The 57671-nt window shown below is 36.3% G+C and carries 48 protein-coding genes (1 of these 48 running past the window's edge); 17 read left to right on the top strand and 31 right to left on the bottom strand.

Translation table 11 applies throughout. The annotated features are described in order from the left end of the window. Positions 1–865: the 3' portion of a glycogen synthase GlgA gene (gene glgA / locus INT04_RS06395; RefSeq protein ID WP_193015322.1), read on the top strand. The gene continues 569 nt to the left of window position 1, outside the view; 865 of the gene's 1434 nt are visible here — the last part of the coding sequence; its start codon lies off the left edge, out of view; the stop codon is at positions 863–865. Positions 866–909: 44 nt separating this feature from the next. Next, complete coding sequence (glgP, locus tag INT04_RS06390; protein WP_193015321.1) at positions 910–3360, top strand: glycogen/starch/alpha-glucan family phosphorylase; 2451 nt, start codon at positions 910–912, stop codon at positions 3358–3360. 85 nt (positions 3361–3445) lie between these two features. Here glgP and INT04_RS06385 read toward each other — a convergent pair whose 3' ends face one another. Further along, positions 3446–4096 carry a helix-turn-helix transcriptional regulator gene (locus tag INT04_RS06385; RefSeq protein ID WP_193015320.1) on the bottom strand — a complete coding sequence of 217 codons (651 nt, stop codon included), beginning with the start codon at positions 4094–4096 and terminating at the stop codon, positions 3446–3448. 93 nt (positions 4097–4189) lie between these two features. On the opposite strand from INT04_RS06385, the gene INT04_RS06380 reads away from it, so the two are divergent. From INT04_RS06380 to INT04_RS06370, 3 genes are all read left to right on the top strand, one after another. Continuing rightward, a complete protein-coding gene (locus INT04_RS06380) occupies positions 4190–5605 on the top strand; it encodes an MFS transporter (RefSeq protein WP_193015319.1) in 1416 nt (471 codons plus the stop codon). 193 nt (positions 5606–5798) lie between these two features. Then, positions 5799–6200 carry a RidA family protein gene (locus INT04_RS06375; protein ID WP_193015318.1) on the top strand — a complete coding sequence of 134 codons (402 nt, stop codon included), beginning with the start codon at positions 5799–5801 and terminating at the stop codon, positions 6198–6200. Continuing rightward, positions 6193–7161: a threo-3-hydroxy-L-aspartate ammonia-lyase gene (locus INT04_RS06370; protein WP_193015317.1), complete on the top strand. Its 969-nt coding sequence runs from the start codon at positions 6193–6195 to the stop codon at positions 7159–7161. The genes INT04_RS06375 and INT04_RS06370 overlap by 8 nt, the downstream gene beginning before the upstream one ends. A gap of 120 nt (positions 7162–7281) precedes the next feature. Here the strand turns inward: INT04_RS06370 and INT04_RS06365 are convergent, their stop codons facing one another. The 13 genes from INT04_RS06365 to INT04_RS06305 all read right to left on the bottom strand — a co-directional run bounded on the left by INT04_RS06365 (position 7282) and on the right by INT04_RS06305 (position 20355). Beyond that, the gene (locus tag INT04_RS06365) at positions 7282–8193 is read right to left on the bottom strand and encodes a dihydrodipicolinate synthase family protein (RefSeq protein ID WP_193015316.1); all 912 of its coding nucleotides are present in this window, start codon (positions 8191–8193) and stop codon (positions 7282–7284) included. Positions 8194–8211: 18 nt separating this feature from the next. Further along, positions 8212–8817 (bottom strand): dihydroxyacetone kinase subunit L, encoded by a 606-nt coding sequence (locus INT04_RS06360; RefSeq protein WP_226894001.1) that lies wholly within the window; start codon positions 8815–8817, stop codon positions 8212–8214. A 2-nt stretch (positions 8818–8819) separates the two neighbouring features. Then, a complete protein-coding gene (locus INT04_RS06355; RefSeq protein WP_193015315.1) occupies positions 8820–9815 on the bottom strand; it encodes a dihydroxyacetone kinase subunit DhaK in 996 nt (331 codons plus the stop codon). A gap of 139 nt (positions 9816–9954) precedes the next feature. Further along, on the bottom strand, positions 9955–11445 hold the full coding sequence (locus tag INT04_RS06350; RefSeq protein WP_193015314.1) for a tripartite tricarboxylate transporter permease: 1491 nt from the start codon (positions 11443–11445) through the stop codon (positions 9955–9957). Positions 11446–11460: 15 nt separating this feature from the next. After that, the gene (locus INT04_RS06345; RefSeq protein ID WP_193015313.1) at positions 11461–11898 is read right to left on the bottom strand and encodes a tripartite tricarboxylate transporter TctB family protein; all 438 of its coding nucleotides are present in this window, start codon (positions 11896–11898) and stop codon (positions 11461–11463) included. Positions 11899–11929: 31 nt separating this feature from the next. Next, positions 11930–12874, bottom strand: coding sequence for a tripartite tricarboxylate transporter substrate binding protein (locus INT04_RS06340; RefSeq protein ID WP_193015312.1), 945 nt, complete (start codon positions 12872–12874; stop codon positions 11930–11932). After that, a complete protein-coding gene (locus tag INT04_RS06335; RefSeq protein WP_193015311.1) occupies positions 12874–14118 on the bottom strand; it encodes a PfkB family carbohydrate kinase in 1245 nt (414 codons plus the stop codon). The genes INT04_RS06340 and INT04_RS06335 overlap by 1 nt, the downstream gene beginning before the upstream one ends. Before the next feature lie 314 nt (positions 14119–14432). Further along, positions 14433–14747, bottom strand: coding sequence for an AzlD domain-containing protein (locus INT04_RS06330; protein ID WP_193015310.1), 315 nt, complete (start codon positions 14745–14747; stop codon positions 14433–14435). Beyond that, positions 14744–15457 carry an AzlC family ABC transporter permease gene (locus INT04_RS06325; RefSeq protein WP_226894000.1) on the bottom strand — a complete coding sequence of 238 codons (714 nt, stop codon included), beginning with the start codon at positions 15455–15457 and terminating at the stop codon, positions 14744–14746. Before INT04_RS06325 ends, INT04_RS06330 begins: the two co-directional genes overlap by 4 nt. A gap of 98 nt (positions 15458–15555) precedes the next feature. Beyond that, entirely contained in the window at positions 15556–16407 is an 852-nt protein-coding gene (locus tag INT04_RS06320) for an AraC family transcriptional regulator (RefSeq protein WP_109408170.1), read from the bottom strand. Positions 16408–16489: 82 nt separating this feature from the next. After that, on the bottom strand, positions 16490–17500 hold the full coding sequence (locus INT04_RS06315; protein WP_193015309.1) for a LacI family DNA-binding transcriptional regulator: 1011 nt from the start codon (positions 17498–17500) through the stop codon (positions 16490–16492). A 77-nt stretch (positions 17501–17577) separates the two neighbouring features. Continuing rightward, entirely contained in the window at positions 17578–18984 is a 1407-nt protein-coding gene (locus INT04_RS06310) for a sucrose-6-phosphate hydrolase (protein ID WP_193015308.1), read from the bottom strand. Next, entirely contained in the window at positions 18985–20355 is a 1371-nt protein-coding gene (locus INT04_RS06305; protein ID WP_193015307.1) for a sucrose-specific PTS transporter subunit IIBC, read from the bottom strand. A gap of 674 nt (positions 20356–21029) precedes the next feature. Between INT04_RS06305 and dmsA the strand changes: the two genes are divergently transcribed. The 4 genes from dmsA to dmsD all read left to right on the top strand — a co-directional run bounded on the left by dmsA (position 21030) and on the right by dmsD (position 25741). Beyond that, positions 21030–23468 carry a dimethylsulfoxide reductase subunit A gene (gene dmsA / locus INT04_RS06300; RefSeq protein WP_193015306.1) on the top strand — a complete coding sequence of 813 codons (2439 nt, stop codon included), beginning with the start codon at positions 21030–21032 and terminating at the stop codon, positions 23466–23468. Between the two features lie 11 nt (positions 23469–23479). Beyond that, positions 23480–24097 carry a DMSO/selenate family reductase complex B subunit gene (locus INT04_RS06295; RefSeq protein WP_193015305.1) on the top strand — a complete coding sequence of 206 codons (618 nt, stop codon included), beginning with the start codon at positions 23480–23482 and terminating at the stop codon, positions 24095–24097. 1 nt (position 24098) lies between these two features. Further along, on the top strand, positions 24099–24956 hold the full coding sequence (locus INT04_RS06290; RefSeq protein WP_193015304.1) for a DmsC/YnfH family molybdoenzyme membrane anchor subunit: 858 nt from the start codon (positions 24099–24101) through the stop codon (positions 24954–24956). 173 nt (positions 24957–25129) lie between these two features. Beyond that, positions 25130–25741, top strand: a complete 612-nt coding sequence (dmsD, locus tag INT04_RS06285; RefSeq protein ID WP_193015303.1) for a Tat proofreading chaperone DmsD — start codon at positions 25130–25132, stop codon at positions 25739–25741. Positions 25742–26023: 282 nt separating this feature from the next. Here dmsD and INT04_RS06280 read toward each other — a convergent pair whose 3' ends face one another. The 5 genes from INT04_RS06280 to INT04_RS06260 form a co-directional block, all read right to left on the bottom strand. Continuing rightward, positions 26024–28774 (bottom strand): phage tail protein, encoded by a 2751-nt coding sequence (locus tag INT04_RS06280; protein WP_193015302.1) that lies wholly within the window; start codon positions 28772–28774, stop codon positions 26024–26026. Continuing rightward, on the bottom strand, positions 28761–29150 hold the full coding sequence (locus tag INT04_RS06275; protein ID WP_193015301.1) for a hypothetical protein: 390 nt from the start codon (positions 29148–29150) through the stop codon (positions 28761–28763). Before INT04_RS06275 ends, INT04_RS06280 begins: the two co-directional genes overlap by 14 nt. Before the next feature lie 265 nt (positions 29151–29415). After that, a complete protein-coding gene (locus INT04_RS06270) occupies positions 29416–30543 on the bottom strand; it encodes an ABC transporter permease (protein WP_193015300.1) in 1128 nt (375 codons plus the stop codon). Beyond that, positions 30544–33300 (bottom strand): ribosome-associated ATPase/putative transporter RbbA, encoded by a 2757-nt coding sequence (rbbA, locus tag INT04_RS06265; RefSeq protein ID WP_193015462.1) that lies wholly within the window; start codon positions 33298–33300, stop codon positions 30544–30546. Positions 33301–33308: 8 nt separating this feature from the next. Further along, the gene (locus INT04_RS06260; protein WP_193015299.1) at positions 33309–34382 is read right to left on the bottom strand and encodes an HlyD family secretion protein; all 1074 of its coding nucleotides are present in this window, start codon (positions 34380–34382) and stop codon (positions 33309–33311) included. Between the two features lie 803 nt (positions 34383–35185). On the opposite strand from INT04_RS06260, the gene INT04_RS06255 reads away from it, so the two are divergent. From INT04_RS06255 to INT04_RS06245, 3 genes are all read left to right on the top strand, one after another. Beyond that, the gene (locus INT04_RS06255; RefSeq protein WP_193015298.1) at positions 35186–36220 is read left to right on the top strand and encodes an isoaspartyl peptidase/L-asparaginase family protein; all 1035 of its coding nucleotides are present in this window, start codon (positions 35186–35188) and stop codon (positions 36218–36220) included. 341 nt (positions 36221–36561) lie between these two features. Next, positions 36562–37554 (top strand): tyrosine-type recombinase/integrase, encoded by a 993-nt coding sequence (locus INT04_RS06250; protein WP_193015297.1) that lies wholly within the window; start codon positions 36562–36564, stop codon positions 37552–37554. Positions 37555–37613: 59 nt separating this feature from the next. Further along, positions 37614–38192, top strand: a complete 579-nt coding sequence (locus INT04_RS06245) for a DJ-1/PfpI family protein (protein WP_193015296.1) — start codon at positions 37614–37616, stop codon at positions 38190–38192. 98 nt (positions 38193–38290) lie between these two features. Here INT04_RS06245 and INT04_RS06240 read toward each other — a convergent pair whose 3' ends face one another. From INT04_RS06240 to INT04_RS06225, 4 genes are all read right to left on the bottom strand, one after another. Continuing rightward, complete coding sequence (locus tag INT04_RS06240) at positions 38291–39742, bottom strand: AMP nucleosidase (protein ID WP_193015295.1); 1452 nt, start codon at positions 39740–39742, stop codon at positions 38291–38293. A gap of 68 nt (positions 39743–39810) precedes the next feature. Continuing rightward, on the bottom strand, positions 39811–41160 hold the full coding sequence (locus INT04_RS06235) for a hypothetical protein (protein WP_193015294.1): 1350 nt from the start codon (positions 41158–41160) through the stop codon (positions 39811–39813). A gap of 226 nt (positions 41161–41386) precedes the next feature. Beyond that, complete coding sequence (locus INT04_RS06230; protein WP_193015293.1) at positions 41387–42295, bottom strand: AEC family transporter; 909 nt, start codon at positions 42293–42295, stop codon at positions 41387–41389. 187 nt (positions 42296–42482) lie between these two features. Beyond that, positions 42483–42965, bottom strand: a complete 483-nt coding sequence (locus INT04_RS06225) for a GNAT family N-acetyltransferase (RefSeq protein WP_193015461.1) — start codon at positions 42963–42965, stop codon at positions 42483–42485. A gap of 145 nt (positions 42966–43110) precedes the next feature. On the opposite strand from INT04_RS06225, the gene INT04_RS06220 reads away from it, so the two are divergent. The 3 genes from INT04_RS06220 to INT04_RS06210 are packed head-to-tail and all read left to right on the top strand — an operon-like array spanning position 43111 to position 47592. After that, on the top strand, positions 43111–44220 hold the full coding sequence (locus tag INT04_RS06220) for a 1-acyl-sn-glycerol-3-phosphate acyltransferase (RefSeq protein WP_193015292.1): 1110 nt from the start codon (positions 43111–43113) through the stop codon (positions 44218–44220). After that, the gene (locus INT04_RS06215; RefSeq protein WP_193015291.1) at positions 44214–45095 is read left to right on the top strand and encodes a phosphatase PAP2 family protein; all 882 of its coding nucleotides are present in this window, start codon (positions 44214–44216) and stop codon (positions 45093–45095) included. Before INT04_RS06220 ends, INT04_RS06215 begins: the two co-directional genes overlap by 7 nt. Further along, positions 45079–47592, top strand: a complete 2514-nt coding sequence (locus INT04_RS06210; RefSeq protein WP_193015290.1) for a PEP/pyruvate-binding domain-containing protein — start codon at positions 45079–45081, stop codon at positions 47590–47592. The genes INT04_RS06215 and INT04_RS06210 overlap by 17 nt, the downstream gene beginning before the upstream one ends. A gap of 80 nt (positions 47593–47672) precedes the next feature. Here INT04_RS06210 and INT04_RS06205 read toward each other — a convergent pair whose 3' ends face one another. After that, positions 47673–48149, bottom strand: coding sequence for a hypothetical protein (locus INT04_RS06205; protein WP_193015289.1), 477 nt, complete (start codon positions 48147–48149; stop codon positions 47673–47675). A 247-nt stretch (positions 48150–48396) separates the two neighbouring features. On the opposite strand from INT04_RS06205, the gene catA reads away from it, so the two are divergent. Next, on the top strand, positions 48397–49038 hold the full coding sequence (catA, locus tag INT04_RS06200) for a type A chloramphenicol O-acetyltransferase (protein ID WP_193015288.1): 642 nt from the start codon (positions 48397–48399) through the stop codon (positions 49036–49038). A 119-nt stretch (positions 49039–49157) separates the two neighbouring features. Here catA and INT04_RS06195 read toward each other — a convergent pair whose 3' ends face one another. The 4 genes from INT04_RS06195 to INT04_RS06180 all read right to left on the bottom strand — a co-directional run bounded on the left by INT04_RS06195 (position 49158) and on the right by INT04_RS06180 (position 53451). Continuing rightward, positions 49158–50150: an alpha/beta hydrolase family protein gene (locus INT04_RS06195; RefSeq protein ID WP_193015287.1), complete on the bottom strand. Its 993-nt coding sequence runs from the start codon at positions 50148–50150 to the stop codon at positions 49158–49160. Positions 50151–50319: 169 nt separating this feature from the next. Continuing rightward, positions 50320–51885, bottom strand: coding sequence for an alkyl hydroperoxide reductase subunit F (ahpF, locus tag INT04_RS06190; RefSeq protein ID WP_193015286.1), 1566 nt, complete (start codon positions 51883–51885; stop codon positions 50320–50322). Positions 51886–51955: 70 nt separating this feature from the next. Next, the gene (ahpC, locus tag INT04_RS06185; protein ID WP_193015285.1) at positions 51956–52519 is read right to left on the bottom strand and encodes an alkyl hydroperoxide reductase subunit C; all 564 of its coding nucleotides are present in this window, start codon (positions 52517–52519) and stop codon (positions 51956–51958) included. Between the two features lie 284 nt (positions 52520–52803). Next, complete coding sequence (locus tag INT04_RS06180; RefSeq protein WP_226893999.1) at positions 52804–53451, bottom strand: hypothetical protein; 648 nt, start codon at positions 53449–53451, stop codon at positions 52804–52806. A gap of 253 nt (positions 53452–53704) precedes the next feature. Between INT04_RS06180 and INT04_RS06175 the strand changes: the two genes are divergently transcribed. After that, positions 53705–54490, top strand: coding sequence for an ATP-grasp domain-containing protein (locus INT04_RS06175; protein WP_193015284.1), 786 nt, complete (start codon positions 53705–53707; stop codon positions 54488–54490). Between the two features lie 132 nt (positions 54491–54622). Here INT04_RS06175 and INT04_RS06170 read toward each other — a convergent pair whose 3' ends face one another. From INT04_RS06170 to INT04_RS06160, 3 genes are all read right to left on the bottom strand, one after another. After that, a complete protein-coding gene (locus tag INT04_RS06170) occupies positions 54623–56137 on the bottom strand; it encodes a carbohydrate porin (protein ID WP_193015283.1) in 1515 nt (504 codons plus the stop codon). 673 nt (positions 56138–56810) lie between these two features. Then, entirely contained in the window at positions 56811–56966 is a 156-nt protein-coding gene (locus INT04_RS06165) for a hypothetical protein (protein WP_193015282.1), read from the bottom strand. Then, positions 56959–57671, bottom strand: a 713-nt coding sequence (locus tag INT04_RS06160; RefSeq protein ID WP_193015281.1) for a PadR family transcriptional regulator, incomplete at its 5' end; no start/stop codon positions are given. The genes INT04_RS06165 and INT04_RS06160, both read right to left, overlap by 8 nt.

Here is a 57671-nt window from a genome sequence, read left to right as displayed (position 1 = left end):
ATATTATGGGCAAATGTCGTTCTTAAAAGCCGGTCTATTTTATGCAAATCACATTACGACAGTCAGCCCAACGTATGCCAAAGAGATCACAACGCATGAATTTGGCTATGGAATTGAGGGGTTATTGCGTCAACGTGCTGAAGAACAACGATTAAGTGGCATATTAAATGGTGTTGATGAGGCAATTTGGAACCCTGCAGCAGACAGTTTAATTGCACGTCGTTATGATGTTAAAAACCTCAATAAACGCCTAGAAAATAAAACGGCATTACAGAAAAAATGCGGCCTGCCTGTCAATAATAGCGCACCTCTTTTTGCTGTTGTAAGTCGCTTAACAGCACAAAAAGGACTCGATTTAGTCATTGACGTGTTGCCAGATATCGTTGATCAAGGTGGTCAATTTATTCTATTAGGCACAGGTGACAGTCATCTTGAAAGTGCATTTTTACACGCTCAAGAACAATATCCTCAACATGTTGCTGTTCATATTGGTTATGACGAAAGTTTTTCACATCAAGTTATTGCTGGCGCGGATGTCATCATGGTGCCAAGCCGTTTTGAGCCTTGTGGATTAACTCAGTTGTATGGCTTGAAATATGGCGCCCTTCCTTTAGTTAGACACACAGGTGGATTAGCCGACACAGTAAATGATTGCTCATTAGAAAATTTAGCTCATCACCAAGCTACGGGCTTTGTTTTCCATGAAGCAACATCAGATGATCTGCGTTTTGCAATCAATCGTGCTTTTACCTTATGGGGCATGCCGAAACAATGGCTACAAGTTCAAACTGATGCCATGAATCAAACTATTTTTAGTTGGGAAACTGCGGCCAAAACGTATGCTGCGTTGTATCACCGTTTATAGACATGATGTCTATTTGACCAGTGGATTACAAAAAGAGATTTATAATGAAAAAGTTATGTGAGTTTGATTATTTATCACCTGATAAGGATGTTGAATCATTAAAGCGTTCTATTGTTTACAAGCTAATGTTTATCGTTGGTACTTCGCCTAAATATGCCACAGAAACAGATTGGTTAAATGCAACCTCTTACGCGATTAGAGACCGTTTAGTTGAACGTTGGTTAAAATCGACTAAAGCAGAACTTTCACCGAAAGTAAAACAGGTTTATTACATTTCGATGGAATTTTTAATGGGTCGTTTTTTAACCAATGCGATGCTCTCTTTAGGTGTTTATCATGAAGTTAAAGACGCATTAAAAGAGCTAGGTCTTGATCTTGAAAAGCAAATTGAACTTGAACCTGATCCTGGTTTAGGTAATGGTGGTTTGGGTCGTTTAGCGGCATGTTTCCTTGATTCGTGTGCCACCTTGGGTTATCCCGTTACGGGGTATGGTATTCGTTATGAATATGGCATGTTTCGCCAACAAATCCAAAATGGTGAGCAACACGAAATTGCAGATAACTGGCTTGAAAAAGGTAACCCTTGGGAGTTTCCTCGTCATGACCTGCAATTTGAGGTGGATTTTGGTGGGCGCTTGCAACAAGAAGGCGATAAAAGCTATTGGGTTGATACCTTGAATGTGATGGCTCAACCTTATGATTCTATTGTCCCTGGTTATAACACGCAAGCAACAGATACCATTAGATTATGGTCAGCTAAAGCGAATAGTGCATTTAACTTGGGTAAATTCAATAAAGGAGAATATCTTGAGGCAACAGAGGCGAAAGATCGCTCTGAAAATATCTCTCGGATCCTTTACCCTGATGATTCAACCCTATCAGGTAAAATGTTACGTTTACAGCAAGAATACTTTTTAGTCAGTGCCTCTATTCAAGATATCTTGCAACGTCATTATCATCTGCATCAGCGCTTTGATAATCTAAAAGACTTTATTGCTATTCATCTTAATGATACTCACCCTGTTCTCGCAATTCCTGAATTGATGCGTCAACTTATCGACAATCATGGATTTAGTTGGGATGAAGCTTGGGAACAAACGATTTGCATTTTCTCATACACTAACCATACATTAATGGGGGAAGCATTAGAAACGTGGCCTGTTGATATGATTGGTCGCTCACTCCCCCGTCATTTACAAATTATTTTCCAAATCAATGATAAATTCTTAAAACAAGTTAAGGAACAGCATCCTAACGACAATGATTTATTACGTCGTGTTTCTATTATTGATGAAGAAAATGGTCGCAATGTTCGTATGGCATGGTTGGCTGTGATTATTAGTCATCAAGTCAATGGTGTTTCTGAGTTACATAGCCAATTAATGGTGCAATCCTTATTCGCTGATTTTGCAATGATCTACCCTAAGAAGTTCTGCAACATTACCAATGGGATCACTCCTCGTCGTTGGTTAGCATTAGCAAACCCATCCCTTTCTCAAGTAATTGATAGCCATATTGGAACTCAGTGGCGAACTAATTTAGAGCAACTGGGTGAATTAATGCCATTGGTGAAAAATAAAGCATTTTTACACCAATTAAAAGGCTCAAAAAGAGTGAACAAACAAAATCTTGCACAAATTATTAAGCAAGATTTAAATATTGATATCAATCCAGATGCGCTGTTTGATGTGCAAATTAAACGTATTCACGAATATAAACGCCAACTTCTCAATGTGTTAGGCATTATCACTCGTTATAATCGCATTTTAGAAAATCCAGAAAAAAACTGGGTACCTCGTGTGTTTATTTTTGGCGGTAAAGCAGCATCTGCATATTATAATGCGAAGAAAATTATCAATCTTATCAATGATATTGCAATGACGATTAATAATGATCCCCGCATTAAAGATAAGCTAAAAGTTATCTTTATTCCTAATTATGGTGTGAGCTTAGCGCAACATATTATTCCAGCAGCCGATTTATCAGAGCAAATATCATTAGCGGGTACAGAGGCTTCAGGTACAGGTAATATGAAATTTGCCCTAAATGGCGCATTAACCATTGGGACACTGGATGGTGCTAATATTGAAATTGGTGAACATGTTGGATTTGATAATATGTTTATCTTTGGCAATAATGCACAAGAAGTTGCTGAGCTAAGACAACGTTATTCACCTCGTCGTTACTATGATGAAGATATTGAGTTACACACTGTACTGAATCAAATTGCAAACGGCTTCTTCAATCAAGATTGTCCTGATAAATACAAATCAATTTTCGATAGTTTAATCGAGTTTGGTGACCATTATCAGGTACTTGCCGATTTCCGTAGTTATGTTGATACTCAAGATAATGTCGATGTTCTCTATCAAGATGAAGATGCATGGCTGAAAAAATCCGCCTTAAATATCTGCCAAATGGGCTATTTTTCTGCGGATCGTGCGGTGACAGAATATATGCAAAGAATTTGGAAAGCTTCTGCGATTACATTGTAAAAGTTAAGCTAAATTTCTAAGGAAAGAACACCAACCGCGCTTAATTGCGCGGTTTTTGTCTTTATTCCCAAAAGGAATATAGACATTAAATTTTAATTCGATAGGCACAACGTCTAGCACCTTCTAAAATATATTCAACACGCTGTAGTTCTACGCCTAGCGTTTCAGAAAATAACTCTTTTTCACTATTACAAAAGCCCTGACATACTTTAGCGGCTGCGCAAATTGGACAGTGATCTTCAATAAACAGATATTCGTTATCTTTGACCTGTTGCCAGTGTGCCATATAACCTTCTTGGCTACGTAATGTGGCTAAGATATCTAAACGCTCAGTAAGTTCATCCACATCTCTTATCGCTTGCGTATAGCGTTCATAGCTCTGTTTTTTTCGAGCAAGAATAATTTTTTCTATTGCACCTTCACCTAATTCTTCACGTATCGTGAGCAATATCTGTGCTGTCAATTCAGCATGTGTGTCAGGAAATTGTTTTTGCCCTAATTCGGTTAAATGCCAATATTGAATCGGTCGCCCCACACCCTTTGGCTCTGTTATTGCTTCAACAAATCCCGCATTAGCGAGTTTTACAAATTGTTGCCTTGCCGCTTCACTGCTGGTGCCAAGACGTTGCCCTACATCATTTGCTTGCATAGGCCCATGTTTTTTAATTAAAAATAAAATTTTATCACCTACACTGCGTTGCGCAGGGTAATTATATTCCAAGTTTTTTCTTGACATATTAAGCGTCTCAGTATTTATTAATCCAAGATTTATCTTGGTAATTTAACGAAGCTATGTCGGAATAGCAATAAAAGAAGGATATTTTTTCTAATGATCCCAACTAATAATAGCCAGTGGCGCGATCTTTTTTCAGGGAGAAATGGAGCAATTTCATTTGCACTTTCTTTTGGTGTCGTGATACATGCAATTAATATTTTAATGGCAACCACTATTTTGCCTTCTGTTGTCACCGATATTGGTGGGATGGAATTATACGCATGGAATACCACGTTATTTGTTGCTGCCTCTATTATTGGCTCTGTGTTATCAGCACGCTTATTAAGTTTATTAGACGCTAAAGGCGCTTATTTAGCAGCCACTGTACTCTTTTTTATAGGCAGTTTGCTGTGTGCCGTTGCCCCAAAAATGGAAGTGATGCTGGTCGGTCGTTTTGTTCAAGGCCTAGGCGGTGGGCTATTGTTTGCTCTTTCCTATGCGATGGTTAATATTGTTTACGACCAAGCTTTATGGCCTAGAGCCATGGCATTAATTTCAGGTATGTGGGGCGTTGCGACATTAATTGGCCCTGCCATTGGTGGTATTTTTGCGCAATTAGATGCTTGGCGATATGCCTTTGGTATTATGTTACCTGTAATGGTGCTTTATGGGGTTTATCTTTGGTTTATCTTACCTAAAAGGGAAAATAATACACCGAAATCGACCTCACAAAATTTACCTTACCTTCAACTGATTATTTTAACTGTTGCAGTACTGCTTATTTCATCCGGTAGCCTTTCTTCATCACTCACAATTAATTTGCTGAGTATCGTGGTGGTATTTGGCTTAATTGGTGTACTTATTTTGTGTGAAAAACGGCTTTCTGTTCGGTTATTACCTTCGAATACATTTAAAGGCCTTTCTTTGCATGCCCTTCTTTACCTTACCATTTCGTTATTAGCGATTGGCATGACATGTGAGATCTTTGTTCCTTATTATCTACAAAGCTTACATATGCAAACGCCTTTAGCGTCAGGTTATATGAGTGCATTAATGGCATTAGGATGGACTGTAGCTGAAGTGATTAGCGCCAGTTGGCAAGGGGCTAAAATGCGTTTTAGCATATTAAGTGGCCCTATTATTGTTTTTGTAGGATTATTAGCGTTAGCGTTTGTTATTCCAAACCCAATGTTGCAATCAGAAAATGCGGTTAGCCTTTCTATTATATTATTCGCTTTATTCTTAGTGGGTTATGGCATAGGTTTTGGATGGCCTCATCTATTAACACGCATACTGCAAGCCGCCTCAGAACAAGATAAAGATATTGCAGGAGCTTCTATTACCACTGTTCAGTTATTTGCAACTGCATTAGGTTCTGCATTTGCAGGTATGATAGTCAACCTAAATGGTTTTAATAGTGGTACACCTGAAGGGCTTTCATCATCGGCTTCTGCCCTATTCTTATTTTTAGCGTTAGCGCCGTTAATCGCGATTTACACGGCTTGGAAAATAACTCGTCGTTCTTATTAACGCTTTATATTTAATAATATTTTTCTAAAAATTAGAGGTGTATTTTACGCCTCTTTTTTTATGTATTAATTATCCAATTTAACGTTATTAAAAAAATAATAATATAAAACGTAAATATACTATTGATCTAACATTAGACATTATGTATAAATAGATAAACATAACGTCTAACTTAAGCGAAATAGGAAAGATAATGATCAGTCATCTTATACAACAAAATATTGAAGCGCTATCACCACCAGGTGGCCATTACTCGCATGTTGTGACAGCAAATAATATGTCGTTTATTTCAGGGCTATTGCCTTTAGATAAACAAGGTAAGCCCTTAGCAGATAAATCCGTTGAAGTTCAAATCACACAAGTTCTTGAAAATTTAGCGGCTTGTCTTGTCGGAATAAATGCACAAAAAACCGATATCGCACAAGTTAAAGTTTATGTCACAAATATTAATGAATGGCCTATTGTTAATGAGCTATATGCAAAATGGATTGGCGAACATAGACCTGCAAGATTAGTCGCGGGCGTAAAAGAGCTCCATTTTGGGAGTAAAATTGAAATTGAAGCCGTTGTGATCAAGGAACAATCTTATGAATAAGCGACCTATTCCTACCTATAAAGATGTTGCAGAAGCTCATCAACGGATCCTGCCTTATTTGAATAAAACCCCTGTTTTAACTTCTCGCACTCTGAATGAACTAACAGGAGCACAATTTTATTTTAAATGTGAAAATTTTCAGCGAATGGGCGCGTTTAAATTTCGTGGTGCAATGAATGCATTATCACAATTTACAGCAGAACAGCGTAAAAACGGCGTTGTAACTTTTTCATCGGGAAACCATGCTCAAGCCATTGCATTATCAGCAAAATTATTAGGTATTCCTGCCACAATTATCATGCCTGAAGATGCTCCAAAAGCAAAAATGGACGCGACAAAAGGTTATGGTGGTCGGGTGATTACCTATAACCGCTATACAGAAGACCGGGAAGAAATAGGTCAACAGCTGGCACAAAAAGAAGGGCTAACGCTTATTCCGCCTTATGATCACCCGCATATTATTGCGGGGCAAGGCACTGCAGCAAAAGAGCTGTTTGACGAAGTGGGTGAATTAGATAGGTTATTTGTTCCATTGGGTGGCGGTGGTTTGCTTTCTGGTTCGTTATTATCAACCAAAGCACTATCTCCTCATTGCCAAATATTTGGCGTTGAACCTTTAGCGGGTAATGATGGGCAGCAGTCATTACGTAAAGGCGAAATTATCCATATTGATACCCCAAAAACAATTGCAGATGGTGCGCAAACTCAGCATTTAGGCAATTACACCTTTGAGATTATTCGTAATAATGTGGACGCTATTTTAACTGCAACAGATGAAGAATTAATTTCGGCTATGCAGTTTTACGCCCAGCGAATGAAAATTATTGTAGAACCAACTGGATGCTTAAGTTTAGCAGCCGCTCTTCAATTAGGTGATAAATTAAAAGGTAAAAAAGTCGGTATTATTATCAGTGGGGGAAATGTTGATATCGCACAATATGGTCAGTTATTGGCACAATAGTCACATTTAAATTTCATGTTTATTCTGATAAAAAAGCAGTATAGAAAAATCTATACTGCTTAAAATGATCAACACACAACCGATCCATTAAAATAACGGAGATGCTTATTTAACTCATTGTTAATTAAGTGAAAAAGTGATGTCTGCTTCTTTACATAATTGAGTCAGATTTTCTTTTAATTGTTGATTTTCCTCAGATAATAAATCAAGTTGTGGCAAACGCATATGACCACCTTCTAAACCACGCATAGTTAATGCTGATTTAAATATTGCCATATTCGCACCAGACTTAAGTGCATCACTAAATTTCACACAAAATTGTTGCCAGTGTTTCGCTTCTTGATAGTTACCTGCAATATAGGCTTTATACATATTCACAAATGGCTCAGGGAATACGCAAGCACAGCCTGAAACAGTACCATCACAACCTGCATCTAATAATCCTAAGAATAATTTGTCGTAACCATGAAGAACTGAAAAACCCTCTGCAACAGCAAGGTAACTTAATGTTGTATTGTTATCAGCAAAACTGTATTTAATCCCAATCACATTTTTACATTGTTGTTGTACTTTTGCTGCTAATTCAGGCTTGATATTATTTGCCGCACATTGTGGAATATTATACAGATAAACAGGGAAATTATCCGGCACACTGTTTGCTACTGTCACAAAATAGTTTTCTAATTCCCTGTCTGTTGCACCAAAAAATTGTGGCGTCACCACGCCAATACCATCAGCACCAATATCAACTGCGTGTTTCGCTAATTCAATAGTTTCGGTTAATGTCATTGCACCGACATGAATAAAAACAGGTAAGCGTTTATTTGCTGTTTCAACAACGGTTTTCGCAACATTTTTACGTTCTAAAGCAGATAGACGTAACATTTCTCCCGTAGTGCCACAAGGATAGAGGCAATCAACACCTTTATTAACTAGCATGTTAGTTAATGCAGATAACGCTTTAATATCCACTTGATCATTTGAATCAAACGGAGTAACCATTGCCACTGTAACGCCAAATAATTTTTTCATATTAAGACCTTTATTAAATCAGATTGCTTTAACAATAACTTTAATTGCCAACATGCCAGGATCATCTAAACCAATTGATTTTTCTGGGAACATACGCGCTCGACCTAATAAATTAGGTTTTTGACGAAATTCATTAAGCGTATTATCAATACTCTGTAAGGCTGCTGTTTTTAATTCCAATAGAGATAAAGCAGGTTTTAACGTTTCAGATAATTGATAAATAATATCCAGTACCGATTTTTGCCCCAACTCCCCTTTTCCTCTTGCCATCATGCTTTGATACGCAACCGTTAAAAGTGGTGAAATGTCGGAGGGTGCTATTTCTTGCAGTTGATTTTCTTTGCAATATTTTGCCATTGCCATAAAAGCGGTCGCTTGCAATGTACCAAAAGAAGATGCGCAGGCTTTTTGTAATGATTTACTGCATTGAAAAAGAGCTTTACTTAAATCGTCAGGCCAATCTTGTGCATCATCGGCAATTTGTCGCCATCCTTTTTGCATGGTGATCCCTAAATCACCATCACCTAAACGACTATCAGCTTCACACAGCATTGCTTGAGATTGCTCACAAGCGATAGCGATACGCAAAACCGCTTGTTTGAGCATTTCAAGTGTAATATTCATCGTTATACTCTCCAGAATGCACAATGAGCTGGCGCACTCATCAAGGCTTCTAGCTCATCATCTAACTTACACAATGTTAAGCTTGCCCCTGTCATTTCCATAGATGTGGCATAACGACCGACCAATGGATGCACAATAGTCGCACCTGTTTTATTAATCAGTTGTGCAATTTTTTTGTACAGAATATAAAGTTCTTCTAATGGCGTTGCGCCTAAAGAGTTCACTAATACAGAGACTTTATCCCCTGTTTTTAATGATAATTCTGCTTGTAGACGCTCAAACATCTCTTGTGCAATATCATCCGCACTGCGTAATTTATCACGCCAAATTCCCGGCTCTCCGTGAATGCCCATCCCCATTTCCATCTCATCTTCACCAATTTCAAAGGTAGGATGTCCTACCGCAGGTAAAGTACAAGATGTTAATGCACAACCAATCGTCCGGGTATTTTCCATGGTTTTTTGAGCAATACGTGTCACTTCATCAAGTGATGCACCTTCTTCTGCTTTGGCGCCCGCCATTTTAAAACCATAAATCATCCCAGCTACACCACGGCGTTTATGCGCCTCTTCGGGTTTTGCTGAAGCGACATCATCCGCGGCTAATACAGTTGTGCAACGAATATCATCTTCAAAATCAACCGCTTCAGTTGCCATATCGAAATTCATGACATCACCACCGTAATTGCCATAAAGTAGCAATACACCTAAACCACTATTTGCTTCACGAATAGCGTCAGCCATTAAATCTGCTGAAGGTGAAGCAAAAACATCACCCACGGCGGCAGCATCTAATAAACCTTCACCGACATATCCCGTGAATACTGGCAAATGTCCTGAACCACCGCCTGTGACAATACCCACTTTCGGTTTATCCGTTTTGTTTGAACGAGTAATTAATCTTGGCTGTGGTTGACGATAAATATGGCTATGCGCAAGGCATAAACCGGCTAATGTTTCATCGACATAATTTTCTGGCTTATTTAATATTTTTTTCATTTTATCACCCGATATTTTTATTTATCTGCTGATTTCTAACACCTTAAAAAAACGTTATTTTGCTTATTTAAGATGAGCTTTCCCTGATACTTAAAAAGTATCTTTATATTTAATTTATTTGGTATAAAAACGAGATACCTTATTTGGCTTTTAATGCACCTCTAATTTGCATAATAACAATGAGAAGAAATGCACTGGCTAATACCATCGATATAGGTCTGTTAACAAAACTAATCAAATCACCGTCAGATTTCATTAATGATGAGAGCAAATTCTTTTCTAACATTGGCCCTAATATCATGCCTAAAATAATTGGCGATATAGGAAATTTTCGTTCTTGAAGGAAATAGCCAATAACCCCCATAATTAACATAACCACAATAGAAGACATCGTATTTGTGATTGCATATGAGCCAACGATACTAAATAGGATAATTGCTGGGTAAATAATCGCATTATCGATAGCAACAATCTTTTTCAATAAATTGACAACAATAAACGCAATCGGCAGTAAAATAAGATTAGCAATAAAAAAGATAATAAAGACAGCATACAATTTATCGGGATTAAATAAAAATAACGTTGGCCCCGGTTGCATATCTTTCATATACAATACACCGATAATAATTGCAGCCGCAGAATCACCGGGAATACCAAAGACTAGAGATGGTATCCAACTTCCTGCTAAACTGGCATTATTACTGGCAGATGCATCAACAATACCTTCTTCAGAACCATGGCCATATTTCTCTGGCTTTTTAGATAATTTTTTTGAAACAGCATAAGAGATCCATGCTGCAATATCGGCTCCCGCACCGGGTAAAGCACCAATTAATGTTCCTATTATTCCGCTACGGAAAATACCGGCCTTACGTTGACGAACAACACCACCCACGCCTTTAAAGATATTGTAAGAGTTATTTTCCACATTCACTTCTGTTAGTGTAATTTGCTTTTCTTTCCAACGTTCAACGTAATATTTAATCGCACCAGAAATGGCAAATAGCCCTATCATTGCTGGAATAAAACTGACTCCCTGCATTAAAGATACTTCACCGAAAGTAAAGCGGGCTTGCCCTGTAAATTCATCATAACCTATGGTGGCTAATGCAATACCAAAGAATAATGCTAATAAGCTTTTTCTAATATGTGAGCCAGATACAATTGTTGCACAGCTTAAACCAATTAAAGATAACCACATATATTCGTAAGAGCTAAATTTTAAAGCAAACTCGGCCAATATCGGTGCTGTTGAAGCTAATATAATGGTTCCAATGACACCACCAATCACAGAGCTGGTTAATGACATGCCCAAGACACGATTTGTTTTGCCTTGTTTTACTAAAGAATGTGCATCATTAGTATAAGCTGCTGATGCAGGGGTACCTGGAATATTTAATAAAGCACCAGGAATATCACCTGCAAATATAGATGATGCTCCAACGGAAATCATTAAAGCTAAGGCTGGAATAGGATCGAGAAAAAAAGTAAATGGCACCATTAAGGCAATAGCCATTGTAGATGTTAACCCAGGAATAGCACCAACAAACAGACCAAATAAACAAGCACCAATAACGACAAGTATTGTTGTGTAATCAATATAAGCAAGTGCGCTAATTAATATATCCATACTGTTGTTCTCTATTTATGAAAATAGCTGAGGTAGCGGTACTAACAGTACAGCGGTAAATAAATAATACACACCTAACACCACTCCTGCTGAAATAATAAAACTGTATATAGGTTTTGTTGTTGCATATTTCATCATTAATGGTGCGGTAATAATTAATCCGGTTAAAATAAAACCTAAATAATCAGATGCAAGTACATAAAAAAGAATAATACTGATAATTAATAAGACGAATTTTATTTCATGCCATGTTACTAATGGAATATCACTTTCTTGTTTACGTGAAAATATATCTATTAATGAAAATATAATCATTCCACCGCCAATAATAGAAGGCATAAACGCGGCACCATATTCACTAAAATCGCCTAATGAATATGCACTATAAACAATAAGGAATAAACCAAAGAAACAAAATATGAATGATAGTATATGACGATTTAGCATAGGCATAAAAACGGCTGTTGCTCAGCCGTTCCCTCAGTTATTTCTTTATAATTTCGCCAAACTTTTTATCTTCATTGGCCATAAATTGAGTGGCATCATCGCCATATAATTCAATAACTTCAAAGCCTTGTTTATTTGCAAATTCGGCTAATTCACCAGAAACATATACTTTTTTCATGGCTGCGGTGAGTTTATCTTGCACTTCTTTATCAAGACCTTTGGGAGCAACTAACATATTCCACGCTTGCAGATCCCAATTATAAGCGGTAGCTTCTTTGAATAAAGGGACATCTGGGTAAAAGGCAGATTTCTCATTGGACATAATGGCCATATGTTTTACTAATCCCGCTTTTACCATACTGTCGGCTTCACCTAATGAAGATGTCACTATATCAACACCCCCTGATGCTAATTCTTGTAATGCCGCACTCGCACCTTGAGAAGGAATAAAGCGAATAGCATTATCTGGTAATCCAGCCGCACGCAACATACCAATAGTATTCAGATGCCAAATAGAATTTAAGCCACTGCCTGATGCTTTTAACTTACCTGGATTTGCTTTCGCATAATCAATAATTTCCTGTGCATTTTTAAATGGTGATGATTTTCCAACTTGTAATCCACCATAGATAACAGCAAGGCGTGTAATAGGTGTGTAATCTTGGTAGGTTAAATTGGTCATTCCCTGATGATGCATCATGGTAATTTCAACCGTTGCAATTCCTAGTGTATAGCCATCAGGTTTTGCATTTTTAATGGCATCATGACCCACAACACCACTCCCGCCTGTTTTATTGACCACATTAACAGTAACGCCTAATTCTTCTTGTAGCCCTTTTGCTGCTAGACGTGCAACAGTATCGGTATTACCGCCAGCAGCCCAAGGAACAACGATAGTAATCGGTTTTTCGGGGTATTGAGCGAAAGCCGGAAGTGTAAAAATGGAACTGCATAGGGTAAATGCCAGAAGTGTTTTTTTCATTATATGCACCTTTTCTCATTGCAGATTATTTGTGGCCGAATATCTTCAAGCCTTGATTTAAGGCGAGCCTGAACTTGAGAAAGGACAGGCATTGCTGTTACGCCTTTTTGTTCTATAAATGCAGAGAGGAAAGCACTGGCAAATAATACACTCTCATGCATTGTGCCTCCTGCTGCTATCTTTGATGCAAATGCACCGTTAAACGCATCTGTTGCTGCCATTGTGTCTACACGTAACGATGGCATAGGTGGAATATGGAATGTGGCTCGGCCATCAAAATAAACCACACCAAGTTTATCCATATAAATAATCACTTTCTTACTTTCGTCACCGGAAATAATACTGATAGCCTGCTTTGCATCATTAATATCGTTTATTTCAATGTCAGCCCAATGGGATGCTTGATTTGCATTTAAAGTAATAAAATCAAGATATAAATAAAGTTGTTTTAGGTTTTCGTTATAAGGTGCAACATTCAGTATGATGATTTTATTAACCGACTTAGCAAATAAGGCTGCTTTAATATTAGCTTCTATATTAATTTCACCTTGGAGTAATAACACATCGGCTTCACTTACATAAGGCAATGAAATATCAATCTCTTGATCAGAAAAGGTATTATTTGCGCCTAAATAAGTTGCTGTAATATTATTTTGTGTTTTGTCAGCTAAATAACTAATCGAACTGCCTGTTGGCTCGGTTTCTGTTTGAAAAATAGTGAAAGAATCAATACCACTTTCTTGTAAATATTTATAAGCGTATTTACTAAAATGATCTTCACCGACTTTCATTATTAAATGGACTTTAGCATCAGAAAAACTTGCTGCCATTGCCTGATTTGTTCCTTTACCACCAGGGCCTATCGAATTGCTTTTTGAATTAACTAATTCACCGACTTTCGGAAAAGATTCGACATTAGCGATAATATCCACCACAAACGATCCTAAAACACAGACTTTACCTTCTGGCTTTCTCTCTTTACGTTCTCTAACAATTAATAAGTCGTGCAATAAACATGAAATATCAAAACTATCACTGAATTTACTTATTTTTTTAATTTCTTGTTTCCCTAGTATGGCGCCACCATGACAACGTTTGATCAACCCTTCTCCTTCAAGGAATTTCAAATCACTGCGAATAGTCTCCAATGTGACACTGAATTTCTCCGCAAGCTGAGCCACTTTAACTTTTTTTTGTTCCCTGATGATGGTGTAGATTTCCTGTCGCCGTTCTTCTGAAAACATATAAAGTGCCTCCGTATCATTGATAACGAGAATAAGGAGATCGAGTCTATAATTCTGCGATGGTATTCAAAACAAAAAACCAAAAGCAGAAGCAAAACCAAATCGAAGCAATTTAGATCACATTTTTTTAACACAACATCAATTGGCATACGTTAAAAATGAGAGGTGAAACGAGTCGGATAATGAATGGTAATACAGAAAAGAGAGGTGGAATCAGCCGTTCAAAGACGGCTGATAAAATAAGGAGTAAAATTAATGCAAAAGTGATTATTTTTAAATGTAAATATTACGTTAAATAAAATCACCTTTGGTATTTAGTTTAACAAGGCATTAAGCAGATAAAAACCAACCAAGGTCAGTAAAACCACCATTAATGTACTGCGTATTTTCAATGCGAGTCCCACACACAATATGGTGCCCCATAAATAAGGGTTATCAATAATACCTTTAAATTCGCCTTTTTCTAACAGTACAATCGGTGCACAGATTGCCGTTAATAAACAAGGTGCAGAATATCCTAATGCTTGTCTGATCACTGACGGTAATTTAACGGGTACTGCGGGTTCTAGAAAGAAATAGCGTAAAAGAAAAATGACTAGCGCTAGAACTAATAATAACGACCATGTCATTTTTGCTCTCCTCTTATTCTTGCAACACAAACTGCGATAAACATACCTGTTAGCCCACCCATCACTACGCCACCCTCTATATTTAACCAACTAAAAATAATAGAGAGGCAAAAAGAGACAACAACACCCACTAACGTACTAAATGTTCTTATTAATGGAATAACAATAGCCAATAGCGTTGCAACAATTGAAAAATCAAGGTGGTAACGGGATAAATCAGAGACTTGACTTGCCATAATAATACCCACAATGCTGACAGCGACCCACACTAAATAAAAACATAATCCTGCCCCTATCATATAAGCAGGCGTTAGTTTTATTTTAGGTTGCATTGATACCGCAAAAAGCTCATCTGTAAGCAAAAAGCCGATGGTGATCCTTTGATACCATTTTAAATGAGCAACATGAGGGCGTAAGGTTAAGCCATATAAAAGATGTTGTGCGGTAATAAAAAAAACGGAAACAATAATTGTCAACATACCTGCACCAGAAACAACTAACCCTAATGTGACTAATTGCGCTGCACCAGCAAAAATAATGGCGGACATCCCAACACTTTGCGCAAAGGTTAATCCCGCATCAACCGCCATTGAACCGGCCAATATTCCCCAAGGGATCACCGCAAGGCATAATGGCATTGCATGTAAAGCACCGAGACCAAAAGCACGCATTGCTTGCCCTTTTTCATTATTATTTTTAATTTTTCCCATTAGCTTGTCTTCACTTCTAGCCTATTAATTCTATGAGGAATGATTATCAGTCAGTAAATATAAATGGGATTGTATAAAATTGCTCTTTTAATTTTTTATTACAACAAGGGGGATTTTAAAGAGGAAGATAATCGAAGCCCTTTTAAATAGTTTCCCGGTGTAACACCAATAGCGTTTTTAAAATGACGATGGAAATGGCTTTGATCTGAAAAACCACAACGTTGTGTTACATCAGTAAGTGTATGACCTAAAGAGAGTAACTGCCTTGCTTTACGAATTCGGGCTTGAATAAGCCAAGCATGGGGGGTCATACCTATTTCTTTTTTAAACTGACGTAAAAAGTGCCATGGACTTAAATTCACCATTTCAGCTAACGTGTTGAGTGAAAATTCATTTTCGGGTGTGTCATTCATTAATTCACTCACCCACTGTAACCGTTGCCCTATAGCACTTAAGGGCTTTTCTTGGGTTCTTGTTTTGCTATAACGCAAAATCAACATTGCCATTGTTGAAAGCAATAGCGATTCTTTTAAAAGATAATTATTAGGCTGTTCCAGTAATGAAAAAAGTAATAAAAGTTGCTGACTTAAACCAGGATCGTGAATAACAGCATCAGGAAACCAAGGCGTGGCACCCTGCTCTTGTTGTAGATCACGCGTTAATGTTTGCAGATATTCTGGTGTGGGATAAATAGCTTGATAAGCCCAACCAGATTCAACCGCAGAGGAGCCGGTATGAACTTCATCTGCATTAACAATAATGATATCGCCTTTAGGAGCGATATGTTCGCTTCCTGTGCGATAAAACTGCTGTGCGCCATCATCAATGACACCAATACAGAAGCCTTCATGGGTATGGCGAGAGAAAGTTTGGTGTAAATATTCAGCTTGCAGATAAGCAAGGCTATTTAGCTCAGGAAGGTGGATAAGTTTAGCCTGCTCTTGGCGCATTGAATATTGACTCCATCAACAGTAAAAATCATCAGCTTGTATCATAAACACTATACTGATGATTGCATAAAATTGCTCAGTCTTACTCATGTCGTTGATGAATTTTTGCTGGAACAAAAATTTGATGAATTTCTAAATTTTGTTGATTAATTAATCCCATAATAAGTCGGAAACAGTGTAAGGCCAGTTCAGGATTATTTTGTGCGATAGAATCTATTGGTATTGATAATGAATCATAAAGGTAATGATCATCAAATCCGGCTAAATAGACTTCATTTTGCATAATTTTATTTTGACTTAAATAACGTAATACCCCTTCTAATAAGCCACAAGCCGAAGTAAAAACAAATTTTGGTGGGCGACCTAAAGAGGCACATAAAGAGCCAAACATTTCATATCCTGAACTTGGGTGATAATGCCCATGAATAACCCACTCTGACTTTAAATCAACACTGGCTTGAGAAAGCCCTTTGGTAAAGCCTAAAAGACGATCTTTAGTGGGTGATAATGTAGATTGTCCCCCTAAAAAATAACATTCATCCATTCCTTTTGCTGAAGCAATCTCTGCAATCAGTTGTTGTGTTGAAGTTGTTGAATCCGTGACAACAAAAGGGAGTGTTGTCCCTTCAAAATAACGGTCGAATAACACAACCGGAATTTGCTGACTTAAACGTTGATATTCAAAATCATTTTGTAAACAAGATGCTACAATTAAACCATCGATTTGTCGTGATAATAGGTGTTCTATTGCCAGTGTTTCTTGAGCGGCATTTTCATCAGTGCATGAAATAAGTAACTGAATTCCCGCATCCCTACACAATATTTCTAACTCGTATGCCACAGAAGCAAAACCGTAGTTAGTAATATCAGGAATAACCAATCCTAACGCATAACTACGATTATCTCGTAAAGAACGAGCATGTATATTCGGTTTATATTGATATTGTTCCGCAATAGCCGTAATTCGCGCGATCGTATCATCAGAAACTCGCATCTCTTTACCACGCCCATTTAATACCAAACTGGCCGTTGTTTTGGAAACGCCTGCTAATTTTGCAATGTCTGTAATAGTGGTACGTTTTTGTTTTTTCACTGTAATTCCACTTAATATCCGTTCGCTGAACTGATGTTATTTTATTGTTTTAGATTCTTTTATTTAACTGTTCATATTCAACTGGGCAATGCATCATTTAATTGCCAAGTTGTTAGCGTAATCATCTCGTTACCTGAAAACGTGATTGTTTGTTTTTCTGAAGGAAAAAAACGACTGCTCATTACACCAATACCGTGATTAAAGAAAATCTCTACACTGGAACTATCACATAATATTTGAAGGTGTTTGATATCACCAGACCAAAAACGTGACTGCCATTCCCCATTTTTTAAGCTGCGACGTTTTAATATCGCTTGGTTTTTTTCAATAATTAACGCAAGAGTATCAGAAAAACAGATGTTAATAGAGCCAAATAGTTGCACCTCTAACTCAATTGAAAAATCGTTAATATCAGGAGCATTATCCGCAAGGCCTTGCCAATATGTTGGCTTTTGTCTGAGTTGCTGTAATTCTTTTATGGGTTGTTGAGAAAGCTCTCCTTCTACTATTTGTAATTCACGAGGACAGGTCATTTGATGTATCCAGCCATTTGCAATCGTCGGCTGATACATTTCTTCACCATCAGGAACGCCCATCCAACCAAATAATAAACGTCTGCCATTGGCTAATGTTGTTTGAGGTGCATAAAACTCAAACCCCGCATCTAGTTCGATTAAATCACCATGCTGAAATTGCAATGTTGAATAATCAAAATCCCCTATTAAATAAGCACTAGAATGCGAATTTAAAAATCGTAGTGGCTCTCTTTTTATACCTTGGGGACAGGTTAATAAAATAAAGCGATCACCTAGTTCAAAGAGATCTGGGCATTCCCACATATAACCCGCATCAGCTAATCCGCCTAAATAGCTTCCTGCTAATTCGCTGACTAATTGCCATTGATATAAGTGAGATGCACGATAGAGTAAAACTTTACCCTGTTTATCTAAGTTTTGTGCGCCTAATACCATGTACCAGACATCATTATATTGCCAAATTTTAGGATCACGTACATGCCCTGTATAACCTTCAGGAAGCCCTAAAATAGGCCCTAATTTATCAAAACCACCTTGCTGATTTTCAACAGCTAAACATTGCCATGCTGTGCGAGAGCCATTTTCAAATTTTACATTGCCAGTATAACAGAGCGTTAACTGCCCTTTATTGCTCACTGCACTGCCAGAATAACAACCATCTTTGTCATAAAACTCATCGGGCAGTAAAGCTATAGGTTGATGTTGCCAATTAATGAGATCTTTTGAACGCCAATGGCCCCAACATTTATGTTTATGTTCACAAGACAAAGGGTTCCACTGATAAAACAGATGATAATATTCACCATCAAAACAAAATCCGTTTGGATCATTTAATAACCCTGTTACTGGCGCTAAATGCCAACGTGGATAATATTTATCTTTTATAACGTTAGCGCTATTACGCATAACCGCCTGTAAGATCGTAGACAACCCTTTATTTTTATTCATTTATGCAGACTCCACTTTATATTTTAGTAAAAGAGAGAGAACAAATGCAGTGACAAAGGCAATCACCAACCCAATAATATAATTGGTGATCGAGCCAGCTTGTACAATCGCAATACCAGGGATCGCCGTTAATCCAACGGCTGTCATATAAACATGCGAGCCAACGACCCACGCCCCCCCCGCCGCACCGCCAATCAATGCAGCAATAAAAGGTTTTCCATAACGTAAATTAATCCCAAAAATGGCAGCTTCTGTAATACCTAACATGGCAGAAAAACCAGAAGGGATCGTAATGGCTTTAATTTTCGCATCATTGGTTTTAAACCAAACCGCAATACAAGCACCACCTTGAGCAATATTCGCCATTGCCCAAATCGGTAATAAAAAGTTAACCCCAATATTAGGGTTACCTAATAAACCCGCTTCGACAGCATGAAAACTGTGATGAATACCCGTAATAACAATTACAGAATAAAGGCCACCAAAAATCAGCCCTGCTATCCAACCCGCTTGTGTAATTAAGGTGCTTAATAGTAATGAAATACCATCACCTAAAAGGCGACCAACAGGTCCTATGACTAATAACGCCACAAAGCCCGAAATAATAACGGTTAAAAATGGCGTGATAATTAAATCGAGTGCATTAGGAACAACTTTACGTAATTGTTTTTCCAATACACTCATAAACCAAACGGCAAGCAAGACTGGAAAAACCGTCCCTTGATAACCAATCATTGCCACTTCTAACCCAAAGAAGTTCATGGTGTTAAAACCCGCAGCCACACCCCATGCGTTAGTTAATGCAGGATGCGTTAAAATTCCGCCCAACGTTGCACCTAGATAAGGGTTTCCACCAAACTCTTTTGCCGCTGTAAAACCAATTAAAATAGGGAGAATAATAAAGGCGGCTGAGCTACACATCTCTAGCATAATATACAGTGCATTATCAGCGCTTACCCACTGGTTAGTTTTCATTAACCCGAGTAGTCCCATTAATAAACCTGACGCCACAATTGCAGGAATAATAGGCACAAAGATATTAGAAAGTAGTCTCGCTATTCGTTGAAATGGATTAAGTTTTTTCGCTGCAATATTTGCTGCTTCAGATTTACTTGATTCACCAATACCCGCGGCAGCAATAAAGGCAGCATGCACTTTATTGACTAAGCCAGTACCAAAAATCACCTGAATTTGCCCTGCATTACTAAAACACCCTTTTACACCTTCTAATTTATTGATTGCCTCTTTGTCTGCTTTCGTGTCATCGACTAAAACGAGTCTTAAACGGGTAGCACAATGCGCCGCACTGGCAATGTTTTCAGCACCTCCCAATAACGGCACTAGCTGGCGAGCAATATTCTCAATATTCATCATAGCCTCTGTAGTCTTATTTTGTTTATAAACGATTATTAATGATAACCAAAAAACTAAAACGGTTTAGCTGATAATTTGATTAAATAAAAACCTATCCGAAATGGCAATAAAAATACGGATAAATCAAGTTTATTTGTGATCAAAACGACAAAAAAGAGGATTTAGCCATCATATTTTGATGATAAAAAAAGAGGGGATAAAGGAATAGCTAAACAACAAAATTATTGTTTAGCTAATTAAATTAGCATTATGTTAAATAATTATAGTTTAGAAAAAAATATTACGAATATTGATTTTACTCGCGAATTATCCAATAAAATCTTAGGGATAGTGTCTTATTATTCTACTTATTCGTTGTTATCAGTAACATTATAACACTTTATCAATCGTTATATATTTAGTTATACAAAGAAAATAATCAAATGATTAAGTTTAACTAATACAAAAACTTAAGATGACCTTAAAAACTGGTAACGCTTGTAATAAATCACTTTTCTTTGATGTAAAGCAACTACAACTTTTAGAAAATACGTAGTATCCACATTAACAGTTGGGTTTTATTACCTACGTTAAAGTGCTTATTTTTTAACAACAATAACAATAATTATTTCTCTATAAGCTTGTTAGCTTCTGTTTTTTCTTAAAAATATAAATAATCAAGTGAGTAATGTATGAAAAACATCAAAGAGATGGCGTTACTTTCCACCCCTTTATCTCGCCGCCATTTTGTAAAAACGGGTGCGGCAGGTGGTTTAGCCATAACCGCGGGTGGATTATCGCTCCCTTTTAATCAAGCCGTTGCCTCTGAAACAACATCAACAACAAATAGTGAAAAAGTGGTATGGAGCGCCTGTACCGTAAACTGCGGGAGTCGTTGCCCATTACGTATGCATGTGGTTGATGGTGAAATTAAATATGTCGAAACTGACAACACCGGCAATGATATCTACGAAGAATTACACCAAGTTCGAGCCTGTTTACGGGGTCGTTCTATGCGTCGCCGAGTTTACAACCCAGACCGTTTACGTTATCCAATGAAACGTGTTGGCAAACGAGGTGAAGGTAAATTTGAACGTATTTCATGGGAAGAAGCGTTTGATACGATTTCAGATACCATGAAACGTTTAATAAAAGATTATGGTAATGAATCGATTTATCTAAATTATGGTACAGGCACATTAGGTGGCACCATGACTAAGTCTTGGCCACCCGGTGCTACCTTAATTGCTCGCTTAATGAATTGTTGTGGTGGTTATCTTAATCACTATGGTGACTATAGTACGGCGCAAATCGCGGCTGGCTTAAACTATACCTATGGTGGTTGGGCAGATGGTAATAGCCCTTCAGATATTGAAAACACCAAACTTGTCGTGATGTTTGGTAATAATCCAGGCGAAACACGTATGAGTGGTGGCGGTGTCACCTATTACGTTGAGCAAGCGCGTGAAAAATCTGATGCAAAAATGATTATCATCGATCCACGCTATACCGATACGGGTGCAGGCCGTGAAGACGAATGGATCCCTATTCGTCCTGGTACAGATGCCGCATTAGTCAATGCGTTAGCGTATGTCATGATCAAAGAAGACTTGGTCGATAAGCCTTTCTTAGATAAATATTGCGTAGGTTATGATGAAACTACCCTGCCAGAAGGTGCACCAAAGAATGGTCACTATAAAGCCTATATTTTAGGTGATGGCGCAGACGGTCAACCCAAAACGCCAGAATGGGCAGCACAAATTACAGGGATCCCTGCTTCACGTATTGTGAAATTGGCGCGTGAAATTGCGTCAGCAAAACCCGCTTACATCACCCAAGGTTGGGGCCCTCAACGCCGTTCAAATGGTGAATTAGCCTCTCGTGCGATTGCGATGCTCTCTATTTTAACCGGTAATGTGGGAATTAACGGCGGTAATACTGGGGCTCGTGAAGGCTCTTATAGTATTCCTTTTGTTCGTATGCCAACCTTCTCCAATCCTGTTACCACCAGCATTTCAATGTTTATGTGGACGGATGCCATTTTACGTGGCCCAGAAATGACCGCAACCCGTGATGGTATTCGTGGTAAAGACAAACTTGACGTACCGATTAAAATGGTCTGGAACTACGCAGGCAACTGTTTAGTTAACCAACATTCTGAAATCAATCGTACTCACGATATTTTGCAAGACGATAAAAAATGCGAAATGATTGTGGTGATCGATAACCATATGACTTCATCTGCTAAATATGCCGATATCTTACTGCCTGATTGTACTGCATCAGAGCAGATGGATTTCTGCATGGATGCATCTGCCGGTAATATGGCATATGTCATTTTTGCAGATCAAGCAATCAAACCGCGTTTTGAAAGTCGTAATATTTATGAAATGACGAGTGAAATAGCAAAACGTATGGGGGTAGGTGAAAAATTCACTGAAAACCGCACTCAAGAAGAGTGGCTACGTCACCTTTATGAACAATCTCGTCAAAATGTACCTGAACTTCCTACTTTTGAAGTGTTCCGCGCTCAAGGTATTTTCAAAAAACGTGACCCTGAAGGTCATCACGTTGCTTATCGTAAATTCCGCGAAGACCCTGACAATAATCCATTAACGACACCATCGGGCAAAATTGAAATTTATTCATCTCAACTTGCTGAGATTAAAGCAACATGGGAATTAGACTCAGACGATGTGATTGATCCACTGCCAGTTTATTCTGCTGGGTTTGAAAGTTATGGTGACCCCGCAATGAAAAAATATCCATTACAAATGACCGGTTTCCACTATAAATCACGTACTCACTCTACTTATGGCAACGTGGATGTCTTAAAAGCATCCTGCCCACAAGAAATGTGGATAAACCCGGTAGACGCCTCTAAGCGCGGTATTAAACACGGCGATTTAGTGCGTATTTATAACGATCGCGGTGAAGTTCGGATTAATGCAAAAGTGACACCTCGTATTTTACCGGGTGTTGTCGGCTTAAGTGAAGGGGCTTGGTATAACCCAGATAGCAACCGCATTGATCATGCAGGTAGCATTAACGTGTTAACGACACAACGCCCTTCGCCACTTGCTAAGGGTAATCCTTCTCACAGTAATCTTGTTGAAGTCGTCAAGGCGTAAGGAGTCTGGTTATGTCAACGCAATATGGTTTTTATATTGATTCAAGTCGTTGCACCGGCTGCAAAACCTGTGAACTGGCGTGCAAGGATTTTAAAAATTTATCCCCAGAAGTTAATTTCCGCCGTATTTATGAATATGCAGGTGGTGATTGGACAGAGCAAGATGGCGTTTATACACAAAACGTGTTTGCTTATTACTTATCAATTTCGTGTAACCACTGTGATGATCCTGCTTGTGCAAAAGTTTGCCCAAGTGGTGCAATGCACAAACGCGAAGATGGTTTTGTTGTCGTGAATGAAGAGATTTGCATCGGTTGCCGCTATTGTCATATGGCTTGCCCTTATGGCGCACCGCAATTTGATGAAGTCAAAGGTCATATGACCAAGTGTGACGGCTGCTATGAGCGGGTTGCTGAAGGCAAAAAACCAATTTGTGTCGAATCTTGCCCACTGCGCGCATTAGATATGGCACCAATTGAAGAATTACGCGCAAAATACGGTGATTTAGCTGAAATCGCCCCACTTCCTTCAGCTAAATATACCAAGCCAAATATTGTCCTTAAATTAAATGCCAATAGCCGTCCTGTGGGTGATACCACTGGTCATCTGGCAAACCCAAAGGAGGTGTAAGATGGTGGGATTGCATGAATGGCCACTGATGTTCTTTACCGTTATCGGTCAAAGTGTCGCAGGCGCTTTTATTATTATGGGATGCGCTATCCTTTCGGGTAAGCTTTCCCTCGAAATGAACCGAAAAGTACATTACAGCATGTTTGGTCTTTGGGCATTAATGGGTATTGGTTTTTTATTATCCATGATGCATATGGGCACCCCATTACGTGCCTTTAATTCGTTGCTTCGTTTGGGCCACTCTTCATTAAGTAATGAAATTGCCAGCGGTTCAATTTTCTTTGCGCTCGGTGGTATTTACTGGTTATTGGCTGTGCTTAATAAGATGCCGGCTGCATTAGGTAAATTATGCGTCGCGCTAGTTATGGTATTGGCTGCGTTATTTATTGCTGCAATATCTCGCGTATACCAAATTGATACTGTTCCAACGTGGTATAACAGCTACACCACATTTAATTTTGTATTAACTGCCTTTATCGGTGGCCCTATTTTAGCGGCACTTTTACTGCGTATTGCAGGTTTTAACCTCAATTGTGTCAGTGCATTACCATTATTAAGTGTTATCGCGATTGTTGTGAGTGCCATTGTGGCAACATCACAAGGCTTTGAATTAGGTTCTATTCAAACCTCTGTACAAAAAGCAGTGGATTTAGTGCCTAACTATGGTGCGTTAATGGGAATTAAATTAGTGGCTTTAGTTTTAGGCTTAAGTTGCTGGATTACACCACTTCTGCGTAAAAATAACCCATCTGTTGCTTTATTAGCATTGGGCTTTATTTTTGTGTTTGCCGGTGAATTTATCGGACGCGGTGTGTTCTATGGTTTACATATGACTGTCGGTATGGCGGTTGTAGGTTAATTAAAGACTGATCCTTTAAACCGCTGTAATAGTAAAAAGCATGTACTTTTTATCTGTTATGGCGGTTTTCCTTTTATAATGCGGTATCACTCTTTTTTAATCTTCGTCATTATGTTTAGATAGAAAATCGCATATAGTAAAGACAATAAATCTAAGCGGATTATAAAAATATTATGGAACAACAACTTATTACTGACATTTCTCTCACCGCCCGTATTTTAGGTGCAGCATTTTATTATGCACCGACTGAAAAAAGTGACATTGTCGATCTACTATCTAGTCAAAAGTGGGTTGAAGAATGGCCTTATGGCAGCGATGAAGAAAAGCAACGTATTGCAAGTCTACTTTCACAAACCTCATTCAATGAAGAAACTTTAGCGCAAGCTTATCAACGTTTATTTGTAGGGCCTTACGCATTACCTGCGCCACCTTGGGGTTCTGTTTACCTTGATCATGAGAATGTATTATTTGGTAATTCAACATTAGATTTACGTGAATGGATGCTAGAAAATGGTATTGATATTGCGTTAACTCAAAATGAGCCTGAAGATCACTTTGGTTTAATGGTGATGATGGTGGCTTGGATTGCAGAAACGCGCCCTGAAAAACTCAATGAATTATTAGCAGAACATCTTTTACCTTGGGGTTATCGCTATTTAGAGAAGCTGTCTTTACAAGGCGCATTCCCTTATTACGAAGGTTTAGCCATGCTGGCCACATTAACACTAAAAAGCTGGCAATCGCAGTTAAATGTTATCCCTGCTGAAAAGCAGTTATTTTGTTAATCGCAAAATAAACTTGATTAAATAAACCAGCCTTAACGGCTGGTTATTATGGTATCACTTTAAAAAATGGCTAAATTCATACTGACCTAATACATTCTTTTAGATAACACCTAAATTAATCATTTTTTCGATTATCCCTTTTTTAATATCATTATTTTCTAACAAGATAGAAGTAGAAGTACCTTTGCTGAAAATAATTCCAACTATATTGATAATCTCTAAAAACTCGTCTTTTTCATCCAATAAATTAAGTAATAACGGCTATTTAGATGTTGGTATAAATTAACCAACTTCTTGCTTGTATAAAATATACATACCTAATCCTCGTAAAATTTCACCTGACCAGAATCCATAAAACATGCCATTATCGCTGCCTATTCTTACCGCAGGAGACCAACTGCCATTCATTGGGCTTGTTGGAGACACAACCTGATAGTGTTCAATAAGTTCAGTCACCGATTTTTCAATAATCCAATCTAATTTACTGTTTTTACATCCAGACATTGCAGCAAAACAAAGACCACATAGCCATAATCCTGTCATATGACCGACAAATTTTCGATTTTCAGGTGGTAAGGAATCCGCAGGAAACTCACACGGAAACCCCCCGACTTTTTCAAAAAAGTTAATGAGATAGGTAACCCAATTATTGGTAAATTGAATGAGGTTTTCAGGGGCTTTTTTATGGTTCGAGGTTAGTTCATACCATGCTCTAGCCGCAGACGCGAATGCTCGTGGCTGATAACCAGCCCATGCATCGCTCCCCCAATGATTAAAAATAAAAGTATCGGCCTCACCATACTCAATATTATCCCAACGGTTCCATACGTAGGCCATTGCAACCGGCCCTGTTACCTTAAATTTATCTTCATAAGCTTTTTGAGCATCAAAAAGAAACTGGCACATGTTCTCTAAATGCGTTTGTGCGTTATCTTCATGAATATATATAAAAGGATGTTGATAACCGGGATAAGGTAATCCACGCCATGAATCAAATTGGGATGAGTCTTTTGTGGAATTATTGGAAAAAGGAATAATACCTGGTGTATAAGCAAGTTTATTGAGGTCATTATAACTAATATCACAATCACCAATTAGTCCTTCAAAACTTTCATTACCCGATAAGGTTATTGAAAATTTATGTGTCCAACCGTCAAGATCGTTAAAACGAATGGGTATATCGTTAAAGCAATACCACACAATTTCTGAATCATTGTCTGATCCAAAATCATTTACCGCTAAAGTGATACTGGATACGGCTTGTAGAGTGGGATGCTTCGGCTTAGTTTCGTTATTTGAGTGATAAGGCTGATAAGTCGTTAATATGAGTGATTCAGATGTTAATTGAAGCGTAGACCACTTACCTTCTGTTATAGGTAATTTCCAATACCAACGCCAAAGAGACACATCATAAATAATAATTTCCCATTGATTCTTATCTAATTTATATGTAAAAGATGTAGGTATAGCCTTTCCTTGGTTGGTTAGCCAAAACCCTATCATTATTTTACTGTCATCTTTTATTACTATGTGTTGGACAACAGCCGAACGACCATCAATAACATTATCTTCAAAATAAAATGAAGTCTCAATATCCTCACTAAGTTTGACGTACCCTACATCATTAACAGTAAGGTATTCAATACTCTCATTTTTTTGAATAAGTGAGCTTACATTGAATTCATACTTTATAACATTATTATTGGAAGATGTATCAGGAAGCGGTAAAAACCAGTTTTGTATAATATTACTATTTCTCTGCGGAATAATTTCCATATTAATTCTGACTTTTAAAGGTTCTTTATTTTTATCTACACCTCCCACATTAATTGTTATTTTAGCGTCTTTATCAATTTTCTTTGAAATACTTTGTTGTTCTAAAGTAACTGAGGCATCTCTATCCGTTTTAATTCTAATAAATCCCTGTTTATCTCTATCAAAAGAAATATGACAATTTTTAGGATAGTGATATTCGTAAGAGATCCCATCCGTAAATGGTGTTAATTCAGTTGTCGATTGTCGGAAAAACTTATCATCAGAATCAATATTTGCATATCGCATACACATTAATGCACAATTTCGCCAAACTAACCAATAATGGCGCTCGTTGGTTATTTTCCATAATGTATAACTTGCCTCTAAAAACCACTCTTCAGCATCTGCTGCATTCCCATAATTTTGCTTATCTAAAATAGGAATATTCAGCGGTCGATTATGCCATGCCATATTTCGTTTTATAAGAAAACCACCTTGTTCTACAGGCTGAATATTTGCATGGCATAATTTCCATAATCCATTAATCGGTAAGACCATTTTTACACAACCTTTAGGTTCAACCGCTTTTTCTTCTAAAATATTGCCTTGATGATCAATTTTACGTCCATACAAATCAACCAACCATGCTAATTTAACAGACTCACCTTTTTGGCCCCAATTAATACTTCCATCCTTATTAAGACCAATAACTCTGGCATTGATATTGGGATATGACAATTTACCTCGATAAGCTTGTGTCACTATATCAAGGTACTCTCCCCAATAAGGGGCACCGTGTGGTATTTGGCAAATACCATCGGTAAACATAATTTCAGTATCAATGAATCCTGAATTTGTAGGCTCATCAAAATTAATTGGCCAGTTGGATAAAGTCGGTTCTTTGCCGTTTATGATCCATTGACTTAACCATCTATCATGAGGAGGATCGGGTATTGCTTGGCCCTGATAGAAATGTTTAATATAAGCATCAAAACAGCTAATTGCTTTATCTAACCAATAACTATCTTTCGTTGCTTTATATACGTAAAGATACCCTAAAATTTGTAATGATTGCCCTTCTGTTGTTGCATCTCCATTAGGTTGAGATTCTAAACGTGTATATCCAAGGGTATGTCTATTATTTGATAAAACACTATCAGGATTAAAAACAAAATGCTGTTTGCTTCTATCAATGGTTAATCCGGTATTATTATCTAAAAAATATTGATGCCCAAACAATAAATTATAAACGGACATTAAGTTCTCATCCTGATACATGCATACCTCCACCAATAAATCGCCCCAACCATTTCCCGTTAAGTGCAATAAACTGAATCATATCAATAGCATTCTTATTCCATGACAAAACAGGATTACGGCCTAAAGGCCATAAAACATCATTAAAAAAAGTAATTTTATTTGCACCTGAACCTTGGGTTATATGAAGTAAAATCTGAGCACCCGATATTGGTGTTGGAAGTTGAATAATCGTTATTGGTTCATTAAGTATCGTGGTATACCACGCGTTTACAGAGTAAGGTAAATATAATTTATCTCCGTTCGGTTTAATATCCATAATATCTATACCAATATATTCTTCTTTATTAACTTTTCTTTCTCTTGTTACTTTTTTTAAAATTTTTATTATTTTCATAAATTCAACCTTATTTAAATCATTATTTATATGCCAATAAAAACAATTAAAACCACCATTTCATAGTCAATTATTCTTTATTAATTAGATTTACTTAATTTATTATCATCAATATATAATTTTGTTTGGTAAATGTTATTTATTGAAAGTAAATTATTAAGTGTAATGGGAAATCGAAATAATTAGATTAATAAAAAAACCCACTTCCTTCTATGTTTAATAATAGAAGAAAATGGGTTGTTTTATCGATTTATATCTAAATTTATTAGGCCATTGCTGAAATGGTTTTTCTAAAACGTAATAATGCTAGCAAGAAAAATACTGAACCAATAACAATTAAGGTAATAAATTGGGGCCATACAATCGAGAAATCTGCACCTCGATACAAAATAGCTTGAGCTAAACTCACGAAATGCGTTGTTGGCATTGTCTGCATCACATCTTGTACAAACTGAGGCATGCTTTCTCGTGATGTCATCCCACCAGATAACATATTTAATGGCAGTAATACCATAATCATTAATAAACCAAATTGTGGCATTGAGCGCGCCATTGTTCCTAAGAAAATACCAATTGATGTTGTGGCAAATAAACTTAAAGCAACACCGCACATAAACAGTAAAACTGAGCCTTCAATCGGCACATGAAGTAACGATTTTACAACTAATACGAGCGACATTGCAGATGCCAACAATACAACCAATCCCATTGACCATATCTTAGAGAGCATAATTTCAAATGGGGTTACAGGCATCACAAGCAAGTGTTCAATAGTTCCATGTTCGCGCTCTCGTATTAAGGCAGCCCCCGTTAATACAATCGATAACATCGTAATATTATTGATAATTGCCATAACGGAACCAAACCAAGATTGCGTTAGATTTGGGTTAAAACTCATTCTTATTTCTAAATCAACAGGTAATGGATCGTTCGTTCTGTTTTTGGCTAAAAAAGTTTTCGCTTCTCCCATTACGATGTTTTGAATATAACTATTCCCTAAAAAAGCTTGGCTCATTCGTGTTGCATCGATATTAACTTGTATTTCAGGCTTACGACCCGCTAAGAGGTCACGCTGAAAATTAGGTGGAATATCTAGTGCAAAAGTATAAGTTCCTCTATCTAACAGACCATCAATTTGCTCTGGTGTGATATCTGCCGGTGGTAAGAAATAAGGCATATAAAAACTGTTTACAATACGTGCAGATAACTGTGATTTATCCTGATCTGCAACTGCAATAGGAGCATTATGTAATGAACCAGGCGTTACGGTTGCTGATGAATAAATAGACACGGTAAAAGCAAACACAATTAATGCCAGCATCGCTTTATCACGTGAGAGGCTTCGTAGCTCTTTTACACCCAAATTAAACACATTTTGAATTATACGCCACATTTAAGCCTCCTGCTTTTTCAAGAAAAAGACACTTAGCCCTATTACAATTGGGATAGTAATAAGCAAAGGAATAAAAGACCAAGGCAAATCAAAAAGATTTAATCCTTTAGAGAAGGTTCCTCTCGAGATCGTTAAAAAGTGAGAAGTTGGATAAATGTATCCTATCCATTTACCAATACCTTCAAGTGATGAAACGGGATCTATCATCCCAGAAAACTGGGTCGCAGGAATTAAGGTAATAATGGAGGTACCAAAAATAGCGGCAATCTGACTTTTCATAAAACAAGAAATTAATAACCCAATGCCCGTTGCTATCGTAATATAGAGCAATGCACCTAAAGAAAGTGTGAGCATACTGCCTTTAAAACTAACACCAAATACAAAGACTGAAAGCGCACAGAGCATAAAGAAGTTAAACATTCCCAATAAAATATAAGGAAATTGTTTACCTAATAAAAACTCAGCTTTAGTCACTGGTGTAACATAAAGGTTGATAATAGAACCCAGCTCTTTTTCACGTACCACACTTAATGCACTTAACATGGCAGGGATCATCATTAACAACAGAGGGATAACGGCAGGTACAATAGCAGGTAAACTTTTTACATCTGGGTTATAGCGATAACGTGTTTCGATATTAATCGGTGATAATTTATCAACCACATTTGTAGGTTGTCGCATTGCCATGTCAAGCATCCATGTTAAATGCATTGCTTGAATATAGCCACGTACTGTTTCAGCACGATTTGGCATGGCACCATCTATCCAAACACCTATTTTTACCGTATTTCCCTTTGCAACATCACGAGCAAAATTAGGAGGGATTTCAATTGCAACTGTAATATCACCACTACGAAGCCGACGTTCAAGCTGGTCATAATCTGTAATGGGGGCTTTTTCAATAAAGTAACGAGAACCCGAAAGATTTTGGCTATATGCTTGGCTTAATCCCGTTTGGTCTCTATCCATAATACCAAAACGAAGATTTTCAACATCCATACTAATACCATAGCCCATAATAAACATTAGGATCACTGTTCCCAATAGAGCCAAAGTAAGGCGTACCGGATCACGACGTAGCTCCATACCTTCACGAATACTATAGCTAAACAAACGCCGTAAGCTAAATCGCTGCTTTAATGCTTTTTCTGCACTGTCATGAGTAGATGTTGGAAGTTGTAGTGCTTTTTCATTCAGTTCAGGTGCTTCCTGCTCACCTGATGCTTTTTTAAGGTAATCAATAAACACTTCTTCAAGTGTATCAAACTGACTATTTTTGACTAAATTTGAAGGTGTATCGGTCACCAGTACTTTACCCGCATGCATTAATGACATTCGGTCACAACGTGCAGCTTCATTCATAAAGTGTGTGGAGATAAAAATAGTGACACCGTCACGTCTTGAAAGGTCAACCATCAAGTTCCAGAACATATCTCGCGCAATGGGGTCAACCCCCGAGGTCGGTTCATCCAATATCAACATTTCAGGTTTATGAATAACGGCAACGGCTAGTGATAAACGTTGGCGAATACCTAGTGGTAAACCATCTGGCATCACGTCTTCAACATCAGTTAAATTAAAACGTTCACTCATTTCTTTAACACGTTGAGGAATTTCTTCTTCAGGAATATGAAAAAGTTTGGCGTGTAATTCAAGATTTTGGCGAACGGTTAATTCACTATAAAGCGAAAAAGCTTGTGACATATAACCCACTCGGCGGCGAGTTTCGATATCTTTAGGATCAACCTCTTGACCAAATAACCAAGCACGCCCTTCACTGGCTTCTAATAATCCGGTTAGCATTTTCATTGTGGTTGATTTACCGCAACCGTTTGATCCTAAAAAACCAAAAATTTCACCTTTCGGAATACGAAAACTGACATGATCGACGGCAACAAACTGACCAAAACGCATGGTTAAATCTTGAGCTTCGATGGCGATAATATCATCGTCACTTTTATCTCTTGGTGGAATGATGACTTTTTGGTGATTCTTTTTCTTTTCTTCGGGTAACAATTCAATAAACGCAGCTTCTAATTCATCGGTATGAGTTTGTGTTTTTAATTCATCCGCATGACCCGTTGCCAATACTTTTCCTGCATCCATGGCAACAAGCCAATCAAAACGCTCTGCCTCTTCCATATAAGCGGTTGCAACTAACACGCTCATATTTGTTTGGCGTTTACGTATCCGATTAATTAACTCCCAAAATTGAGCGCGTGATAAAGGGTCAACCCCTGTTGTAGGCTCATCAAGAATAAGCAATTCTGGATCGTGAATTAACGCACAACATAAACCAAGTTTTTGTTTCATTCCTCCAGAAAGCTTACCCGCAGGCCTATCACGAAATGGAGCTAATCCTGTACTTTCAAGTAAATCATTAATACGTTCAGCTCGCTCTTGTTTTGATTGACCAAATAAGCGACCAAAGAAATCAACATTTTCAAAAACAGACAGTGTGTGATAAAGATTTTTACCCAGCCCTTGCGGCATATAGGCAATACGGGGACAAACAGCTCTTCGATGCTCAACATCATTCATATCACCGTTTAAAACAATCACTTGTCCTGTTTGAATCTCTCTCGCCCCCGAGATAAGAGAAATTAAACTGGATTTACCTACACCGTCGGGGCCAATTAGTCCCACCATTTTTCCTGCGGGGATAGTCAATGTCACATCATCAAGCGCTTTGGTATCGCCATAATGTTGGGATACATGAGTCAATTCAATGATATGAGAATGACTTTGCGTTCTCATTATTTGACTCATTGTGGTAATTTCACCTCTAGATCAGTAGGCCAAGATTGGTTTTTATCTAATTGAATATAAGCACGACCAGGTAATCCTGTCTTGACATATTCAAGGTGTTTTTCGAGTAATTCAGGGGAAATACGAGCTCTTACACGAAACATCAATTTTAATCTTTCGTTATCAGTTTCAACTGTTTTAGGTGTAAATTGAGCAACACTAGCAACATAAGTTGTTTTTGCAGGAATAACTATATTAGGTGCGGCATCTAAAATAATATGAACCTCACTTCCTAATGCAGCTTTACCTGCTGCCTCTGTTGGTAAAAAGAAGGTCATATATACATCACTAAGATCGACCATATTTAATACACGCCCGCCAGCGCCGAGGACTTCACCTGGCTCTGCAACTCGGTATTGAACGCGCCCACTGCGGGGGGCTTTCAAAATACTATCATCTAATTCAGCCATAATGCGTCTTTCGGTTGCGGTTGCCGCATCAACTTTCGTATTCGCTTGAATAATACCAGCTTTGGCAGATTCAATTGCAGCTACAGTTGCCGTTTCTTGAGCTTTGGCAGCTTCAACGGCCGCTCTTGCGCCTTCTGTTCTTGCGATATCATCATCTAATTGTTGAATAGAGATGGCATTAGTTTTTACTAATGTGCGAGAACGATTAAGCCTTTTTTGTGCGGCATCAAGTTCAGCAATACGCTGACGAACTACAGCCTGAGCGGCAAGTTGCTCACTTTTACGTTGTGACAATGCTGATTGAGCAGTAACAACACTACTTTTGGCTTGGTTTAATTGAGCTTGAACTTCATGAAGTTGTTCTTTAAGTGTTCGGGTATCCATGTTAGCTAACACTTCACCCGCTTTAACGAAATCACCTTCTTGAACTAAGATAGAGTCTATTCTTCCTGGGCTTTTTGTTGAAATATCGATTTCTGTTGCTTCAATTCTCCCATTACTTTGAGCAAATCCTGAAGGAAGTGTAGGTGCTTGAGATCTCCACCAAAAAATACCAGCGGCAATTACCGCGATAAGAATAATACCGTAAACAAAAAAACGACTCTTTTTTTGATTTTTCATATAAATTATTTAACCTTCCTTTAGCCATAAAATAATACCAAAAATGTGTTTATCTGCTGTATGCCAGAAAATAGTTAAATAGTGAAAGCTGATTAAATTTTTTATTTTATCTCTATTTAAAAATAGTCTATTTATATTAATAAAGCTAACGTGCAAGCTATAAAAATAAAAAATATAAAAAGCTAACCTTATGAATTATAAATATTATGTTACTATAATAGAGCCTTAACTCAAATTAATGTAGTACTTTTATCACAGAATCCATTATCCCTTTTTGATTATTCGAGGAAGCACACAATTTGTATATAGAAAACACCTTTCTATTACATTCAAATACAAACGAAATAATAACAAATAGTTATCAATTATTTATCAATATTAAAAAGATATTTTTATTTGCTTTAAAAAATAACTAATCATTAATTAATGAATAATGTGAATTTTAACAGCAACAGATTGTATTTATTATATAAATAGAGTAAACCTATTTTCCCCCTCCTATTTTAAATATTTTATCATTTATTTATTGCTTTTATTTCTGATATAAAAATACACCTAAAAAACATAATCATTTGAATATACTGAAAAATAAAAATCGAAGAAAAGTCACTCTATGACAGAGATCGATAAATCAGAAATAAATTCAAGTGTTCAGACCACTTATGTCTTAAACTTTTTATATAGTGATTATTGCAATTGGTTATTACAGTCAATTGATACAGTTAATTAGAATTTAGGAACAAAGCGGTAAGAGAATATATGAAAATATCAAATTAATTTGAATCGAAAATAAGAAGGGTTATATGAATAATATAAAGTATAAACTCGCCACAATGACACTTTGCACTCTGTTTGCCACCTCTGCTTTTGCTAATACTCAGTCCCCTATTCGTCTTGTTATTCATGGTGGTGCGGGCACAATCACTAAAGACACAATTACTCCTGAACAAGAAAAAGAATATAAAGAAAAACTGACCGAAGCCTTAAATGCTGGATATGCGGTTTTAAACAGTGGAGGTACTAGTATAGAAGCAGTTCAGAAATCTATTAATGTTATGGAAGATTCTCCTCTATTCAATGCAGGAAAAGGGGCTGTTTTTACACATGACGGGCGTAATGAACTTGATGCCTCTATTATGGATGGTAAAACCCGTAAAGCAGGTGCTGTTGCTGGCGTGACTACAGTTAAAAATCCCATCAATGCCGCCATTGCAGTGATGGAAAAAAGCCCTCATGTCATGATGGTTTCAAACGGCGCAGATCTTTTTGCTAAAGAGCAAGGATTGACTATTGTAGACCCCTCTTATTTTAGAACTGAGCACCGCTGGCAACAACTCCAAAAGGCGATAGAAAAAGAACAAGTCGTTTTAGATCATGATGGAAAAACAGCAGCACTTTTTATTGACCCGATGATGTACGATTATAAATATGGCACCGTGGGTGCAGTTGCACTAGATCAACAGGGTAATTTAGCCGCGGGAACATCGACCGGAGGAATGACCAATAAACGTTATGGCAGAGTAGGCGACTCCCCTATTATTGGTGCTGGAAACTATGCCGATAATGAAACCGTTGCTGTATCTGCAACAGGTTCTGGCGAAATGTTTATCCGTACATTAACAGCCTTCAATATTGCAGCTCAAGTTAAATATCAGAATTTACCTTTAGAAAAAGCCGCACAAAATGCACTTGATGAAGTGAAAGCGATTGATGGCAGTGGTGGCGTTATCGTATTAGATAAATCAGGTAACTACACGATGAGTTTTAATTCTGAAGGCATGTATCGGGGCACAATTGGTAATGATGGAAAACCCGTTGTTGCCATTTATAAAGAGTAAATTTAAGCCATTATTTTTCTAATTCGTACCTAATTTCCTCTTTATCTCTATTACTTTTAAACAGAGAAAAGACAAAGATCTTGGGTACGAATACCCTACTAATCACCTTTTCTCCTTTCTATTCTCTGCATTTTTTCTGAAAGAAATTTATTCCTAATTTTGGATTAGGTCAATTTGGTTGCCATTTATACCAATGTCGTTCAATTAACCCGCTAATTGACGATAAAACAAACACGATCTTTTCTACTTATTAAAATGATCCTTTGAAAAAGTAGCTTTTTTCTTTTTTGGATCTGTTAGAATATTCATCATGGTTATGTTGATTTAATAAGGAAATCACAGTGAAATTTCACCACGACGATCAGGATTTAACACCTGAAACATCGCTAGTGTTGTCTGAAAAACAAGCATTATTGGATCTTAATACAACATTCACCTCACCCTCTCATACTAATCCTGCATTGGCCTATTTAATGAGTTTAGGCTCTAAACGTAGCCGCCAAACAATGGGATCATTTTTAACGATCGTTGCCAAAATGATTGGTTTTTCTTCCCTTAAAAACTGCCAATGGGGTGCACTTCGTCGCCATCATATTCAAGCTATTATTGATATGTTGTCTGATGCCCATAAAGCCCCTGCCACTATTAATACTTATCTTGCCGCATTAAAAGGGGTTGCTTTAGAAGCTTGGGCAATGAAACAAATGGATACTGAAAGTTATCAGCATATCCGCCAAGTTAAATCTGTTAGAGGAAGCCGATTACCCAAAGGTCGCGCATTAACAAGCAATGAAATTCGGGCATTATTTAGAAGTTGTGAAAAAGATAATTCGTCAAAAGGTTTAAGAGATGCTGCAATATTAAGTGTGCTATTAGGATGTGGATTACGCCGTTCAGAAATAGTCGCTATTAATTATGAACATATTCAATTTCGTGATCAGGCCTTTATTGTTAGAGGTAAAGGGAATAAAGAACGAATGTCTTATATGCCAGATGATACTTGGGATCGTGTTCAGCTATGGATTGATGAAATAAGAGGATCGCAAGATGGTCCCCTTTTTACTCGAATTCGTCGTTTTGATGATGTCACCGATGAACGTATAACCGACCAAGCCATTTACTATATTCTAGAAACTCGACAGCAAGAAAGTGGTATTGATAAATTTGCACCTCATGATCTCCGAAGAACCTTTGCTTCCGCAATGCTGGATAATGGTGAAGATATTGTTACTGTAAAAGATGCAATGGGACATGCGAGTATTATGACGACCCAACGTTATGATCGACGTGGAGATGATAGACTAAGAAAAGCAGCTCGACATTTACGTTTTTAAGTTTTGTTTTCAAATAACTTGTTAAGATTAATATCTTATAAACATAGCAAGGAAAAATAATGAAAATAAATATCTTACTTTTTGATAATTTTGAAACACTAGATGCTTTTGGCCCTATCGAAATATTTGGTCGTATCGATGATATTGAAATGCAATGTATTTCATTAAATGGCGGCATAGTTAAAAGTAGTCAAGGTGTTGAAATTTTAACTCAGTCTATCTCGTATTCTGATGTTATTCTTATTCCGGGTGGTCAAGGAACTCGAAATTTAATTAATAATGATTTTATGATAAATACAATAAAATCATTGGCTGAAAAATCACAATGGTGTTTAACCGTTTGCACGGGATCTGCCCTATTAGCTAAAACAGGATTATTAGATAATAGACAAGCAACATCTAATAAAAGAGCATGGAATTGGGTTATTTCTCAATCTGACAAAGTATTATGGCAAAAAAAGTCTCGTTGGTGCATTGATGGTAAATACTATACTTCTTCGGGTGTTTCTGCTGGTACAGATATGGCTTTAGGATTTATTGCAGATAGACATAGTCACGAAGTCGCCGAAAAATTAGCATGGCAAATTGAATATCAATGGCATCAAGATAAAAATAGTGATCCATTTTGGATTCAATAATTCTCTATTTCTTTTTTATATTAAGTAAAAATCCCCAACTATAAACTAACCTCAAATTATTGGGTTATTTAAATTTGGGGATTTCTTATTACTAAAATTTATCTGAAAGGTGGCTCATTAAATGTTCTCAGTTTACGAGAATGTAAACTACCTTCTTCTTGTTTAAGTAACTCAATAGCTTGAATGCCAATTTGCAGATGTTCTGATACAGCACCTTCATAAAAATGGTTAGCCTGACCCGGTAATTTAATTTCACCATGCAACGGTTTGTCTGATACACATAATAACGTGCCATAAGGAACACGAAAACGGTAGCCTTGTGCGGCAATAGTTGCACTTTCCATATCAACAGCAACCGCTCGACTTAAATTAAATCGTCTTGCTGAAACAGAAAAACGCAATTCCCAGTTACGATCATCAGTTGTAACAACAGTTCCTGTTCTTAATCTTTGTTTTATTTCATGCCCCGGTTTACCACTAATCATTTTCGTTGCGTCATAAAGTGCGCGTTGCACTTCTGCAATATTTGGGATGGGAATATCGGGTGGTAATACATCATCTAAAATATGATCATCACGTAAATAAGCATGAGCCAAAACATAATCACCAAGCTGTTGGCTTTCACGTAAACCACCACAATGACCAATCATTAACCAAACATGAGGACGTAAAACCGCTAAATGATCACAAATTGTTTTTGCATTTGAAGGACCAACACCAATATTAACAAGTGTTATGCCTGGCCCTTTTTTTGCTATTAAGTGATAAGCAGGCATTTGATACTTCTTCCAAGTTAAGTCAGATATTAACTTTTCAGGGTCAACAGTTTCTGCTGTAATTTTCTGGAAGCCAGCACAAGAAAGAGCACAATATGGACTATTTTTATCTGCGACTTGTTCGCAAGCCCAACGAACAAATTCATCAACATACCGATTATAGTTAGTAAATAAAATATAGGGTTGAATGTCTTCAGGTAATGTACCGGTATAATGCTTTAAGCGTGCCAATGAAAAATCCGTACGCAATGCATCAAAATGCGAAAGCGGTAAAACCTCTCTATCGCAAATTAATCCATCCGTAATTTCATCACCAATTTTAGATAAATCCGTAGTGGGAAAATATTTAGCTAAAGAGGCACTCATATTTCGATCAAAACCAATCCCTGTTCCATCAATTACAAAAGGGTATGGTATTTCTTGTTTTGATGCATTAACTTCAAAAGTAGCATGGTAAGCATCAGTAATAAGTTGCAGTTGTTCTGATAAGTAATTTTCAAATAAAGCGGGGTTAGTAATGGTTGTAGAATAAGTACCAGACTTAGATAAACGACCGTAAGCTCTCGTTTTATCTTCTGTTTTTATTTCACCATGCCAATGTATTGTTAATTGGGGGTAAGCAAATAAACCTTCTGCTCTTTGTTTTACATCGGGTAATTTTCCATCTTGCACATAATCAACAATTGCACTACGTAATGCATTAACTGCATTTTGGTATTGCTGTTTTAGTTTGATAATAACTGTTTGAATTTCAAGATTATGAGGTTGTGACATAAAAAGAGCCTCTTACTTATTATTGATTTTATAATCATAATAGCAAGAAGCTTCCTTATGCCATAGTGCTAAATATTTAGATAGGAATACTCATAATAACTTTTATGTGGCTCTACGTTGATGCTTTTATCTTTTACATGATAGGTAAAAACCAACTGTATTTCTTCTTCCAAAAGAGGAAGGTTTTCAGATGGATCTAAGTCTGAATAAACTTTATTTTTATCTAGTATATCTAAGACCTCATTTAAATTAGATGGTTTATTGGGTGCGTTATCACATAAAAAATGTAATAAATTAACTTTATTTTTTGTATAAGGTTCTAATCCTTTACTTATATAATTATAGAAAAAATTTTCAGCATTTTTTTCACCTAAGTCGTCTTTATCATTTAATGTTTTTTTATTAGATACAGTAATTGTGAGATTGTCATGTTCATCTTTGTTAATCATTACGATAGATTTCCCTCTAATTGGAGAAATACCTAATAAAATTAAAGGATCTATACCATGAAAAGAATCTTTTACTATTTGGAATACCCCTTGAGACATTAAATTATAAATAATTATTTTTTTATCAATAGGCACATCTTCAAATACTTTTTGTATTTTCTCCAAACTTTCATTCATCATATTTAGCTTTAGGCTTTCAATTTCTTTTTCTCTTTCTTTTCCTTTATTTTCAGTGATTTCATTTATCTTTAAATTAAGTGTATTCCTATCAACTAGCGGTTGATCAAATAAACGATAGTCCATTCTTAACAAGTCTTTTTGTAGTGTATTTGTAATTTCATTAAGCACAGAGGAACGTTCATTATTTCTATTTTTTATATGCTTTTCATCAGTTTTAAATGTATTACTTAATTCCATCATAAATTGATTACTATTTATTTCTAATTTTTCAATACATTTTTCAATATTTTTTATTTTATCACTATAAAAAATAGATTTATCGACAACCTCAGTATTTATTTTATTTTTTATCTCATTAAGAATAGAATTCATCACATTAGTTTTTATCTTTTCTTTATCAAAAAGATCTACATTTAACATTCCATGCTCATCAAAATGATAAGTATTCTTATCATTGATAATTGCTAAAATAATGTATTCAAATAATTTATCGCTGTCGAAACCATCATTTTCAATTGATTTTGTATGAAGAAAATCTTCTTGTATTTTTTTTATTTTTTCCAGCTCTATCATATCTCCTTCTTTAGTAAATACATGTCTGAACCCAATCTCCCCAATAGATAAACATAAATAATCATCTATTATTTTTATTTTAAACTCATTTCTAGCATTATCATCTTTTGATAAATTTTTTATATTCTCAAATTTTTCTATTTTTTTATATAGATTTAATTCTTTATTAAAAAAAACATCTTTAATCAAGCATAGTATTTTTTCTTTTTCCTCCACATTACCAATATGAAAGAATTTTTTTATTTTCTCCCATATTGTTAATGCATCTGATACATCACTAGAGATTTTTAATCTTCTCCATTTTACGAGATGTAATTTCCATGCCGCCTACATTTATTTTTACATTCATACATTATCCCTTTCCCTTTAATTTTAGAAAAAGGATAATATTAAATTAAAAAATATATATAAAAAAAACACCTTTATTTTAATGATAATTTAACTATCTTGCTAAGATACTTAATATGATAGGTAGAGTAATTGCTGCAAGCATTGTTTGAGAGGTGATAATTCCTGCCATTAACTCTGCATCTCCACCTAATTGTCTGGTTAAAATATAAGATGTTGGTGCTGTTGGTATAGAAAAGAAAATAACCAAGAGCATCATAACCAATGGAGATAATGCTAAAAAATAAGCAACGCTATATGCTATTATCGGCACAATAAGTAAACGTGTCAGAGTATTCATACTGATCATTTTACTTTCCGCTTTTAAGGTTGAAATATGTAATGCAGCACCAATACATATCAGCCCTAAAGGTAAACTCGTTGCAGCTAATAATTTAAGAAACTGGTCGCTACCAAAAGGAAACCCGACTCCTGATAGATTTATTATAATACCAATGATACAAGAGATAATTAGAGGATTTTTTATGATAGGTAATAATAATTGACGTAATGTTACATTTTGCCCGGCGGTTAAACAAAGTACTGAAGTTACATTTGATAATGGAACCAATGTTGCCAATATAAGTGCTGCGATCCCTAAACCTTCAGTACCAAATAAATCGGCGACAATCGCTAAACCTAAATAAGTATTAAACCGAATATTTCCTTGAACAATCGCGCCAAAGCGTCCAGCAGACCAGTGTGTTATTTTTTTTAAAATAACACATAAAACACTAACAATAATGACAACGAGAAAAATAGCCCCAGCAAGGTGGGGTAATTGAGGATCAGACAATGGTGCATTTGCTAGACTGTTGATCAATAATGCAGGAAAAAGTAAAAAATAATTAAGCTTCTCAGCCCCTACCCAAAAAGCAGGTTCAAATGCTTTATTTCTTCTTAAAACTGCACCTAACGTAATTAACGCAAATAGAGGCCATAACGTTAATAACACATTTTGCATAGTACTTATTCCCATAGATATCATGATAGTTTACAATATCGCAACATCAAGGGGATTGCTATTTTATGTTATTAATATAAAAGCTAATTCAAAAAATGGTAAAAATAAACGAATATCGCATTTTAAGAACAGCTTTTTTATTTTTAGTATATTAGAAATTTTAAGTCTATTTAAAAGTAAATTCCTTTTATAAATCAATATACATACGATAACAGTGCAAGTTTGCTTTTGCTAAACTAGAATAATACTCTCTCTCTTCTAATGCTCTAAATCCTTGTTTTAAATAAAATAATACTGCATTAGGGGTCGCATCCAAAAATAATCTTGATTGCCCTCTTTTTGCTGCTTCATGTTTTAATTGCTTTAAAATTAATCCAGCGAATCCTTTCCCCATATATTCAGGAAGCGTAAAAATTGCTTCAGCAAATCCAGTTTTTACATCTAAAAAACCCGAAGCAACAGGAATATTATATTTTTGATAATCAATCACATAAAATGGATTATCAATAATAGCTTGTCGATATCCATCGGGCATATCATCGGGAGTCCAAGCAGCTAGAATATCTGATGAATACACATTCTCACAACCAAAGCGTAGTGCTTGATTTCGTAAATGCCACAATCTTTTTGCTTCTTGTGGCTCAGCGAGCCTAAGTTGAATCATACTCATTTCCATCTTATTCATTAGAATTAAGTGCCTCAATTTAGTGAAATAAATTATTCTAATAATACATTTTTAAATTTTTAAATTTTTAGTGTTACTTCCTTTGAGAGCGTGCTATGTTTTTGTAGAAGGAATAATGTAAGGAAATCTTATGCCTAATCCAGTATCACCTTCAACAATAAAAAATCACGCCTCTTTTGTTGCGGGTTCTCCACTTCCTTTTTATTATCAATTCATTTCAACTTCAATTAGAGAAATCTACTTCTCTAAAATTTCACTTATTTACCATAATAGATATCAAGCCGAAAATACACATCCAAAGTTAATTCTATGTAGTCATCGGAACAGTGCTTTCGATGGTTACATTGCATTAAAAGCATTTCCTAAAGCCCAGGCCTTAGCGTCAATTCAATTATTACATAGTCCTTTAATGAGGTTGTTCTTTACGGGTATTCCCGTAGTTAGAAAAAAGGATAGACAACGTTTGGGTGTAAATGCAAATATATTTTCAAGCCCCTCTGATGCAGCAATTGCACATATAAAGGCAGGCGGTGATTTACTCTTATTTCCGGAAGGCAGTAGTGAGTGGGGTTTCCAGCCATTACCATATCAAAGAGGCGCAGCTAGAATTATTAGGACGTTGATCAGTGAGGGAGTTGTTTTTGATATTATTCCTATTGGATTATTTTATATAGCCCCTGATAAATTTAGTTCAAAAGTGGAAGTTTATATTGGTAAAAATATTGACATAACTTCACAATTAGATAATTCCTCAACGAGAGAATGGGAAAAAAACATTCATCAAGAAGTTTCCACTGCATTAAATAATATTTCTGTTAATTGTCCAAATATTGATATTTTTAAGAAAGCATCAGACTATGCTTTTAATAAAAATAAAATTGGGGATTCCTATGCAAAATCCTTTATTGATTATCAAAATATTTTATATCAATCAAATAATGACCATCCTAAAATAGAAAACCATTCTTTAAATTCTATTCTAATTTGGCGCTATATTTCATTTTTATTCATGTTTATTTTGTTTCCTATATTATTATCATCATTTATTGCGTCTCATTTTGCAGATGCTCGTAATACGGTTAGTTTTTTTAAGATCTTAGGAGGCTGCATAGCCACAGCTATTTGGTTACCTATCTTGATCATTCTGCTATTTTTTTCGCCCCTGTTTATTGCTACAGGATTAATTTGTGCCCTTATTGGTATAATTTTAATAAGAAAAAAAGGCGCTGAAATATGCTAAGCCCAAAAGCAAAGATTCTTTTTAACCAGCTATTTTCGATACAACTTTTTATCATTTGGGCTTTAGGAACTTATGGAAGTTGGCTGATTCACGCGACAGAGATGCTAACACCTGTTTTTTTAGGTTTCTTTTTATGGATTTTATTAATTTTCATTGGATATAAAGATCGACACGTAACATCTTATTCACGATTTTATTGGCTCGGTTTGTTACAACTAGTGACTTGTTGGACTATTTTTCCTTTATTTAAATCTATTCGCTATGGTTTATACCAATCGGGTTTTGATGATATTTTATATAAATTGGATAAAACCCTATGGTTTGGAAAAAGCTTGCCAGAGTGGACGATTTTTTTACAATCAGGCTGGCTAAGTGAGCTTCTTTCATTTTGCTATTTTAGTTTCTATTTTTTGATTATTGGCTGCGCCCTTTTCTTCTTTTTTAGCCGAAATAAAGCACTTACTAAAAACTATTTTTTAGGTTTAATGTTGATGTATTTTTTTGGCTTTATCGGTTATTTTTCTATTCCTGCCGCAGGCCCTTATATTTCATTCCCTTCTGATTTTGTCTACCCAGTCTATTCTGGTGCCATGACGTTATTTTTAACTGAGCTCGTTGATAAAGGCATTACTGGAATGGATGTGTTTCCTTCATTACATACAGGGATCACGATTTATATTGTTGGATTTTTCTATTTTTCAGGTTATCGAAGAACAGCCTATTGCTTATCACCGATTCTTATGGGGTTAATTTTAGCAACTGTTTATTTGCATTATCACTATGGTATTGATGTTATTGTTGGTGCATTACTTGCATTCTCAGTGCTTTACATCACATGTAAAAATAATAAGGTCGAATATGGAACTCATTTATAAAATTAACGAACCTGTCGCCACTGAGGTATCTATTAGTGGTGGCAAAGGTGCTAGTTTAGCCAAAACCATTCAATCACTCCCTGTACCCGATGGTTTGATTCTTTCTTGCTACGCATATCAATTATTTATTACCCCCTTACTCCCCGAAATTAATCGTTTACTATCAAAGAAAGATCAAGAAGTTGAGATAACAAGCCAGCAAATACGCCATCTTATTTTACAAGCCTCAATACCAGATAATTTAACGCATTCGCTGAATTTAAGGTTAGATGAACTCCAATTAACTGATATCCCTTTAGCAGTAAGATCATCAGGGACACTAGAAGATATGCCTGGTGCTGCTTTTGCAGGTCAGCATGATACGTTGTTAGGTATTAAAACGTTACCTAACTTACTAGATGCTATTCGTCAGTGTTATGCATCGTTGTGGCACACTCACGTCATGTTCTATCGCCAGCACTTAAATTTGCCACATACTCAAGCATCAATGGCCATTGTATTGCAAAGAATGATTGATGTTCAAAAAGACGAAGCCGCAGGTGTTGCCTTTTCTGTTGATCCTGTTCAAGGTTCTCTTTCTACTGTATTAATTAATTCGGCCTTTGGTTTAGGAGAAACAGTTGTTGCTGGTGAAGATCCTATAGACGAGTTTATTATTGAAAGGAAAAACTTAGCATTAAAAAGTAAAACAATAACAGAAAAAATAAATGCTATTGTTATGGCTGAAAATGGCACTGAAATTTTACCTCTTGAACACCAAAATCGCTCTATATCTTCATTAACACCCGAACAGTGTAAACAAGTTGCTGAACTCGCAATTTCAGCAGAAAAATATTTTGATTTCCCACAAGATATTGAATGGGCATTTCATAATGGAAAATTATGGCTTTTACAATCAAGGAATGTGACTCAAATTGCACCAATTTGGACAAGAGAAGAATCTGCCGAACGATTTCCTAATCCCATCACACCGTTAACATGGGATATGTGTGAAGCAGGTTTTCATTCATCATTAAACTTTAGCCTTAATCTTATGGGGCTTCCTTCATTTAATGGTAAGTGGTTTGGCATGCAAGATTACTATATTTATGGCAATCAAAATGCCGTTTCTTTGTACAGCAACCGCCTTCCTACCTCTATGATGAATGATTTACCTACCCTATTAAAATCACTTCCTGAGATAGCTCAAAAATTTAGTTGGGTACAAGAATTACCCATTACTTGGATGCGAGATTTAGATAAGTATTTAATCTCAATTGGCGCATTAATGAATGAACCTTTACAAGATAAAAATTTATCGCAGTTATGGGATTATGTGCAAAAAATTAATAAGTTAGGTGCTGATTATTTCTTACCTAATATTGCCATATCATTGACTCAACGTTCACTCTACTCAGCGTTAATGGCATTATTAAAGCTATTTTTTAAAGAAGAAAAATATGCACATACTGCTTTTGATAACTTAATTGCGATGTCTGAGACTAAAACGGGGCAAGTCAATGCTGAACTTTGGGTGCTTTCTCGTTATGCACGCCAATATCCAAATTTATTAACATGTATTGAGCAGAGTGTTCCTGAAAATATTATGCAAGAAATTGCGCAGTGTGATCCCCACTTTCACCAGCAATTTACTCTATTTTTAACGAATCACGGTCACCGAGAATTAGATTTTGATGCTTATCATCCAACTTGGCTAGATGCTCCTCATATCGTATTGGCTCAAATTAAGGCAATGGCCGATTTATCAGATGATAAACAGATTGATGATCCATTAAGTAAAAAAATTCTACAGTCAGAAACTGAGTTTTCACTTATTTCTGATGCACCTGAAGAGTTACGCTTTTTTTTACAAGAGATCATTCGATTAGCACGTGTTTATACTGCACTTGATGACTTAGAGCATTATCAAACCACTCGGCTTGCATTACCAATGCGTCGTGGATTAAAAGCATTAGGGGAAAGGCTCGTTATTCGTAGTGTTTTAGACTGCCCTATGGATATTTATTTTGCTAATGAACAACCTTTAGCTAAAGCAATCCTTGCAGATAATCCAACAAGTTGGAATCAGTTACGCCATCACATATATCAAAACAAAGCCGGATATTTAAAAGCAAAATCTGTGACTCCACAATGGATTTATGGCGAAGATAGTGCTGATGAAATAAATACCAATGATCAAAAATTCAAAGGGTTAGCGGGTAGCGCTGGTATTATTGAAGGTAATGTTTATCTTGTTCATGGCCCTGAGAATTTTGCAGAGTTTCCACAAAATGCCATTTTAGTTGCAAGAACAACCAATCCGGCTTGGACAGCTCTTTTTTATCGCGCTTCGGGTATTATTACAGAAAGTGGTGGGCCATTATCTCACGGCGCAGTTACTGCAAGAGAATTGGGATTACCCGCAGTAATGGGAGTTCGTAATATCTTAAATATTTTAAAGAATGGTCAGAAAGTTAAAGTTGATGGGCAAAAAGGTGTAATTGAGATTTTGTCTTAATTGCATGAAAAGTAATACGGCTAGATCAGAAAAAGCATCTAAACGATGCTTTTTCTCGTTTTACACAACTCACTTTTTAGCTAATTATTTTTCTTTAGATCTTTATTAATATCGATATCGATTTTATAAGCAGAAGGTGCAAGTAAGGCAACCAATCCACCTATTAATAAAACAAAAGAAAACACCATCAACATGGTTGGTGCATTAAAGAGTAAGTATGGCATTAATAATATAGGACTCGCAGTAAAGATAAACGAAATAATAACAGGGTAACCTATACCTATATCTCTCACTCGTTGCGATAGGATCAGTGTAAATATATAGATTTGTATTATTAAAAATGCTATTTCAATTAAACCATAAGGAGTAAAAGAGAATTGGTAGTAAAAAGTATTTTCAAAAATAGAGATAGCGTCTTCAGGATAAAATGATATATACCATCGATAGGCTAAATTCTCGGCAATAGAAAAGAAAATTGACCAAGCAATTTCTAAACCTAAGAAAGAGAGTCGCCCCCGCCTTTTTTGTTTCCATTGGTAAGCAAGTTTAGCTTGCATTATAAATCCCTTCATTTTCAAACAGTGATCTTTATGCTTTTTATCATAATACACTTAATACCTTTCTCCAAAACAATGCTATTATAAATTGGTATCAGCACAAAAATACCTTCAAAATTTGATAATTAGTGTAATAATGTGTTTTATTATCTTTTATAACAGGAGCTATTATGCTACCTATTCAAACAACCCGTTTTGCCCTTCTTCGTTAAAAACAACTTTATTACTTAACAAGAAGGGCTTTAAAATGAAATATAAAAAAATCGATTTAGAACAATGGAATAGAAAAGAACATTTCTTACATTATCGGCATAACTTGCAGTGTGGATTTAGCTTAACAACTAAAATAGATATTACTGTCTTGAAGGCAGTATTAGCTAAAAATAATCTTAGGTTTTATCCTGCAATGATCTATTTGATTGCGAAAACGGTTAATAGCTACCCTGAGTCAAGAATGGCAATCAAGGATGATGAACTAGTTATTTGGAATTATATCAACCCTGCGTACACCATTTTTCACCCTGAAACGGAGACTTTCTCTGAGTTATGGAGTGAGTACGTTGAGGATTGGCATTCTTTTTTGCAAGGATATAATCGTGATTATCAAAAATATAACGATAATCTGAGTCTATCCGCAAAACCCAACTTTCCTGAAAATCATTTCAGTATCTCGATGATCCCATGGGTTGATTTTGACGGATTTAATTTAAATATAGCTAATGTAAAAGATTATTTTCCGCCTATTTTTACTATGGGAAAATATACTCAGCAAGGTGACAATTTTTTATTACCGATATCCATTCAAGTACATCATGCTACGTGCGATGGTTTTCATATGGCGAGAATGGTCAATAAGCTCCAAGAGTTATGTGATGAGTTTTCAGGATAACTATATTAATTTTTAAAACTACATTGATTTTTAAATAAAAAACCGCTCTTTTATCAATTAAATAAAAGAGCGATTTATTATTAAAGTAATCCACTTTAGATAAATGAAGTTATCAATAATTACCTAAGCTGTTTATTGATCCATTTAATCTCTTCATTAGTGAACCGAATATTACTTTCTTTAGTTGTATCAATATCTAACAATATTTTATCTTTAATTAATTTACTGACCGGCACAATGATATTGAAATGATCACCATTTTTAATATTGTATATTTTTAATGGGATATCATGCACCATTGCGACACCACGCAATTCATTAAATTCGCTCCAGAAATAATCACGTCCTTCAAAATAAAACGTCGGTGTTTTTATCGATTTAATATAACGATATACAGAACGAACATTGAATTCTTCTTCCTTATTTATATCAAAAGGCAATTCAACAATCATATTCCCTTCAGCTCTTAATTTAAGATCAGGTATTCCGCCTAAGGAGAAAACAGCTCTAAATTTATCACTATATTCACTTGCTAATAATGCTCGAGTGCCCCCTGTACTGTGCCCTACTACATAGATACGTTTTGAATCAATATAAGGCAGTGATGCTAAATATTCTCTCGCTGATTCTAAGTCTTCCAATTCACCATAAAACATTTCATAACGGCCAGGATTGGTATTTTCACCTCGGAATGAGGGGATCATTAACACCATATTAGGATCACGAAAGATAGCCCCTGTTTGGTCATTATTTACAGGTTTAGGTTGCCAAAAATAATCATCACCGCCAATTCCACCATATCCTCCATTTAACCAAATTACGGCAGGCAATTTAATTTTTTTGTTTGTAGGTGGTGGTGTTAAATAAGCATACATATCGCCTGGTTTAGCGGGATATTTAATCACATTGAATATTTCTGGTGGTGCTTCCCAAGGCGGATCAATATTATCAAAACTGTCGTTTATAATTTGAGTTTTAAAGCGCTGATGTGCTTCATATAAGGTTTCATCACGGACTTCGATATCTGCATTAACAGAAAAAGTGCTAACACTCGCCAAAGAAAAAAGAAGTGCAGGAACAATTTGTCGAAAACTCATATTTTTTATATTCATATCAATCAACTTCCCTATAGATTATTTAAGTGGCGAGATAATAGCATAGGTTGTTTGAGGTTTATAAATAGAGGTTTTTCGACAAATGGTAAGTGTGAGACAGAAAAAAAGCATCTCAACCGAGATGCTTTTTACAATATAAAATAGTTAATTTTTAAGTCTAGTTTACTTATTTTGCAGTCGTGCGAATCAAGTAATCAAAGGCGCTAAGTGAGGCTTTAGCACCTTCACCCGCGGCAATAATAATTTGCTTATAAGGTACTGTAGTACAGTCACCAGCGGCAAAAACACCTTTAATATTGGTTTCACCACGAGCATCAACAATAATTTCGCCCATCTTATTACGCTCAACAGTGCCTTCTAACCACTGTGTATTAGGTAATAAGCCGATTTGAACGAAAATACCTGCTAATGCAATATCATGCATAGAATCATTGGTGCGATCTTTATATTTTAGACCCGTTAATTTAGTACCATCACCATACACTTCTGTAGTTTGCGCATTTAAGATAACGTCTACATTACTTAAGCTACGCAGTTTTTTCTGTAATACCGCATCGGCTCTCATTTCTGGCGCAAATTCTAATACTGTTACGTGTTCAACGAGACCCGCTAAGTCAATCGCAGCTTCAACCCCTGAGTTACCACCACCAATAACGGCGACTCTTTTGCCTTTAAAGAGCGGACCATCGCAGTGTGGACAATAAGTTACACCACGAGTACGGTATTCATTTTCGCCGGGCACATTCATATTTCTCCAGCGAGCACCTGTTGCAATAATTAAGCTACGGGTCTTTAAAATTGCACCTGATGCCGTTTCAATTTGGTGTAATTCCCCTACTGATGCCCCCGGAATTAAACGGCTTACCGTTTGGCTATCAATTACATCAACTTGGTAATCATCAACATGAGCTTTTAATGCCCCCGCCAATTTTGAACCTTCTGTTTTTGGTACAGAGATATAGTTTTCAATATCAACAGTATCAAGAACTTGTCCACCAAAACGCTCACCAATAAGACCTGTATTTAAACCTTTACGTGCTGAATAAACCGCGGCAGAAGCTCCCGCAGGTCCACTACCCACAATCAACACATCAAATGCATCTTTTTGGTTTAACAATTCTGCAGTACGTTTTTCTGCATTGCTGTCTACTTTGTTAACGATTTCAGCTAAGGTCATACGGCCTTGACCAAACTCGTTACCATTTAAGAAAACAGCAGGAACGCCCATGATATTACGTTCCTGAATTTCATTTTGGAACATGCCTCCATCAATCGCGGTATGCGTGATCTTCGGATTTAAAATCGCCATTAAGTTTAATGCCTGAACAACATCTGGGCAGTTATGACAAGAGAGCGAATAATAGGTTTCGAAATGAAACTCACCGTCTAACTGACGAATTTGTTCAAGTAATTCTTGTGCTTCTTTTGATGGGTGTCCACCTGTTTGCAGTAATGCTAAAACTAATGAAGTAAATTCATGGCCTAATGGCGAACCTGCAAAACGAACACCAGTTTCTTTTCCTGGGTTAGTAATAAGAAAAGATGGTTTACGCACATCAGCGTTATTATCTTCACGATAAGTGACTTTATCGGATAATGGTTCGATTTCTTTTAATAGCGCTTGGATATCAGCAGAATGTTTGCTGTCGTCTAATGTTGCGACTAACTCAACCGGCTGGGTTAATCGTTCTAAATAAGCTTTCAATTGAGCTTTTAAATTATTATCTAACATTTTTGCACCCTCAATAAAATCGGGTGCCGAAACACCCGATAAATAACTTGTTTAGTGGCTTAATTCTTATTTAGATCTTGCCAACTAAATCCAGTGATGGAGCTAAAGTAGCATCACCTTCTTTCCATTTTGCTGGGCAAACTTCGCCTGGATGGCTAGCTACATACTGCGCCGCTTTTACTTTACGCAACAGGTCTGATGCATCACGACCAATACCTTCAGCAGTGACTTCGATTGCTTGAATAATACCTTGTGGGTCAACAACGAAAGTACCGCGATCTGCTAGACCTTCATTTTCACGCATATTTTCGAAGTTACGCGTTAATGCGCCAGTTGGGTCGCCAATCATGCCATATTTAATTTTACCAATAGTTTCTGAGCTACTGTGCCATGCTTTATGGGTAAAATGTGTATCAGTAGAAACTGAATAAATTTCTACGCCCATTTTTTGGAACTCAGCATAATGATCAGCTAAGTCGCCTAATTCAGTTGGGCACACAAACGTGAAGTCTGCAGGGTAAAAGAAGAAAATGCTCCATTTACCTTCGACGTCCTTCTCAGTCACTTCTACGAATTGACCGTCTTTAAATGCCATGTTTTTGAATGGTTTGATTGGGGTATTAATTAAAGACATTGTATTTCCTCCTGTTTGGTATGAGAACTAATGTATCTATTCCAGTTGAGAATAGCTAATACATTCCTGCTATCAGTTTAATAGGTTTTACCTAATGAGTTGAAGAAATTGATAGAGGTAGGTTAACGAAATGTAGCCATAAACGCAAATATACAAAAAGAAAGTAAGTTTTATTTTTTATTAACCAGCATCTCTATTTAATATCGTTATAATAAATTTTGTTATATCTATAACATTATGAATTACCTATCTGATAACCAGACGGCATTATTATTTAGCACACATTATTTTGCTATTTTAGCTGGTTTAAGAACAGTATAAGTACACTCAAATGCCGCTTTTTGAATACGGTAAATATCTTGCTTATCCGTTGTGGATTGCACAACCGCATCGCCCGACTGAAAACGTTGCAATTCTCCCCAAGGTGCCTTCATTGCAAATGGAGGTGTAGAGTCAGGTACGATAAAGTAATTCATCTCAACGCCTTTGGGGGTAAAAGGCTGATAATCACTAGAATAAGAGTCTACGTTAATCTTACTTTGCTCTGCTCTGTTGTAACGTTGAGCAAATTTAGCTTCTCTTACTAAAATTTCTTCGTTTCCTGTCTCTGGGCAGATATTTTGTACTACCCAATCCCCTGTTTTTGCAGGTTCTGAAACAGTTTCAACACCTTCACCTTTAATAATGGTTGTGATGATTTCACCTTCTTTAGCCAGCCTTGCTAATACAGGCTTGGTTTTAATAGCAACACCCGTGAGTCCAGCTTGTTGAGCCTGCGTAAAGTAAGAAATGCGATCTTGTTGTGGCAATTGCAAAAGCTCATTAGCAAATACAAATGAAGGAATTAAGGTTAAACCTATTAATAGTGTTTTTATTCTATTTTGCTTATAGGTCTTATTATTTGAATAACTGTTTTGTGTATAGAAAGGCATTGAATTGTTTCCTGCTTAATATTAATCGTATTTAAATACGTTATTTTATGTCTGTATTTGTTAAACAGATTATGGCAGGAAATAAAACTATGGCACGAGTAAAATCAGTTATCTAGCTGAGAAAAGATCAAAAAATCGAGAGATCTCACAACTTAAAAAAGAGAACATGTAATTAAGAGGAAAAAGTTTCAAACCATTAAATAGAGCGTTAAAATGTCTTTCATTAAATTTATTGAACTAAAAGGAATTACTTATGCAAATAATTTACCCTGATGATTATTCTAAAATTGGCAAACCTGATGAGGCCTTTGAGCAAGAATACCGTTGTGCCAAAGCACTCAACATTCATTGCTTGTTACTCTCATCAGAAGATATGGCACTGGGTAAATATACGTTTTCACATCCTTTTAAATCAGAACATCCCGTTATTTGGCGAGGATGGATGTTAAATAAAAATGAGTATCAACAGTTATACCATGCCGTGGATATTCATGGCGGAAAAATGCTTGAAATACCTGAAGATTATATTCGTAACCACCATATAACTGGTTGGTATGAATATTGTAAAAAATTCACACCAGAAACCGTTATTGTTAATGCAGAAACAGATTTTGAAAAGTTAACTAAGCAGCTTCAATGGCCAGCTTATTTTGTGAAAGATTATGTAAAGTCGTTAACGACAACGAGAGGTTCTATCGCTAAAAATGCAGATGAGATTAGGGAAATATTAAAACTAATTACACAATTTAGGGGAAATATTGAAGGTGGCGTCAGCCTTCGCCGAGTTGAAGAATTTATTAATAATAGTGAGCGTAGATATTTTGTTTTAAATAAGAAAATATTTTCTGCGGATAATGAAATTCCTGAACTTGTAAGAAAAGTAGCGAAACAGATAAACACGCCATTTTATTCCATAGATATAGTTAGGAACACTGTTGGAGAGTTACGCTTAGTTGAGATTGGTGATGGGCAAGTTTCTGATATTAAAGAGTGGCAGGTTGAAAAACTGGTCAAAGCCTTTCTTTTATCAGGTATTTGAGGTTTTACATACTTATCGCTATACAGATATAAAAAGGTAAAGACTTCAATTAATAACAGTACATTTAATAACAGCACATTAAAAATTGAAGCCTTTAGATGTGTGACTAATACCTAACTTAAGGTATCAAAATTAAAAAAGATACTTAAAGCGAATACGGGCACCGTAACGATCTTTATCACTGCTATGTACGTTAATATCGTCTTTACCATCTATTCGTGAATAATATGCACCTAAATAGGTTTTAAAATTATCCATATCTAAAATATTAGGCAGTTCATAAGAAGCAAATACTGTATTGATATTGTACTTACCAGGATTAAGCGTTAAATAGGTTTCGTTATCAGGATCCTCAAGCACATCATATGATTTAATATCATTATGTGCATAGATATAACCCAATTGGAATTTACGCCACAACACATTACTACCAATTGAAAAATCATTTTCATCTTTAGCATCAAGATAAGCAGCACTTAAATTAGCAACAATGCCGTTAATAGGATCATCTGTTAAGGTATCCCATTTTATCGTTAGACCATAACCAGTACGGCGAGATTGATCTTGAAATTTTCCATTTTCATCTTCGTAACCATAAGCTTTGCTTATTACGTTCGCATCTATCGCTCCGGCAATCGTCAAATTATCTTTTTGCCATGCCACAACAGGTCGCATATAAATAACATTTTTACGATTATCGAGTTTACGTCCGTGATATTCCCCCTCTTTAAAAACAGAAGTTCCATCTTCAACTAACGTATTCAGCTCAAAATACCAGTCATTATAATGCGTGTTAACCATCATGCTACCGCCATCACTACTACGACCACGCCCTTCTTTCATCATATAAATATAACCAAAACCATCACCATATAAATCATTTGCTGTATTACCTGAATACTCAACAAACGTATCTTGATTTAGAGGGAACATATCATAAGCTTCATAGCGGCCAATTTTATACTGCCATTTATCACGCTGACCAAAGTAAAAAGCAGCATCATCAAGATTCATTTTGCCTGTCATGTCAGCCATTGGTTGTACACGGAAGCCAGCATAATTACCCTTTTTTAATTCTCGTTCACCATCGATACCAATTAAAATACGCCCATTCAACGACCATTTTTCATTATCATCAAAATCTTTTTGCTTACCGGGCATCATCCTCATTGATGTTAATTGTCCTTTCTTACTTGCTGCATCAATATTATATTCAACATCACCATACAATTTGAGATCCCCCCAATTTGTATTGGTTGAGAAAAAGCCAGCGCCTTCTTTGTTTTTTGTATTCGTCAGCTGAATCAACTGTTTTTGTTGAATTTCTTTAAGCTGAGTTTGAGCAATATTTGCTTGGATTTGAGCTTCATCAGATTGCTTTTCTAATATAGTAATACGCTGTTCCATATTGATAGGAGCAATATTATTTGTTGTTTTTCGTTCTTGAGATGTGTTATTTGAATTAATGAGTTGTTCAAGTCGAGCAGCTTTTTGCTCTGCTACAGCCGCTCTTGCTTCAGCCGCGTTCGCACGCTGTTCTAGTGCATTTAGTCGCGCCTCAATTGCACTTATGTCGGTTTGTGCGTTAGCACATAATGGTGTAGCAAGTATTAAACTTATCACCACAGATAATGCCTTTACTTTCATTCGAATATTCCTAAGTTAGCAAATGTTAATTTAACAGGTACGGCAAATACATAACTATCAACTTAGTAGCTGATAGTTTTAATTGATTAACGTATTGTTATTCTTATTGTGGTAATATTTTTAATTGAAATATCAACCACTTATTCGCATCATTATTTCTATTCCTAACAATAAATAAACCGACATCTGTGTTACCTTACCATCAAAAACACCAATTAAACTTTTGTATTATCAGTAAGGTATTCGTTTGAATTAAAGCGCTTATTCTCGTTTAAGTGCATACAAACATTTATTATTTTGATGCGATATTTATTTTATTGTTATTCAGCATATCTCTGGTTTAAATTTTCTATTATTTATAATGAGTCACTTACTTAAATAAGGTAATCACTATTGTGGAACATTTCCATAGTCATTTGTGGTTTTTTTGATATTAGTACAATAACCTAAGAAAAATGATGCAAACAGTCATCAGAAAATGACGTTTTACATACAAATAAGGAGATAACTGCATAAGATAAAAAAGATAAGAAAAAAAATTCTATAGCAGGATTATTGATTTTCTAATTAAGAAATCATTTTGTGACGGTAAATAAGGAGGTGGAATTGCTTGAATCTGAGATAGAGGAAAAATTGACAGAGGCCATATCTTGATAACCTCCGTCCATCATTATCATATTCTGCCAGGTTTGCGTAATGCTCTACGAAAGTAAGAAACTGGCATTTTTGGGCAAATTTGTTCTTTTACTGCTGGATTATTTTCTAAATCCTCTTTTTCTATTTCATTATTTTTTCTTGAATTTTGTGGTTGAGTATCTGTTTTATTCATCTTCCCTTTCCTCTGAGATCAATGCCTCATTGATAGCTTCAATTTTCTCAACTGCTTCATTAAGAATAGAAGCAATACGTCCTGCTCTTTCCACAGAGAGCTCTTTTAATACTAACTTGTGGCGTAATACGGCTTTCAATTTACCGACAGCAGATTCAATTTCTTCAGACACACCACCTGCGTTTTGAGATAAATCTCTCGCATAAGAAAGCTTTTTTTGAATATTGGCATCGATTTCCTGATGCTCTGCTAAAAATGCAGTACCTTCAGGTGTAATGCTGTAATTTTTACGGCCTTTTTCAGCGATACTGGCAACCAGTAACTCTTGTTCTTCGAGTAATGTTAACGTTGGATAGATAACTCCTGGGCTAGGGACATATAACCCTGAAGAGGCTTCATCTATACCACGAATAATTTCATACCCATGACTTGGTTTTTTTGCAATCATGCTAAGTAAAAGAACACGTAAATCACCATGATCAAACATACGTCTTAATTGGCGACCCTGACCTTTTCCTCGGCTACCACATCCACGACCACGTTGCTTACCTTGTCCGTCAGAACCATGCCCACCATGACAGCATTCACCGTGACCTTCGTGTCCGTGACCATGCTCACCATGACGGCATTCACCGTGACCTTCGTGTCCATGACCATGCTCACCATGACGGCATTCACCGTGTCCTTCGTGTCCGTGACCATGTT

Source organism: Proteus sp. FME41, from assembly GCF_014897315.1.
GTDB lineage: Bacteria > Pseudomonadota > Gammaproteobacteria > Enterobacterales > Enterobacteriaceae > Proteus.
The sequence above is the reverse complement of the archived record's forward strand: the minus strand, read 5'-3'. Positions and strand labels throughout refer to the sequence as shown.

Excerpts from the sequence above, each read along its gene's own strand:
- INT04_RS06320 (WP_109408170.1), bottom strand. The coding sequence starts at position 16,407 with ATGCGCCAAGAGCAGGCTAAACTTATCCACCTTCCTGAGCTAAATAGC.
- dmsD (WP_193015303.1), top strand. The coding sequence starts at position 25,130 with ATGGAACAACAACTTATTACTGACATTTCTCTCACCGCCCGTATTTTA.
- INT04_RS06385 (WP_193015320.1), bottom strand. The coding sequence starts at position 4,096 with ATGTCAAGAAAAAACTTGGAATATAATTACCCTGCGCAACGCAGTGTA.
- ahpC (WP_193015285.1), bottom strand. The coding sequence starts at position 52,519 with ATGTCTTTAATTAATACCCCAATCAAACCATTCAAAAACATGGCATTT.
- INT04_RS06245 (WP_193015296.1), top strand. The coding sequence starts at position 37,614 with ATGAAAATAAATATCTTACTTTTTGATAATTTTGAAACACTAGATGCT.
- INT04_RS06350 (WP_193015314.1), bottom strand. The coding sequence starts at position 11,445 with ATGGATATATTAATTAGCGCACTTGCTTATATTGATTACACAACAATA.
- INT04_RS06195 (WP_193015287.1), bottom strand. The coding sequence starts at position 50,150 with ATGAATATAAAAAATATGAGTTTTCGACAAATTGTTCCTGCACTTCTT.
- INT04_RS06360 (WP_226894001.1), bottom strand. The coding sequence starts at position 8,817 with ATGAATATTACACTTGAAATGCTCAAACAAGCGGTTTTGCGTATCGCT.
- dmsA (WP_193015306.1), top strand. The coding sequence starts at position 21,030 with ATGAAAAACATCAAAGAGATGGCGTTACTTTCCACCCCTTTATCTCGC.
- INT04_RS06310 (WP_193015308.1), bottom strand. The coding sequence starts at position 18,984 with ATGAATAAAAATAAAGGGTTGTCTACGATCTTACAGGCGGTTATGCGT.
- INT04_RS06340 (WP_193015312.1), bottom strand. The coding sequence starts at position 12,874 with ATGAAAAAAACACTTCTGGCATTTACCCTATGCAGTTCCATTTTTACA.
- INT04_RS06220 (WP_193015292.1), top strand. The coding sequence starts at position 43,111 with ATGCCTAATCCAGTATCACCTTCAACAATAAAAAATCACGCCTCTTTT.
- INT04_RS06330 (WP_193015310.1), bottom strand. The coding sequence starts at position 14,747 with ATGACATGGTCGTTATTATTAGTTCTAGCGCTAGTCATTTTTCTTTTA.
- rbbA (WP_193015462.1), bottom strand. The coding sequence starts at position 33,300 with ATGAGAACGCAAAGTCATTCTCATATCATTGAATTGACTCATGTATCC.
- INT04_RS06325 (WP_226894000.1), bottom strand. The coding sequence starts at position 15,457 with ATGGGAAAAATTAAAAATAATAATGAAAAAGGGCAAGCAATGCGTGCT.
- INT04_RS06165 (WP_193015282.1), bottom strand. The coding sequence starts at position 56,966 with ATGAATAAAACAGATACTCAACCACAAAATTCAAGAAAAAATAATGAA.
- INT04_RS06230 (WP_193015293.1), bottom strand. The coding sequence starts at position 42,295 with ATGCAAAATGTGTTATTAACGTTATGGCCTCTATTTGCGTTAATTACG.
- INT04_RS06275 (WP_193015301.1), bottom strand. The coding sequence starts at position 29,150 with ATGAAAATAATAAAAATTTTAAAAAAAGTAACAAGAGAAAGAAAAGTT.
- INT04_RS06225 (WP_193015461.1), bottom strand. The coding sequence starts at position 42,965 with ATGAGTATGATTCAACTTAGGCTCGCTGAGCCACAAGAAGCAAAAAGA.
- INT04_RS06175 (WP_193015284.1), top strand. The coding sequence starts at position 53,705 with ATGCAAATAATTTACCCTGATGATTATTCTAAAATTGGCAAACCTGAT.
- INT04_RS06270 (WP_193015300.1), bottom strand. The coding sequence starts at position 30,543 with ATGTGGCGTATAATTCAAAATGTGTTTAATTTGGGTGTAAAAGAGCTA.
- INT04_RS06355 (WP_193015315.1), bottom strand. The coding sequence starts at position 9,815 with ATGAAAAAAATATTAAATAAGCCAGAAAATTATGTCGATGAAACATTA.
- INT04_RS06290 (WP_193015304.1), top strand. The coding sequence starts at position 24,099 with ATGGTGGGATTGCATGAATGGCCACTGATGTTCTTTACCGTTATCGGT.
- INT04_RS06380 (WP_193015319.1), top strand. The coding sequence starts at position 4,190 with ATGATCCCAACTAATAATAGCCAGTGGCGCGATCTTTTTTCAGGGAGA.
- INT04_RS06345 (WP_193015313.1), bottom strand. The coding sequence starts at position 11,898 with ATGCCTATGCTAAATCGTCATATACTATCATTCATATTTTGTTTCTTT.
- INT04_RS06205 (WP_193015289.1), bottom strand. The coding sequence starts at position 48,149 with ATGCAAGCTAAACTTGCTTACCAATGGAAACAAAAAAGGCGGGGGCGA.
- INT04_RS06375 (WP_193015318.1), top strand. The coding sequence starts at position 5,799 with ATGATCAGTCATCTTATACAACAAAATATTGAAGCGCTATCACCACCA.
- INT04_RS06180 (WP_226893999.1), bottom strand. The coding sequence starts at position 53,451 with ATGCCTTTCTATACACAAAACAGTTATTCAAATAATAAGACCTATAAG.
- INT04_RS06210 (WP_193015290.1), top strand. The coding sequence starts at position 45,079 with ATGGAACTCATTTATAAAATTAACGAACCTGTCGCCACTGAGGTATCT.
- INT04_RS06295 (WP_193015305.1), top strand. The coding sequence starts at position 23,480 with ATGTCAACGCAATATGGTTTTTATATTGATTCAAGTCGTTGCACCGGC.
- INT04_RS06215 (WP_193015291.1), top strand. The coding sequence starts at position 44,214 with ATGCTAAGCCCAAAAGCAAAGATTCTTTTTAACCAGCTATTTTCGATA.
- INT04_RS06335 (WP_193015311.1), bottom strand. The coding sequence starts at position 14,118 with ATGTTTTCAGAAGAACGGCGACAGGAAATCTACACCATCATCAGGGAA.
- INT04_RS06170 (WP_193015283.1), bottom strand. The coding sequence starts at position 56,137 with ATGAAAGTAAAGGCATTATCTGTGGTGATAAGTTTAATACTTGCTACA.
- INT04_RS06255 (WP_193015298.1), top strand. The coding sequence starts at position 35,186 with ATGAATAATATAAAGTATAAACTCGCCACAATGACACTTTGCACTCTG.
- ahpF (WP_193015286.1), bottom strand. The coding sequence starts at position 51,885 with ATGTTAGATAATAATTTAAAAGCTCAATTGAAAGCTTATTTAGAACGA.
- INT04_RS06260 (WP_193015299.1), bottom strand. The coding sequence starts at position 34,382 with ATGAAAAATCAAAAAAAGAGTCGTTTTTTTGTTTACGGTATTATTCTT.
- INT04_RS06240 (WP_193015295.1), bottom strand. The coding sequence starts at position 39,742 with ATGTCACAACCTCATAATCTTGAAATTCAAACAGTTATTATCAAACTA.
- INT04_RS06365 (WP_193015316.1), bottom strand. The coding sequence starts at position 8,193 with ATGAAAAAATTATTTGGCGTTACAGTGGCAATGGTTACTCCGTTTGAT.
- glgP (WP_193015321.1), top strand. The coding sequence starts at position 910 with ATGAAAAAGTTATGTGAGTTTGATTATTTATCACCTGATAAGGATGTT.
- INT04_RS06370 (WP_193015317.1), top strand. The coding sequence starts at position 6,193 with ATGAATAAGCGACCTATTCCTACCTATAAAGATGTTGCAGAAGCTCAT.
- catA (WP_193015288.1), top strand. The coding sequence starts at position 48,397 with ATGAAATATAAAAAAATCGATTTAGAACAATGGAATAGAAAAGAACAT.
- INT04_RS06305 (WP_193015307.1), bottom strand. The coding sequence starts at position 20,355 with ATGAATATTGAGAATATTGCTCGCCAGCTAGTGCCGTTATTGGGAGGT.
- INT04_RS06280 (WP_193015302.1), bottom strand. The coding sequence starts at position 28,774 with ATGTATCAGGATGAGAACTTAATGTCCGTTTATAATTTATTGTTTGGG.